The sequence below is a fragment of the Paraburkholderia dipogonis genome, from assembly GCF_046027395.1.
GTDB lineage: Bacteria > Pseudomonadota > Gammaproteobacteria > Burkholderiales > Burkholderiaceae > Paraburkholderia > Paraburkholderia dipogonis_A.
In genome coordinates, this window is the sequence record NZ_JAQQEG010000027.1 from 57672 (window position 1) to 115342 (window position 57671).

Consider the following 57671-nt stretch of genomic DNA (forward strand, 5'->3'; position numbering starts at 1 on the left):
CATGCGCGCGCCGGCAAGAAAGCACGCATCGTCGCGAAGATGAACGCACTGCTCGAACCCACGGTGATCGCCGAACTGTATGAAGCCGCGAAGGCCGGCGTAAAAATCGATCTGATCGTGCGCGGCGTGTGTTCGTTGCAGCCGGGTGTGGCGGGGCTTTCGGAGAACATCACCGTGCGCTCGATCGTCGGGCGCTTTCTCGAACACCATCGCATCTTCTACTTCTACGACGGCGGCAAGGAGCAGGTCTATCTGTCGAGCGCCGACTGGATGGACCGCAATTTCTTCCGGCGAGTGGAAGTCGCGTTCCCGATCAACAACCGCCGTCTGAAGCGGCGTGTGATCGCCGAAGGTCTGTCGGCATTTCTCGGCGACAATCAGTCCGCGTGGCTGATGCAAAGCGACGGCCATTACCGGCGCCGCCGGCCGGGCAAGTCCTCGCGCAACGCGCAGATGAGCCTGCTGGGGAAATTCTGTTCGTGACGTTAGCAATTGCGCTCGCTTCGGCGAGACAGCGACACGCGACACGCGTAAAAAAACCCGCTACGTGCGGGCTTTTTTTTGGGTCAATGCGTTTACGTTCAAGCCGGCGCTGGTTGCCGACGCGCCGTGCGATACACCGGGAAGCGCACGGTGAACGTGCTGCCACGCCCCTCTTCGCTCTTCACATCGAGCTGTGCATCGTGACGTTGCAGCACATGCTTGACGATGGCGAGGCCGAGGCCCGTGCCGCCGGTGTCGCGTGAACGGCTGCGATCGACGCGATAGAAACGCTCGGTCAACCGCGGAATGTCCGCAGAGGGAATGCCGAGTCCGCTGTCCGTCACGGAAAACACCGCGTTGCCGCCTTGCGCGTGCCAAGCCACCTTGATCGCACCGCCGTCCGGCGTGTAGCGGATCGCGTTCGTGACGAGATTGCCGAACGCGCTAAGAATTTCCGTTTCGACGCCGGTGACGGTGAGCCCTTCGTCCGCATCGAATGTGATCTTGTGATGATCGCTCGACAGGTTTTCCGCGTCGTCGCGCAGATGCCGCAACACCGCGCGCATATCGATCATCTGATCGCTCGGCGGCTTGTTGTCGCCTTCGAGTTTGGCGAGCACCAGCAGATCGCTGACGATATGGCGCATGCGCGAGGCCTGCTGCTCCATCAGTTCGAGATAGCGTGAACGTTCGGCTTCGCTCAACGGCAACTCGCGCATGGTCTCCAGAAAACCCGAGAGTACCGTGAGCGGCGTCTTCAACTCATGCGACACATTGGCGACGAAGTCGCGCCGCATCGCGTCGGTCCGCTCGAGTTCGGTAATGTCTTGCGAGAGCACCAGCTTGCGATTCTCGCCGTACGGAAACACCTGGACCGAGAGCACGTTCTGCCGTTTCTCGCCCATGCCGCGCATGATCAGCATCTCTTCGTAGCGATGCGAATTCAGATAGCGAACGAAGTCCGGCTGTCGTACCAGATGCGTGATGTGCTGACGCAGATCGCGCTTCGCGTCCAGGCCGAAATGGAGTTCGGAGATCGCATTGCACCACTCGATCTGATCGTGATCGTCGAGCATCGCCACGCCATTCGGCGAGGCCTGAATCGCCTGAATGAAGCGCGAATGCTGCTGCTCGACCTGGCGCACCTGGGCATGCCAGCGCTTTGCGAGCTTGTGCAGACGGTAATAGATTTCGCCCCAGATGCCGGGCGCGCTCGGCACTTCGCCGTAGACCGGCGCGTCGAGCAAACGCCACAGACGCTGTTTATGAAAGGTGCTGAAAAGGCTCTGCGCGAGCAGCATGACAATCGCGAGGACGAGCGCTGCCTTGACGTTCACGAGTGCGCCGACCACCACGCACAGAACAGCCAGCAGCACGACCGACACGATGGAGCGCGCCCAGATGATGTTCATGGTCTAGCGATCGAAGAGAAAAGCCCATGCGCCGTGATGGGAACCGCGGCGCCTATCGTTGCGAAGACGACGTATCTGACGCGGACTCGAACGCCGCCACCGCTGAGCGAGCGTCAGGCGCTCTTCGCAAGCCGGTAGCCGCTGCCGCGTACCGTCTCAATCATAGCATCGCACCCAGCCGGCTTGAGCGCCGCGCGCAGGCGCTTGATATGCACGTCCACCGTGCGCTCTTCGACGAACACGTGATCGCCCCACACCTGATCGAGCAATTGCGTGCGGCTGTGCACGCGCTCCGGGTGCGTCATGAAAAAGTGCAGCAGACGGAATTCCGTCGGGCCGAGATCGAGCTTGATCTCGCTACCTTCCGCATGCGCGGCCACGCGATGGGTTGCCGGATCGAGCTTGAGGCCGTTGATCGCGACCACGTCTTCGGTCAACTGCGGCGCGCGGCGGCGCAACACCGCCTTGATGCGCGCCATCAGTTCTTTCGGCGAGAACGGCTTGGTGACGTAGTCGTCGGCGCCGATTTCGAGGCCGAGCACCTTGTCCTGCTCGTCGCCACGCGCGGTCAGCATGATGATCGGAATATGCTTCGTGCGCTCGTTGTTGCGCAGGTCGCGAGCGAACGCGATGCCCGATTTTCCCGGCAACATCCAGTCGAGCAGCACGAGGTCGGGCAATACGTCGCTGATCAGGTTCTGCGCCTGCTCCGCGTTGTACGCGCGAATCGGGCAGTGTCCGGCGTGTTGAAGATTGACCGAAATCAATTCGGAAATGGCGGGCTCATCTTCAATGACGAGAATGCTGCTGGGCATCGGCACCTCTGGTCCTTATATCTGGATTAACTGAGTGCTTCGCGTTCGAGCGCGTCGCGCGACTTGTGCCGCACGTCCGTGCCCTTGACGATGTAAATGATGAATTCGGCGATGTTCTTCGCGTGGTCGCCGATCCGCTCGATCGCCTTGGCGATGAACAGAAAATCGAGGCCCACCGAAATCGAACGCGGATCTTCCGTCATGTACGAAATCAGCTTGCGCACGAACGCGCGGAATTCTTCGTCGATCGCTTTGTCGTCGCGCACGATCTGCGCGGCGGCGACCGTGTCGAGGCGTGCGAACGCGTCGAGCGCGCGGCGCAGAATCGACACCGCCATCTCGCCCGACAACTTGATTTCAGCGATATTGATGGTGCGCGAGGCGCCGTCTTCCATCAAACGCTTGGTGCGCTTGGCGATTTTTTCGGCTTCGTCGCCGGCGCGCTCGAGATTCGTGATGGTCTTCGAAATCGCGATCAGCAGGCGCAGATCACGCGCGGCCGGCTGACGGCGCGCGATGATGTTGCTGCACTCTTCGTCGATTTCAACTTCCATCTTGTTCAGGCGTTCTTCCGCGGCGATCACCTGTTCGGCGATGTCGAGATCGAACTCGTTGAGCGCCTGCATGGCCTTGACGATCTGCGATTCGACCAGGCCGCCCATTTCGAGCACCTTGGAGGAAACCAGATTCAGGTCGGCGTCGAACTGGCTGGACAGGTGTTTATCGGACATGTCGTACTCCCTTGTTTTGCTCGGCGTGTTAGCCGAAGCGGCCAGTGATGTAATCCTCGGTTTCCTTGCGGACCGGCTTGATGAAGATCTTTTCGGTATCGCCGAATTCGATCAACTCGCCGAGGTACATATAGGCAGTGTAGTCCGAACAGCGGGCCGCCTGTTGCATGTTGTGCGTGACGATCACCACCGTGTAATCGCTCTTCAGTTCGGCGATCAGCTCTTCGATACGGCCCGTGGAAATCGGGTCCAACGCCGAGCACGGCTCGTCGAGCAGGAGCACTTCCGGACGGATCGCGATACCGCGCGCAATGCACAGACGCTGCTGCTGGCCGCCCGACAAACCGTAGCCGCTCTGGCCGAGCTTGTCCTTCACTTCGTTCCACAGCGCGGCCTTGGTCAGCGCCCATTCGACGCGGTCGTCCATTTCCGAGCGCGGCAGCGTTTCGAACATCTTCACGCCGAACGCGATGTTGTCGTAGATCGACATCGGAAATGGCGTCGGCTTCTGGAACACCATGCCGATCCGCGCGCGCAGCAGCGAAATATCGCGCTTGGAGGTCAGCAGGTTTTCGCCGTCCATCAGGATCTCGCCTTCGGCGCGCTGTTCCGGATAGAGCGCGTACATCTTGTTCAGCGTACGCAACAGCGTGGACTTGCCGCAACCCGACGGGCCGATGAACGCGGTCACCTTGCCTTCGGGAATCTGCAGATTGATGTTCTTCAGCGCGTGATACTTGCCGTAGAAGAAGTTCAGGTCGTTGATCTCGATCTTCGGACGCGACGACGCCAGCGCCTGGCCGCTCTGGGCGGGATCGAAACCGGCGGGCGCAGTGGGACGCGCGATCGGATTGAGTTGAGTTTCTGCCATATTCATCGGATTACACTCCGCCCTTACTTGTTCGAGAAGATCGTGCGCGCGAGGATATTCAGTCCCAGCACTGCGAGCGTGATCAGGAAGACGCCGGCCCACGCGAGCGATTGCCACTGCGCGAACGGGCTCATCGCAAACTTGTAGATCGTGACCGGCAGGTTCGCGACCGGCTGGCCCATGTCCATCGAGAAGAACTGATTCGACAGCGCCGTGAAGAGCAGCGGCGCGGTTTCGCCTGCGATACGCGCCACGCCGAGCAGCACGCCGGTGACGATACCCGCGATAGAAGCCTTCAGCGTGATCGACAGCACCATCTTCCACTTCGGCGTGCCGAGTGCGAAAGCTGCTTCACGCAGTGCGTTCGGCACCAGTTTCAACATGTTTTCCGTGGTGCGGATCACGATTGGAATCTGCAGCAAGGCGAGCGCGAAGACACCGGCCCAGCCGCTGAAGTGACCCATCTTAGCCACGACCAGCGCGTACACGAACAGACCCACCACGATCGAGGGCGCCGACAACAGGATGTCGTTGATGAACCGCGTAAGGCTCGCGAGCCAGCCCTTCTGACCGTATTCGGCGAGATAGACGCCGGCCAGAATGCCGATCGGTGTGCCGACGAAAGTGGCGAGCCCAACCAGCATCAGGCTGCCGACGATCGCGTTGGCGAGACCGCCGCCATCGGTGTTCGGCGGCGGCGTCGATTGCGTGAACAGTTCGACCGACAAGCCGCCGATACCGAGGCGCAAAGTCGTGTACAGAATCCAGATCAGCCACAGCAGACCGAATGCCATCGCGGCGAGCGACATGGTCAGCGCGAGCGCGTTCTTCATGCGGCGGCGGCCTTGCAGACGCACGCGCATGGCTTCGAGCGCGGCGGCGTCGTTCGAACCTGGCATATTCAAAGTGGATTGGCTCATTTCGCGCCCTCCGCTTTTTCGAGGCGAAGCAGCATGAACTTCGAGATTGCCAGCACGACAAAAGTAATCACGAACAGAATGAGGCCGAGTTCCATCAACGCCGACGTATGCAGACCCGGATCTGCTTCGGCGAATTCGTTGGCGAGCGCCGACGTAATGCTGTTGCCCGGCGAAAAGAGCGACACGTTGTCGAGCAGATTGGTGTTACCGATCACGAAGGTAACGGCCATGGTCTCGCCGAGCGCGCGGCCCAGACCCAGCATCACGCCGCCGATCACGCCGCTCTTGGTGAAGGGCAGCACGATCTTCCACATCACTTCCCACGTCGTGCAGCCGATGCCGTACGCCGATTCCTTCAGCAGGACCGGCGTGACTTCGAACACGTCGCGCATCACCGAGGCGATGTACGGGATGATCATGATCGCGAGAATCACACCCGCGCACAGGATGCCGATGCCGATCGGCGCGCCCTGAAACAGCGCCCCGACGACCGGAATGCCGCCGAGCACCGCGCCGAGCGGCTTTTCGAACCACGTCGCGAAGATCGGCGCGAACACCAGCAGACCCCACATGCCGTACACGATCGACGGAATCGCGGCGAGCAGTTCGATCGCGATGCCGAGCGGGCGGCGCAGCCACGCGGGCGCGAGTTCAGTCAGGAAAAGCGCGATGCCGAAGCTGACGGGCACCGCGATGATGAGTGCAATGATCGACGTGGCGATCGTGCCGTAGATCGGCACCAGGGCGCCGAATTGCTTGCTGGGTGGATCCCAGTTGGCGGTCCACAGGAAGCTGAGACCGAATTGCTTGATCGACGGCAAGGAGGCGACGATCAGCGAAACGATGATGCCGCCGAGCAGCAGCAACGTAATGATGGCGGCGAGGCGCGCGAGACCACCGAAGATCACGTCGCCGGCGCGGCTAGGCGCTTTCTGCTGCGACGCGCTGCCGGGCGGGGTCGATCTGCTCGCGCCGGACGCTAATTGGATATCGGACATGAGAGCCTGATGAGCCTGTTTCCAGTTGCCGTATGACACGTGTCGTGCGGCCGGTGATGCCGGGGTTAAAGCCGTTGGCCGTCCTTACATGAGGGCGGCCAACGTGTTACGTACTGCGGATGCTGAGCGCTTTGCTATTGCTTCGCTCGTTGCTTCACCTACTGCTCCGCTTACTCGGCGATTGCCTTGCCCGAAGCGTCCTTCACCTTCGACTTCCACTGCGTGCGGATTTCCGACACGACCGAATCCGGCAGCGAGATGTAGTCCAGATCGTTTGCGGCTTGCGTGCCGTTCTTGAACGCCCAGTCGAAGAACTTCAGCGTTTCGCTGCCTTGCGGCGCCTTCTCTTGCGTCGTGTGAACCAGCACGAACGTCGCGCCGACGATCGGCCATGCGTTCTTGCCCGGCTCGTTCGTCAGGATCTGGTAGAACGACTTCGACCAGTCCGCGCCTGCTGCCGCTGCCTTGAAGGTGTCCGTCTTCGGCTCGACCACCGTGCCCGACGAGTTCTTCAGCGCGACATACGTCATGTGGTTCTGCTTCGCGTACGCCCATTCCACGTAGCCGATTGCGCCCGGCAGACGTTGCACGAAGGCCGCGACGCCATCGTTGCCCTTGCCGCCTGTGCCCGTCGGCCAGTTGACCGTCGAACCTTCACCGACCTTCGTCTTCCAGTCCGCGTTGACCTTCGACAGATAGTTCGTCCAGATGAAGCTGGTGCCCGAACCATCGGCGCGGCGAACGACGGCGATGTCGGTATCCGGCAGCTTGACCTTCGGGTTCAGCGCAACAATCGCCGGATCGTTCCACTTCTTGATCTTGCCCAGGTAGATGTCGCCGAGCACTTCGCCCGACAGCGTCAGCTCAGCCGGCTTCACGCCCGGCACGTTGACGACCGGCACCACGCCGCCGACCACCGTCGGGAACTGGAACAGGCCTTCCTTGGCAAGTTCGTCGTCCTTCAGCGGAGCGTCCGAACCGGCGAAGTCGACGGTCTTCGCGACGATCTGCTTCACGCCGCCCGACGAACCGATGCCTTGATAGTTAACCTTGCCGCCGCCGGACTTCTGATACGAGTCGGCCCACTTCGTGTAAATCGGTGCTGCGAAGGTGCTGCCCGCGCCGGTGATGTCTGCGGCTTGCGCTGCGATCGCGAAAAGCGCGCCAGCGACGCCAGCGAACACGGTTTGCATCAATTTCATGAGACCTCCAAAGGTGTGAGCGGTGTGAGCGAGTAACACGAACACCGCGAAGCTTAGGGTCTCTTTGTGACAGTAACGTGACTGACCGTGAAACGGATGTGACAGTGGGATTACAGGCCTGAAAGGCGCTTGAACGGAGAAATTGCCGGTTTCGTGACGTTCGGTGCGTCGCTCTACAGATTAGGCGAAAAAGATGGGGCGCGAACGTTTGCGGATGCGCGTTCGGGGCTAGGAGGAGTGAGGTTGGGGGTGCGGCAATGGGCCGCGGGCGGGAAGATGGCTGGTGGAGACGGAGGTTTTGACGGAGTGGTGTTTGACGGGGCGGCGTTTGGCGGTGCGGCGTTTGGCGGTGCGGTGTTTGGCGGTGCGGCGTTTGGCGGTGCGGCGTTTGGCGGTGCGGCGTTTGGCGGTGCGGCGTTTGGCGGTGCGGCGTTTGGCGGGGCGGCGTTTGCCTTGTTTGGACGGTGGTGGCGGGCGGTAGCGAGTTGCCAGTGGCAGGTTGCGAATAGTAGACGGCGAACGGCTGGCTGCCTGTGGCTCTGTTGCGGAACGGGCGCGGCACAGCGCGGCGGGGCGATGGCAACATCATCCCGCCGCGCTGTGCTGCTAAGGCACGTGGCTTACGCCGTAGCCTCTTTCACCGCGTCGGCAATCGACTCCGCATGATGAAGCGCGTCGGCGACATTTTCCGCTTCCACCATCACGCGCAGCACCGGTTCGGTGCCGGAAGCGCGGATCAGCACGCGGCCGCGGCCGTTCAGCGCGCTCTCGGCCTTGGCGATGGCGCGCCGGATCACGTCACTGCTCTTCCAGTCCGCGTCGGGCTTCATGCGCACGTTGATCAGCTTCTGCGGGAACAGCGTGACGCCGTCGAGCAGGTCGGCGAGCGATTTATCGCTGCGCTTCATGGCCGCGAGCACCAGCAACGCGGACACGATGCCGTCGCCCGTGGAATGGCGGTCGAGCGAAAGAATATGGCCGGAGCCTTCGGCTCCGAGTTGCCAGCCATGTTCGCGCAACTGCTCGAGCACGTAGCGGTCGCCGACCGCCGCGCGGACGAACTTCACGCCGGCTTCCTGCAGCGCCACTTCCACCGCCATATTCGTCATCAAGGTGCCGACTGCGCCGTCCACCTTGCCGTCGGTCGCAACACGATCCTTGACCAGGACGTACAGCAGTTCGTCGCCGTTATAGAGGCGCCCTGCCGCATCGACCACCTGCAGACGGTCGGCGTCGCCATCGAGCGCAATGCCGAGGTCCGCATGATTCGCGCGCACGGCGCGCACCAGCGCATCCGGTGCGGTCGCGCCGACGCCGTCGTTGATATTGAAGCCGTTCGGCGCGACGCCGATCGGAATCACATCGGCGCCGAGTTCGTGGAAGACGTGCGGCGCGACGTCATACGCGGCGCCATGCGCGCAGTCGACCACCAGCTTCAGACCGCGCAGATCGAACGCAGCCGGAAACGTGCTCTTGCAGAACTCGATGTAGCGGCCCGCCGCGTCGTCGAGACGCCGCGCCTTGCCGAGTTGCTCGGATGCCGCGCAGGCGAGCGGCAGATCGAGTTGCTCCTCAATCAGCGACTCCACTTCGTCCGGCAGCTTGTTGCCGTCGGCGGAGAAAAATTTGATGCCGTTGTCGTAGTACGGGTTGTGCGATGCGCTGATGACCACGCCCGCGGCGAGCCGCAACGCGCGCGTCAGATAGGCGATGCCGGGAGTCGGCATCGGGCCGGCCAGCATCACATCTACACCGGCCGCGGAGAAGCCCGATTCGAGCGCCGCTTCGAGCATGTAGCCCGACACCCGCGTGTCCTTACCGATCAACACAGTTGGCCGCGTGCCAGTCCTCGCCCAGCGGTCCGCGCCTGCCAACACCTTGCCGGCCGCGTAGCCGAGCCGCAATACAAACTCCGGCGTGATAGGTCCTTCGCCGACTTTGCCCCGTATGCCGTCCGTTCCGAAATAACGACGTGCCATGTTTTATCTTCCTCCTTGGCTGTGGGTTCAACCGCGCGCGCGGCTATGCTTCGCCGCGTCGCGCATGGCTGCCCATACTTTCAATGCATCTACTGTTTGCGCGACGTCGTGCACGCGCAGAATCGCAGCGCCCCGTTCAGCGGCGCACACCGCCGCCGCAATACTGCCCGCGACGCGTTCCGGCGCCGCGCGTCCCACCACCGCGCCGACCATCGACTTGCGCGACATGCCGGCAAGAATCGGGTACGGCGGCTCCGCTCGCGGCGCCGTTTCCGGCAGGTGCGCAAGCAGCGCGTAATTATGCTCGACTACGGCCTTGCCAAAGCCGAAACCTGGGTCCACGCTGAGACGAGCACGCGCGATGCCCGCCTGCTTGAGCGCCGCGACACGCTCCTCGAGAAAATCGCGAACCGCGCTCACCACATCATCATAGACGGGCTCGCCGAGCTGCATGGTCTGCGGCTCGCCGAGCATGTGCATGACGCACAGGCCGCATTCACTGTCGCGCACCGCGTCGATCGCGCCGGGCATCCGGAAACCCCAGATGTCGTTGATCAGATCCGCGCCCGCCGCCAGCGTGTGGCGCATCACGTCGGGCTTGTACGTGTCGATCGACAACGGCACATTCGCGCCGCGGAGTTGCTCGACGAGCGGGATCACCCGCTCCAGCTCTTCGTCGAGCGGCACCGGCGGCGCGCCAGGACGCGTCGATTCGCCGCCGATATCGATGATGTCCGCGCCGTCGAGCATCATGCGCTCGGCCTGGCGCAACGCATCGCCGCGCATCGCGTACTTGCCGCCGTCGGAAAAAGAATCGGGTGTGACGTTCAGAATGCCCATGACCAACGGGCGTTCAAAGGTCAACTTGAAGCGGCCGCATTGCAGCGGCTCGGGAATGGGCAGAAAAGGGAATTCGACTTTCGACACGTGGTGGTGCTTCACGCAAAACGGATAAATGCAAAACGGGCCGGTGTGAAACACACCGGCCCGCACTTTCTACTGGTCGCCTATCAGGCCGGCGCGGTCGCGCTGCCCGGCTTGACCTCGGTGCCCGGGCTGCCGCCCGACGAGGCGTCGCTTGCCGACGGCGGCGAACTCTTCGGCGAACGCGGCGGACGGCCTGCCATGATGTCGTTGATCTGATCGGCGTCGATCGTTTCCCACTCCATCAGCGCGGCGGTCATCGCTTCGACCTTGTCGCGGTTCTCGTCCAGCAGACGCTTCGCGAGGTTGTACTGCTCGTCCAGCACGCGGCGGATTTCGGCGTCGACCTTCTGCTGCGTCGCTTCCGAAATGGTGCGCGTGAAACCGCGGCCAAACGGCGTGGCGTCGTTTTCGTCGTCGACGTAGACCATCGGTCCGAGTGCGTCCGTCATACCGAAGCGAGCCACCATGGCGCGCGCCGTTTGCGTCGCCTTGTTGAAGTCGTCCGACGCGCCGGTGCTGATCAGGTTCAGGAACAGTTCTTCCGCGACACGGCCACCGAACAGGATCGCGAGACGATCCAGCAGGTAGTCCTTCGAATAGGTTTCGTTGTCGTGCTCCGGCAACTGCCACGTCACGCCCAACGCACGGCCACGCGGAATGATCGTAACCTTGTGCACCGGATCGGCCTTCGGCAACAGCTTGGCGATCACTGCATGACCCGACTCGTGGTACGCCGTGGCACGCTTCGATTCTTCGCGAATCACAGCGGACTTGCGCTCCGGACCCATGAAGATCTTGTCCTTAGCATCTTCGAAGTCGTTCATTTCGACGATGCGCTTGCCGCGGCGAGCCGCGAACAAAGCCGCCTCGTTCACGAGGTTCGCGAGGTCCGCGCCCGAGAAGCCCGGCGTGCCGCGTGCGATTACTGCTGCGTCGACGTCGTTCGAAATCGGCACCTTGCGCAGGTGGACCTTCATGATGTGCTCACGGCCACGAATATCCGGCAGACCGACGTACACCTGACGGTCAAAACGGCCCGGACGCAGGAGCGCCTTGTCGAGCACGTCCGAACGGTTCGTTGCAGCGATCACGATCACGCCTGAGTTCGCTTCGAAGCCGTCCATCTCGACCAGCATCTGGTTCAAGGTCTGTTCGCGTTCGTCGTTACCGCCGCCCATGCCGGCGCCGCGATGACGGCCGACCGCATCGATTTCGTCGATGAACACGATACACGGTGCGTGCTTCTTGGCCTGCTCGAACATGTCGCGCACACGAGCCGCGCCGACACCGACGAACATTTCGACGAAGTCCGAACCCGAGATGCTGAAGAACGGCACTTTCGCTTCACCGGCGATAGCGCGCGCCAGCAGCGTCTTACCGGTTCCCGGCGGCCCGACCAGCAGCACGCCGCGCGGAATGCGGCCACCCAGCTTCTGGAACTTCTGCGGATCGCGCAGGAAGTCGACCAGTTCGGAGACTTCTTCCTTGGCTTCGTCGCAACCCGCGACATCGGTGAAATTGATTGCGTTGTTGTTTTCGTCGATCAGACGTGCACGGGATTTACCGAACGAGAACGCACCACCTTTCCCGCCCCCCTGCATCTGTCGCATCATGTAGAACCAGAAACCGATGATCAGGATCGTCGGCCCGAGGTAATACAGCGCGGACACCAGCGCGTTAGGTTCGTCGTCAGCCTTGCCGCTCACCTGAACGCCATACTTCATCAGATCGCCGACCATCCAGATGTCGCCGGGCGACACGATCTGGTACTTCTGGCCGTCTGCTGGAGTGACCGTGAGGTTCCGCCCCTGGACAATGACGTTCTTGACTTTGCCGTTCTTCGCGTCGTCCATGAACTGCGAATAGGAAACGCCTTCCTGGACACGGGGCTTGTCGAACTGCTTGAACACCGTAAACAGCACCAGTGCGATAACCAGCCACACTGCTGCTTTCGAAAACATATTGTTGTTCAAAGCACCACTCCTTCACTTAGACGGGCGCCTACATTTGCCTTGCGGCACCACGAAAGCATTCTAATCCAGTCCGCAGACCCCTGCCATAAGGTTTCACTACCACAGAAATAGCGCAGCGGGCCATTGCCGCACCCATTTCCGAGGCCATGATCGCATTATCGGCAGATGCGGAACCGTTCTGCAGCGCCCTATGCGGGCCGCTTGAGATGCTTACCCAAAATAAACGTTTCTGACGACTTGTCCCGCGAGGCTTTCGGCTTGCGGGCCGCTACCACCTTAAATTGATGCTTGAACTTTTCGACAATCTGGCTGTAACCGCTGCCGTGAAAGCATTTGACTAAAAGGGCACCATCCTGCTTCAGGTGATTCTGTGAGAATTCCAGCGCGAGATCGCACAGATGCTCGATTCGCGCGGCATCCGCCACCGCCACTCCCGACAGGTTGGGCGCCATATCTGAAATTACAAGATCAACCTGGCGTTCTCCGACCAATTCTTCCAGTTGACCGAGCACGGTGTCTTCGCGGAAGTCGCCCTGAATGAAAGTGACGTCGGCAATTGGTTCCATCGGGAGGATATCCAGCGCGATGATCGTGCCGTCGATGCCACCTTCGCGCTCGGCGTCGCGCTGCGAACCCTTGGCGAGCTTATTACGCGCGTACTGGCTCCAACTGCCCGGCACCGAACCGAGGTCGACGATCACCTGGCCGGGACGGATCAGCTTGTCCTGTTCGTCGATTTCCTTGAGCTTGTAGGCTGCGCGGGCACGATAGCCCTCCCGCTGCGCCATTTTTACGTACGGGTCGTTGATGTGATCATGCAACCACGCCGTGTTGAACTTGTTTTTTGCCATTAAGCGTTGAACTCTTGCTGCGTTATGACACGCTTTAGGGGATAATACGCGGTTAATTCGCGCGGACACCGCCAAAACTGGCAGTCATCCGCGATTCTGTTGTTCTGACGCGCCGCCCTGCGCTATTGGCCGAATCTCTCGGAAATGCAGGTGCCGCCATTTTAGTCGAGTCTCCCACTTTCCATGCCCGCCCTCAAAGTCTCTTCCGACCAACGCGCCGAGTTGCGCTCCCAGGCACATGCGCTCAAACCGGTCGTGCTCGTCGGCGCCGAAGGCTTGACCGACGCTGTGCTCTCCGAGATCAAGGTCCACCTTGGTGCTCATCAGCTCATCAAAATCCGCGTGTTCGGCGACGAACGCGAAGAGCGCATCGCGATCTACGAAGAAATCTGCGACAAGCTGAACGCCGCGCCGATCCAGCATATCGGCAAGCTGCTCGTGATCTGGAAGCCTGAGGTCGCGCAACCGGCGGTGAAGACCAAACGCGGCGCCTTGCCGAGTGCCCGCGAAGCCGCGGTGGAAGCCAAACCGGGTAAAGGCCGCGCGCCGCGCGTCGTGACCGTGGTGAAGCCCAGCGAAATCCCGATGCGCAAACCCAAGGCCAAAGCGGTCGTGGTGCGCGGCAATGAACGCGTGACGCAAGGCGGCAACATCAAGCGCGCCAAGAAACGCCAGACCAGCGCGAAGCGCTCGCATCAGTCGTCGAAATAAGCGAATGATGAGAGGTGCGGGCGGCGTCCGCACCTTGACGTGGGCTCCTTGATCAAGACCTGAAAGCTCAACGTTGCCCAGCAAGCTCGCTGCGCCAGTTGGCACACTCAGGCGCCGCAAAGCAGCTTCGGTGGGTTGTCTCAGCCAGCAATTTTCCCCGCCGTGCCGCGAGCACCCTGCTCCACCGACACAACGCCTGCGCCCGCAGGCAGTTTCCACACCAGTGCGACGCCCAGCAGGCTTTCGATCAGGTAGAACAGACTCGACACGCCGTGCAGGATGCCGAAGCGCGTCGCATAAACCGAATGTCCGACATCGCTGCCCGCTTCGAGCGCGGCAATGCGCATTGCATTCATGAACGGCTGCAACGCGAAGTAACCGACCAGCACGCACACCAGCATGCCGGCGATCAGCCAGCGCAAACGGCGATACGCATCGCTGCCGCGCCGAATCAGCACATTCGCGAGACCGAGCAGCAAAATGCCGCACACCGCACCCAGCACGCCTTCAATGCGAAACAGTTGCGCCGCCACCGCGCCGGCCGTCATGCGGTCGAGCGAGGTGAACAGCACGGGTGCGACGGCATAGCCGATAGTCAGCAGACTACCGACCCACACCACCGTCAACAGACGGAAAAATCGATGCGGCATCAGGGACACCGGAGCCGCCTTCAAACGTAGCTAACCGCGATGATTTCGTATTCGCGCACGCCGCCCGGTGCCTGCACCGACGCAACGTCGCCTTCCGACTTGCCGATCAGTGCGCGCGCGATCGGCGAGCTGATCGAGATCAAACCATGGTCGATGTCCGCTTCGTCGTCGCCGACGATCTGGTATTTGACCTTCGCGCCGGAATCGAGGTCTTCGAGTTCGAGCGTCGCGCCGAACACCACGCGCCCGTCCGCTTCCACCGCCGCCGGGTCGATCACTTGCGCGCCGGCCAGCTTCGATTCGATTTCAGCAATCCGGCCTTCGATAAAGCCCTGCTTTTCCTTCGCCGCGTCGTATTCCGCGTTTTCCGACAGATCGCCCTGGGCACGCGCTTCCGCGATCGAATTGATCACCGAGGGACGCTCAACCGATTTCAGGCGCTGCAATTCATCGCGCAACATTTCCGCGCCGCGCTTCGTCAATGGAACAGTGCTCATAAACAACTCTATGCAAAAAACAGCCGTAAAAAAAATCACCGCGGTTAAGTGCATTCCGCGGGGGCCAGAGCGCCGAGCAAAGCCCGGGCGCCAAGCACCTGCGGAACGCCGCTTAACCGCGGCACTTACATCTTGGACAGGTATTCGAAGCCTTAGTTTAGGCGAGCGTGCAGGCCTTGTAAATCATAGACTTCCAGGTCCTTCAAATAGCGCAAACCTTCGACGGCAGCACGCGCACCCGACATGGTCGTGTAGTACGTGACCTTGTTCGCCTGCGCGCTCATGCGGATCGAACGCGAGTCGGCGATCGCGGCGCGGGTTTCGTCGACGGTCGTGAAGACCAGCGCAATTTCGCCGTTCTTGATCATGTCGACGATGTGCGGACGGCCGTCCTTCACCTTGTTGACGACCTTCACCGGCACGCCGGCCGCTTCGATCGCAGCGGCCGTGCCCTTGGTCGCGACGATCGGATAGCCGAGTTCGTGCAGCATGCGCGCGACTTCGACGGCCTTCGGCTTGTCCGCGTCCATCACGGTCAACAGCACCGTGCCCGACTCCGGCAGACGCGAGCCCGCCGCGAGCTGCGACTTGAAGAGCGCCTCGCCGAACGTCTGGCCCACGCCCATTACTTCACCGGTCGAACGCATTTCCGGTCCGAGCACCGGATCGACTGCCGGGAACTTGACGAACGGGAACACGGCTTCCTTCACGCTGAAGTACGGCGGAACGATTTCCTTCGTCACGCCCTGCTGCGCGAGCGTCTGGCCGACCATGGCGCGCGCGGCGATCTTCGCGAGCGGCAGGCTGGTCGCCTTGGACACGTACGGCACGGTGCGCGAGGCGCGCGGGTTCACTTCGAGCACGTAGATCACGTCTTCTTTCGATCCGTCCGCCTGCGGCACTTGCTGAATCGCGAACTGCACGTTCATCAGGCCGACCACGTTCAGCGCTTTCGCCATCGCGCCGGTCTGGCGCTTCAGCTCAGCCACGGTTTCCTTCGACAGCGAATACGGCGGCAGCGAGCACGCCGAGTCGCCCGAGTGCACACCGGCCTGTTCGATGTGTTCCATCACGCCGCCGATGAACACCGCTTCACCGTCAGAGATGCAATCCACGTCGCATTCGATCGCGTCGTTCAGGAAGCGGTCGAGCAGCACCGGCGAGTCGTTCGACACTTTCACGGCCTCGCGCATGTAGCGCTCGAGGTCGCGCGGCTCGTGGACGATTTCCATCGCGCGGCCGCCCAGCACGTAGGACGGACGCACCACCAGCGGGTAGCCGATTTCGTCGGCGAGCTTGAGCGCTTCGTCTTCGGCGCGCGCGGTGCGGTTCGGCGGCTGACGCAGACCGAGGTCCTGCAGCAGCTTCTGGAAACGCTCGCGGTCTTCGGCGGCGTCGATCATGTCCGGCGACGTGCCGACGATCGGCACACCGTTCGCTTCGAGATCGAGCGCGAGCTTCAGCGGCGTTTGACCGCCGTATTGCACGATCACGCCAACCGGCTTTTCCTTGTCGACGATTTCGAGCACGTCTTCGAGCGTCAGCGATTCGAAGTACAGACGATCGGACGTGTCGTAGTCGGTCGAAACGGTTTCAGGGTTGCAATTGACCATGATCGTTTCGTAGCCGTCCTCGCGCATGGCGAGTGCGGCGTGCACGCAGCAGTAGTCGAACTCGATGCCCTGGCCGATCCGGTTCGGGCCGCCGCCCAGCACCATGATCTTCTTGTTGTTCGTCGGGTTCGCCTCGCACTCTTCCTCGTAGGTCGAGTACATGTAGGCGGTTTTCGTGGCGAACTCGGCCGCACACGTGTCGACGCGCTTGTACACCGGGCGCACGTTCAACTCGATACGGCGTTGACGCACTTCCGCCGGCTTCGCGCCAAGCAGCTTCGCGAGACGCCGGTCCGAGAAGCCGCTTTGCTTCAGATACTTCAGCTCTTCCTTCGAAAGGCTCGCCAGCGTGCGGCCGGCCAGCGCCTTTTCCTTCAGGATGATCTGTTCGATCTGCGCGAGGAACCACGGGTCGATCGAGGTTTCTTCGAAAATCTCTTCGGCCGTCATGCCGACACGGAACGCGTCGCCCACGTACCAGATGCGATCCGGACCTGCTTCGCCGATCTCGCGGATGATCTCGTCGCGGTTATCGGTCTTTTCGTCCAGACCGTCGACGCCGACTTCCAGACCACGCAGCGCCTTCTGGAACGACTCCTGGAAGGTGCGGCCAATGGCCATCACTTCGCCGACCGACTTCATCTGCGTGGTCAGGCGGGAATCGGCTTCGCGGAATTTTTCGAACGCGAAACGCGGGATCTTGGTGACGACGTAGTCGATGGTCGGTTCGAACGATGCCGGGGTCTGGCCGCCGGTGATTTCGTTCTTCAACTCATCCAGCGTATAGCCGACGGCAAGCTTCGCCGCGACCTTGGCGATCGGGAAACCGGTTGCCTTCGACGCCAATGCCGACGAGCGCGACACACGCGGATTCATTTCGATCACGATCATCCGGCCGTCTTTCGGATTGATCGAGAACTGCACGTTCGAACCGCCGGTATCGACGCCGATCTCGCGCAGCACCGCGAGCGATGCGTTACGCAGGACCTGATATTCCTTGTCGGTGAGCGTTTGCGCCGGCGCGACGGTGATCGAGTCGCCGGTGTGGATGCCCATCGGGTCCAGGTTTTCGATCGAGCAAACGATGATGCAGTTGTCCTTTTTGTCGCGGACCACTTCCATCTCGTACTCTTTCCAGCCGAGCAGCGACTCTTCGATCAGCAGCTCGCGCGTGGGCGACAGATCGAGACCGCGCTTGCAGATCTCTTCGAACTCATCGCGGTTGTACGCGATGCCACCGCCCGAACCGCCCAGCGTGAACGACGGACGGATCACGACCGGATAGCCGCCGCTGCCGGTCTGCACAGCGATTTCCGCTTGCACCTGCAGCGCTTCTTCCATGGAGTGCGCGGTGCCCGATTTGGCCGAACCGAGGCCGATCTTGGTCATCGCGTCCTTGAACTTCTGGCGGTCTTCCGCCTTGTCGATCGCTTCCGGCGATGCGCCGATCAGTTCGACCTTGTACTTCTCCAGCACGCCGTGCGCGTGCAGATCGAGCGCGCAATTCAGCGCGGTCTGGCCGCCCATCGTCGGCAGGATCGCGTCGGGGCGCTCCTTGGCGATGATGCGCTCGACCACTTCCCACGTAATCGGCTCGATGTAAGTCACGTCGGCCGTGTTCGGGTCGGTCATGATCGTCGCCGGATTGCTGTTGACGAGAATGACCTTGTAGCCTTCCTCACGCAGCGCCTTGCATGCCTGCGCGCCCGAGTAATCGAACTCGCACGCCTGGCCGATGATGATCGGACCCGCGCCGATGATGAGGATGCTCTTGATGTCTGTCCGCTTGGGCATAACGCTCTCGCTAATGTATTCCTGAATTCTTTCCGTCGGCGCGCGTCGCTGTGACGTTGCGCGCGCTCTGCTCTGTCTGGTGCGGCTCGCCGCGTGTGCGTCGCTGCGCGCCGTTGTACGTCACGTGTGCGCCGATCACGCGCGGCGCGGCGTGAGCCGTGCGCCGCCGAGACTTGTGTGCTGCTTATGCCGCTGCAGTCTTGCCGGCCTTCTTCGTGTCCATCAACGCCGTGAAGCGATCGAACAGATAGGCGATGTCGTGCGGGCCGGGCGACGCTTCCGGGTGACCCTGGAAGCAGAACGCCGGCTTGTCGGTCAGCGCGAAGCCCTGCAGCGTGCCGTCGAACAGCGAGACGTGCGTGGCGCGGGCATTGGCGGGCAGCGTGTCGGCATCGACCGCGAAGCCGTGGTTCTGCGACGTGATCACCACGCGGCCATCATCCAGATCCTTCACCGGATGGTTCGCGCCGTGGTGGCCGGTCTTCATCTTCATCGTTTTGGCGCCGACCGCGAGGCCCATGATCTGATGGCCGAGGCAAATGCCGAAGGTCGGGATGCCGCGCTCGATCAGTTCCTTGGTAGCCGTGATCGCGTAGTCGCACGGTTCCGGGTCGCCAGGGCCGTTCGACAGGAAAATGCCGTCCGGATTGAGCGCGAGCGCGTCAGCGGCGCTGGCTTGCGCCGGGAGCACAGTGACATGGCAGCCGCGTTCGGCCAGCATGCGCAGGATGTTGTACTTGACGCCGTAGTCGAACGCCACCACGCGGTACTTCGGCGCCTTCTGCGTGCCGTAGCCCTCGCCCAGACGCCATTCGGTCTGGGTCCACTCGTAGGTTTCCTTCGTCGACACGACCTTCGCGAGGTCCATGCCCGAGAGGCCCGGGAACGAGCGCGCGAGTTCGATCGCCTTGGCTTCGTCGTCCGAACCCGCGAGGATCGCGCCGTTCTGCGCGCCCTTGTCGCGCAGAACGCGGGTCAGCATGCGGGTGTCGAGACCGGCGATGGCGACCACGCCTTCGTCCTTCAGGTATTGCGGGAGCGTGCGCTCCATGCGGAAGTTCGACGCGAGAACCGGCAGATCGCGAATGATGAGGCCGGCGGCATGGACTTTCGTAGCTTCGACGTCTTCGGCGTTCACGCCGACGTTACCGATATGCGGATACGTGAGGGTCACGATCTGGCGCGCGTAGCTCGGGTCAGTCAGGATTTCCTGATAGCCGGTGATAGCGGTGTTGAACACGACTTCGCCGATGGTATGCCCGGGGGCGCCGATCGAGTAACCACGAAAGACCGTGCCGTCGGCGAGCGCGAGCAGAGCGGGAGAAAATGACGGCAACACGGGAGACTCCTTGGGGAACACCCTGTTGCCGACCTGTCTATCCGACTGCGAGCCGCAGCGAGACGCATCCGGGATGCGCGCGCAGACTCGCTCGCGAACTGCCGTTGACGTTGCAAGGGGCGCGATGGGTCCATTGTGTGGACGGATCGGCTGGGTGCGGGGCCCTGCTTGCTACGCCGGTGGCGCGCGGCGGATGAACGGTATGGGAGAGGTAGGCGCTAGGGTGCGGGTTGATAAGCTCAAACCTTGGAATTATAGCGTCAAACTACCCTTCCCTCCAAATCCGAGATGGCGTCGACGCTTAGGACAGCGCGGCTCGAAATCGCTCAAAGCCTTGCTGTGCCTGGCGCGAACGGCGCTCTGCGGCTTTTCGGCGAGCGCGAATCGGGATCGTGTCGGCAGCGAGGGCACGACCGGCGAAGCGTCGTGCCCGGCGGCTCAAGCATCCTGTTCGGCGTGGATTTCGGCCGGACGAACCAGCTTGCGGCCCGGCAATACGTACCAGATCGCGCTCACCACCTGCAGCGCGACCAGAATGCCCCACGCGGTCAGATGCGCGGCCGCCGGATAATGGCCGCCACTCGCCGGCCAATGCGACAGCACCGCGCCGACGCCGATCTGGAAGCCGAAAATCAGCAGGAAGATAATCAATGTCAGTGTGGTATTCACGCGGCCGATCATCTGCGCCGGGAAGTGCCGGGCCATGACCGCGTAGCTGAGAATGCCGGTGCCGCCGAAAATCCCGTACGCCGCCCACAACAGACCCGCGGGCAGCGGCGCCTTGAACATGATCAGCAACTGCGTCAGAACGTACAGCGCCATGCCGATGCCGCAAAACGCATGGAGTGAGATGCCGCGCCGCTCGAGACTACGCGCCGCCGCGCCGAAGCCCACGCAGCCGGCCATCATCGCGAAGCCGAGAATCGACACGAGCGCGGCGGCCTCGCGCGGCTCGAAGCCCTGCACGTCACGCAGCCACGCGCCGACCCAAAGCGACTGCATTGCGTAAAAGACGCCTTGCGTGACGACCGAGAACGACGCGATCTTCCAGAACGCCGCACTGCGCAGGATATGCAGCGTGCCTTTGAACTGGGCGCCGATACTCGCCTGGTGATGCGTTTCCTTCGTGTCCGGCGCGAGCGTCCACTGCGCGAGCGCGACCAGCACGGTCAGCAATCCCAGCCCGATGCAGACCGTGCGCCAGCTCGCGAACGTCAGGACCCACGTCAGCGGCGAGCCGACCATCACGCCACCGAAACCGCCGATCGCCATCACCAGCCCGTTCATCAGCGGCAGGCGCGCCGCGGCGAAGTGCTGCGCCAATGCCTTGAACGCGGCGCCAAGGCACACGGAGACGCCGACACCGATCAGCAGTCGCCCCACCATCATTACGCCGACGCTATGCGCGGCGCCGAACACCCAGATACCGAGCGCGGCAAACAGCAGCGTGACGGCCGTGACGCGCCGCGCGCCGTAGTGGTCCAGCAGCACGCCAGCCGGAATCTGGGCGCCTGCGAAGCCGAGGAAATAGAGACTGGTGAGCAAGCCCAGGTCGGCAGCCGACAAACCGAGATCGTGCGTGATGAACGGCGCAAAACCGAGGTTGACGCCGCGGAACACGTAGGAAACGAAATACCCGGCGGAGAACAGCAAAAAGACGCGCAACTGGGTCGACGACATGAGCTTTGAATTAGGTGGCTGCCCGAATGGATTTGACCGAAGCACGAAAGATAAAGGAAAAGCGTCGGCTTTGCCCGAAATGATCTGCACAATGAAAAACGCCGTCACCACAGGTGACGGCGTTGGAAAAAGCACGGTGCGTGATCGGAGCGCAATTCATGCGCTGCCCCCGCAACGCATGTGGTCACTACCGTGTGAGCCGCTATTGGTCTACTTACCCTTCTTCGCGTCGGCCACGGTCTTCGGGCGGCTCTCTGCCGCAGCCTTCGACGCCTTGCTGGACGTGGAAGCCGACACCTTGGTCACCTTGCCCTTGTTGGCGCTGGATGCCGTCGGCTTGCTGACCTTGCCTACCGGTTCGGACACCTTCACCACCTCTGTCCGGCCACGACCCTTCTTCTTATCGTAGCGCGATTCGCTGCGCGTGTCTGCGACGCGGGTGCCGATCTTCTCGACGCCGCCGCCTTGCACATCGGTCGCGATGCGTTCCGGACCCGGCTCGCTCGGCATGGCCTTGCCAACCGGCACGTGCAGCACGATCACCTGGCCGCGCGACACGCTTTCGCGATGCGTGCGGTTCCATGCCTTCAACTGGCCGACCGACACGCCGTAACGCACGGCGATGGCCGCCATCGACTGATTGCGGCGCACGCGAATGAGCATCTTGCGCGTATCGGGGACGTCGGGCTCCATCGCCAGTACGGCGCTTTCAGCCACGTCGGCGCTGATGTCCTCGTCGTCGTCCGTACCACGCGGCACCACGATCGTGGAGCCGGGTTTCAGACGCATGCCGACCGGAATCTTGTTCACTTCCATCAACGTGTCGGCGTCGACACTGATCTTCTGCGCGATTGCCGCGGGTGTCGCGCGTTCGGTGACCGTGTACGTGGTCCACGACGACAGCGAGCCGGAGTACGTTTTCAGATTGCGCTCGAAGGCGCTGGCGTTGTCGAACGGCAGCAGGATCTGCGGCTGCGTGGCGCCGAGAATCACCGGCTTCCTGAACGACGGATTCAGCGAGCGGAATTCGTCCGCGGACAGGTTTGAGAGCTTGGCGGCCATGTCCACGTCGATGTCGTGCGAGGTGGTCACCGTCACGAAATACGGGTGGTTCGGAATAGACGGCAGCGTGAGCCCGTACATTTGCGGGTTCATGACGATGTTCTTCACCGCCTGCAGCTTCGGCACGTAGTTGCGCGTCTCGTTCGGCATGCGCAGGCTCAGATAGTCGGTGGGCAGGCCCGCCGCTTCGTTGCGCGCAATCGCGCGCTGCACGTTGCCCTCGCCCCAGTTGTACGCCGCCAGCGCCAGTTGCCAGTCGCCGAACATGTCATGCAGACGCGACAGATAGTCGAGCGCGGCGCTGGTCGACGCCAGCACGTCGCGGCGCTCGTCCTGCCACATATTCTGCTTGAGATTGTACGTGCGGCCCGTGCCCGGCATGAACTGCCACATGCCGGCCGCCTTCGCCACCGACAACGCCTGCGGGCTATACGCCGATTCGATGAACGGCAGCAACGCGAGCTCGGTCGGCATGTGACGCGCCTCGAGTTCTTCGACGATGTGGTACAGGTACTTCTGCGAGCGCTCGGTCATGCGCTGCACGTAATCAGGACGCTGCGCATACCAGTTGACCTGCATGTCGACGAGGTCGGTCTGCAGGTCCGGCATCTGGAAACCACGGCGAATACGGCCCCAAAGGTCGGCGTCGGCGCTCGTCAACTGAGTGACGGAGCCCTGGTCGACGTTGATCGTCTCTTTGGCGGTGGCTGTCTTGCGAAGGGCGTCGGCTACGGCTTGCTGACTGGCGGGGTTGGTTGCGGTGTTCGGAATACTCGTCGTCGGTCCCTGGCTCGCGCAAGCGGCGAGCGTCAGGACCAGCAACGCACTAAAGATAAATCGCATGAACGTCTCGGCTTCCACAAGGGCTGGAATTTGCAGCCGATAGTACGAAACGGCAACGTTTACGTCAATCGGAAAATTACGAAAAAATCAAGTAAATCTTGGGCTTGGCGAATTTTTCCGATTCATCGCGTGAGGAATACCCATCCTGGGATCGGGTCAACGGAAGCGGTTTTTCCATTCGCGCATCAAAGTAAAGGCCGTCAATCGATCCGGCACTTTCTCGTGCAACTGCTCCCGCAAGCTCGCCTGCACCGCCGGATCGCCGGCGCGCAAAAACGGATTCACCGCGCGTTCGTGGGCAATCGTGGTGGGCAGCGTGGGCGCATCGCGAGCGCGCAGTTCGCTCGCTTTGTCCCGCCAGGCCTGCAGTTCGGCGTTGCCCGGCTCGCAGGCGAGCGCGAAGCGGATATTCGACAGCGTGTACTCGTGCGCGCAGTGAACCTCGGTCGCGCCGGGCAGCGCGGCGAGCGCATCCAGCGAGGCGAGCATCTGCTTCGGCGTGCCTTCGAACAGCCGGCCGCAACCGCAGGCGAACAGCGTGTCGCCGCAAAACACATGGGGCGTGCCTTGCGGGTGGGCCGCCTGGAAATACGCGATGTGGCCGCTCGTGTGACCCGGCACGTCGAGCACACTCAATTCGAGCGCGGGCGCCGCAATCGACACGTGATCGCCATTTTTCAGACGGCGCGTGAGATGCTCGATCGCTTCACCGGCGGGGCCGTAGACGGGCACGGCCTGGCCATTCAGCAGATCGGCCACCCCGCCGACGTGGTCTTGATGATGGTGCGTGAGTAAAATAGCGCTCAGCCGCCAACCTCGTTTCGCCAGATAGGCTTTTACGGGGGCGGCCTCACCCGGATCGACGACCGCCGCGTGGTGTCCGTCGGAAACGACCCAGATGTAATTGTCATCAAACGCCGGGACCGGTACGTACTCGAGCGCATTCATAGGCGACGCATTCTTTGATATGACTGACCGAGCGATTATAGACTGGCCCGCCTGGACCGACTCGCCACCTGGCCGATACGTACTCGAGTGGGAGCAAACCCAGCTCGACCGCGTGGTGTCGGACGTGTTCGGTTACCATGCGCTGCAACTCGGCCTGCCGCAACTCGACGCCCTGCGTGAGAACCGCATGCCGTGCCGCGGGCTCGTGCTCGACGCCGCGAGCGGGGCGAGCGCGCCGTATGCGTATCCGCGCGCCGCGGGACATGCCGGGAACGGCAATCGCAGCGGTTTGGGCAACGCCTTAAGCAATGGCGCGACGCAAGGCGGACTCGCAGGCCTGCCGGCGCCGGCCGGACGCAGTGCCGTCTGGTGCGACCTGCTGGACCTGCCGTTCGAAGCGCAAAGCGTCGATCTGATCGTGATGCCGCACACGCTGGAATTCACGAGCGACCCGCACCGCCTGCTGCGTGAAGCCGAGCGCGTGCTGATGCCCGAAGGACAGTTGATCATTCTCGGCTTCAACTCGCTTTCGCTCTGGGGCGCGCGGCAATCGGTCGGCAAAATGACCGGCCGGCCTTTCGTCCCGGCAGCCGTCGACCTGATCGCCTTTACGCGCCTGAAAGACTGGATCAAGCTGCTCGGCTTCGACCTTGAACGCGGACGCTTCGGCTGCTATCGTCCGCCGCTGGGCAGCGAACAATGGCTGTCCCGCTACGGTTTCATGGAAGCCGCCGGCGACCGCTGGTGGCCGATTTTCGGCGCCACCTACATGATCAAGGCGATCAAGCGCGTGCGCGGCATGCGCCTCGTCGGCCCGCTGAAAGTGAAGAAACCCGTCCTCGCCGCAGGCCTCGCGCCCGCCGCCACACCGAATACACGCAACCACACTCAATGACTTCCGATCTCATCGATATTTATACCGACGGCGCCTGCAAAGGCAACCCCGGCCCCGGCGGCTGGGGCGCGTTGCTGCGCTTCGGCGACCAGGAAAAAGAACTGTTCGGCGGCGAAGCCAACACCACCAACAACCGCATGGAATTGATGGGCGTGATCGCCGCGCTCGAAGCGCTGAAGCGGCCCTGCAAGGCGGTCGTACACACCGACTCGCAGTACGTGCAGAAAGGCATCAGCGAGTGGATCCACGGCTGGAAGAAGAAAGGCTGGATCACCGCCGCGAAGCAGCCGGTCAAGAACGCCGATTTATGGAAGCGACTCGATGCGCTCGTCGCCCAACACGAAATCGAATGGCGCTGGGTACGCGGGCACAATGGGCACCCGGAAAACGAGCGCGCCGATCAGCTGGCCAATCGCGGCGTCGCGTCACTCGCGCAGATGTAATTCCTGCTGCGATGGCGCGCGCCGGTTCGCCGCGCGCCACCTTTTTTTTGCTGCAATTTTCTGAGGCAGGCTAATCCGACATGCGTCAACTCATCCTCGATACCGAAACCACCGGCCTGAATGCCCGCACTGGCGACCGGATTCTTGAACTCGGTTGCGTCGAAATGGTGAACCGCCGGCTGACGGGCAACAACCTGCACTTCTATATCAACCCGGAACGCGATAGCGATCCGGGCGCACTGGCTGTGCACGGACTGACCACCGAGTTCCTGAGCGACAAGCCGAAGTTCGCCGAGATCGCGGATCAGTTTCGCGACTTCATCCAGGACGCGGAACTGATCATTCATAACGCACCGTTCGATATCGGTTTTCTCGACGCCGAGTTCGCGCTGCTGGGCCTGCCGCCGGTGAAGACCTATTGTGGCGAGATCATCGATACGTTGGCGCGCGCCAAACAGATGTTCCCGGGCAAACGCAATTCCCTGGACGCGCTGTGTGATCGCTTCGGCATCAGCAACGCGCACCGCACGCTGCACGGCGCCCTGCTCGACTCGGAACTGCTCGCGGAAGTCTATCTGGCAATGACGCGCGGCCAGGAAAGCCTCGTCATCGACATGCTCGGCGAGTCGCATGGCGGCGGCGATGCGCACGCGCCGCGCATCGCGATCAGTTCGCTGGATCTGATCGTGATCGCCGCCAGCGACGAGGAACTCGCTGCGCACCAGACGGTGCTCGACGGTCTCGACAAGGCGATCAAGGGGACAAGCGTGTGGCGCCTCGAACCGGCGCCGGCCGCGGATGAGCAAACCGCTTAAAAAGTACTGGACGAGGCCGAAAATCCCTGACATAATTCGGCTCTCTTCGGGTGGTTAGCTCAGCGGTAGAGCACTGCCTTCACACGGCAGGGGTCACTGGTTCGATCCCAGTACTACCCACCAGAATTTTGGTGTGTCGATCACCGAAGACTAAAGGGCTCACGTAGAAATGCGTGAGCCCTTTTTCATTTCCTGCCTGGGCGTGTGAAAACCGTACGGAATGCCAGGTAGATTTGGGCGCTCAGCGACGGGTTCGGTCGTCAACACCGAATGTTCGTACGTTTGCGGACGCCAGATACTGCTGATATAGTTGGTTTTCGGGCATTCGCCCCGTCCATTTTTTCACCTCATTCGACCATAGGGAGGCGCCACATGTTTGCCATGCGTATCGCCGTCCCCGGCATGGTCTCGCGAGCGGTTTCACGATCTTAATCCATCCGATTAAGTCGCCGAATCGCCGTTCACGTGGTATCGCCTGAAAAGGCGTTCCGCGCAATTCCCAGACAGTCCGCAGTTCAATCGCCGATGTATTCCGGCGCGTTTTGACTGTCTCATCCTTTCGCTTCTGACTGGAACCTCGGTGCGCTCATGCGCCACCGGGCCGTGGCAAATGACCAGAAAAAAACTCGACTTTCGCGGACAAGCCTTCAAGGACGTCCTCGGTTTTACCTTCCATCACTGGGCGCAGCAGCCCTGGCGCATTGTCGTCATTACGGCACTGGTGCTGCTCTCGGCGTTGGCAGACGTGCTCACGCCGATGTTCGCGGGACGGCTCGTCGACGCCATCGCGTCCGGCGCGGCGAGCAATGCCGTCGCCTGGCACGCAGCGGTCACCGCCTTCTGCGTGCTGGGCGCGCTGGGCCTTGGCGCCACGCTGCTTCGGCAAGGCGTGTACTTCAACATCATCCGGCTCACGCTCAAGATGATGAGCGAGATCGCCGCGAACGCGTTTCATCGTGTGCAACGCTTTTCGACCGACTGGCACGCCAACAGCTTCGCCGGCTCCACGGTGCGCAAGATCACGCGCGGCATGTGGGCGCTCGACCTGCTCAACGATACGCTGTTGATCGCGCTGTTGCCGTCGCTCGTGATGCTGGTCGGCGCGACCGTCCTCCTCGGCTGGCGCTGGCCGATGATGGGCGCGGTCGTCGGTATCGGCTCGGTGCTGTATATCGCGGTGACCGTGGCCATGTCGCTCGGCTTTGTCGCGCCGGCCGCGCGTCTCGCGAACGCGTGGGACACGCGCATGGGCGGCGCGCTCGCCGACGCGGTCAGTTGCAACGGCGTGGTCAAGGCGTTCGGCGCGGAAGAGCGCGAAGAAGTGCTGCTGTCGCGCGTGATCGGCAAGTGGCGGCACCGCACGCGCCGCACGTGGATGCGCGGCACGATCAACGGCGGCGTCCAGGGCGGTATGCTGGTGGCGATCCAGGCCGCGATTCTCGGCGCAGCGCTGCTGTTGTGGGCGCGCGGTGAGGCCGGCGTCGGCGACATCACGTTCGCGCTGACCATGTTCTTCATGTTGCAAGGCTATCTGCGCGACGTGGGGATGCACATCCGCAACCTGCAACGCTCCGTCAACGACATGGAGGAACTGGTGTCGCTCGAGCGCCAGCCGCTCGGTATCGAAGACCGCCCCGGCGCGGGTCCGATCACGATCGGCAAAGGCGAGATCCGTTTCGAGCACGTCACCTTCCACTACGAAACGAACGGCCAGCCGCTTTACGATAACTTCTCCGTGCGCATCGCGCCGGGCGAGCGCGTCGGATTGGTCGGGCATTCGGGCTCGGGAAAGACCACGTTCATCAAGCTGATCCAGCGGCTCTATGACATTTCGGAAGGCCGGATCACGATCGACGGTCAGGACATCGCCCGGGTCCGGCAGGCCTCGTTGCGCAGCCAGATCGCGATCGTTCAGCAGGAACCGGTGCTGTTTCACCGCTCGCTCGCCGAGAACATCGCGTATGCGCGGCCCGGCGCGAGCCGTGCGGAGATCGAGTGCGCCGCAAGGCTCGCGAGTGCGCATGACTTCATCGCGGCGCTGCCCAACGGCTATGACACCCTTGTCGGTGAACGCGGGGTCAAGCTCTCGGGCGGCGAACGTCAGCGCGTCGCCATCGCGCGGGCGTTTCTCGCCGACGCGCCGATCCTGATTCTGGACGAAGCGACGTCGAGTCTCGACAGCGAAAGCGAAGTGCTGATCCAGCAGGCCATGGAGCGGCTGATGATGGGCCGCACCACGCTGGTGGTGGCGCACCGTCTTTCCACCGTGCGTGCGCTGGACCGGCTGCTGGTGCTGGATAAGGGCAAGGTCATCGAGGAAGGCAGCCACGACGCGCTGATCAGACTCGAGAACGGTCTGTACCGGCGGTTGTTCGAGCGTCAGGCGTTGGAACTGATCAAGGGATTGGGCGAGCCGGAGATCACGAGCCGGGTCGCGGCGCGGCCGAGCGTGAACCGGATGGACGATTCCAGCTTGTTGGTCGGGAAGTAGACTGAACCGGGCGTGTGGGACGTCGAGTGGAAACCGCAGATAGGGTCGCGCTTTCGGTTGACGTTCCACCGCCCGTTTTTTTATGAGCGCGAGCGAGCGCTAGTCAAGCACACCCGCGTGATCTGGAAATTGCCGAGCCGGTAGCCGGCGGCGCTTCCCACTGTCGATCTACCGCACTTTTTTTCGCACGCGAAAGTGCGAGCGCGTAAGCGTCGCTCTGCTCGCGCCGACTACGCAAGCGCTCGCACCGCCGTTACACCATCCCCGCCGGCAATCCCACGCCGCGCGCCATGCCGGTGGCCGCAAACACCATCAGCACCAGCAATATCGTCTGAATCACGCTGTAGCGCGCATAGGAGCGCGCCTTGTGCAGATCCGGCACAGCGCCCTTCCTTACCGCGGCGCGCCAGCGCATCAGCGCGAGCATCGACGGGACTTCAAGAATCAGAATGATCACGAGCAGCGTCATCTTGAGGTGAAAGAGCGGCTCGTGGAGATAGTAGTCGGCGCCCTTTTCGTAACTGCCGAAAGCGCGCATCAACCCGGTGACGACCAGCACCAGCGCCGAAATGCCCCACCTTGTGTCCGCCCGGAACACGGAGCGCAGCGCGGCTGGAACAGTGGCGCGGCGTAGCGCCCACGTGCGCCGCAGAATCGACGCGAGCGCGAAGCCATAAGCAAGCAGATGGATGGCGGCAAGCAACCAGCGAACCAGCATAGCGACTCCTGCAAAGGACGCGATACGATCGTTGTATGTCTCACTCGCCCGCGCTGAAGCGCCGGGCGCCATGACTTCATTATCGACTACGGCTCAATCTACAACGCCTGCTTCGGCCACGGGGGTGTGGCCGACTGCACAAATCGGCAGATTCAGACCTGCTGCAAGGATGTGTCAAGCGCGCGGGCGGCGACCCGATCGCCTTCGGTCGTCAGCGCGGTGCGGAATACAGTTTGCCGGTTGTGACCTGCGGCGGCCGGCGAATCCCACAGTAACTCGATCTTCGGACGGCGGCCAAAGGCGCCGCGCGCCAGCGGCGGCACAGCGGCCACCCCCAGCGACGCGCCGGACCCGCCCTGCTCGCCCACCGCGCCGAACGCCACGGCGGGTGTGGGTGTCGGCGTCGTGCGTACGCCCTGCCCGGCCGCCCAGCGTACGGACAATTCGCGCGCGTCGTACTGTCCCACCTTACGGCGCTCCGCCCACACGATCACCGTCCGCGTGACCGGATCCAGCGCGACCGCATAGCGGCCAATCGCGAAACGGCGCGCGGCGATATTGGTACGCCACAGCGCGCGCGGCCGGCAGATCCACAGCACGGCCGCATACAGCGCCGGCGCAGCCAACAACCAGCCGTTGGAGGCTGCCACCGCGTTGGCGGCGCGCCGCCAGCCAGCGCTCGCGGTAAACGCGCCGACCGACCAGACCGCAAACAGGAACCCGAGGAAAGCGAACAGACGCAACGCTTGCCGCAGCCATTGCGGCAGCGGATGAAACGGGCGCTCGGCGACGGCGCGCGCGCCCGGCAGGAAGATCAGCAGGAACAGGAAAACGAGGTTGATGCACGCCCAGGGCGAGGACAGCATGGCCAGCATCGACGCGCCCGCATCCATGTCCGCCATTGAAAAAAGCCAGCGAGCAAGGATCACGAGACCGATGGCGCGCAACGCGAAAATCGTTCCGGCGCCGGGCGCCGCGTTCGCACGCGTCTCTTTCGTTCTCGCCAAGGCATCCTCCTGTCGTCGGCGGCGCCGCAGCCAAATTTGCGGCAGGGCCATTATAGGGATATTACGGAGAGTGGCTCATTCTTACCGGCTGAAACGCGCACTTTCGTCCGTCGATTAAGAAAAACGCGGCGCGCTTGCAACAACGCCCCGTGGGCGAGTGCCGCACGGGGCGTTGCTGGCGGCCGACGGAACGCCTGAAAGCGCTCCTCGAGCCGATGCGACTTTTTACTTGTCGCGCATTAGCTGGCGTTGACTTCGCGCAGCACGGTACGGTGCTTCTGACGCAGCAGTTCCTCGTAGGTGGCGACGTAGTTCTTCGCCATGACTTTCGACGAGAAGCGCGATTCGAACGCCTTGCGCACACCGGCGCGCGACAGCGTGTGCAGACGCTTGACTGCGGCGACCGCGCTGATTTCGTCTTCGACGACGAAGCCCGACACGCCGTTTTCGATCACTTCCGGCACCGAACCGCGGTTAAACGCGATCGCCGGCGTACCGCACGCCATCGCTTCGATCATGACCAGACCGAAGGGCTCTGGCCAGTCGATCGGGAACACCAGTGCATGCGCGTTGCCGAGGAACTCACGCTTTTCGGCTTCGCCGATTTCGCCGATGTACTCGACGTGCGGGAGCGCCATCAGCGGCTTGATCACTTCTTCGTAATAGGCGCGGTCGGCCTTGTCGATCTTGGCGGCGACCTTGAGCTTCATGCCTGCCTGGCCGGCGATGCGGATCGCGCGGTCGAGGCCCTTCTCCGGCGAGACGCGGCCGAGGAAAGCGAGGTAGCCCGGCTCGACGTTGGGGATCGGCGTGAGCACGTTTTCCGGCAGACCGTGATAGACGGTTTGCAGCCAGTTCGCCTGTTGCAGCGGAATGCGCTGGTTGTCCGAAATCGACACCACCGGCACGTCACTGAACGTATTGAAGATCGGCTGCAGTTCCGGCAGATCGAGACGGCCGTGCAGCGTGGTCAGGAACGGCACCGGCTGGCGCGCGAACAGCGAGAACGGGTAGTAGTCGATGTGGAAATGCAGCACGTCGAATTCGTCCGCGCGGCGGCGCACTTCTTCGAGCAGCAGCATGTGCGGCGCCATCACGTCGCGGATGGTCGGGTCGAGGCGCAGCGCCTGCGGCCAGAAAGCTTCGAGTTTCGCCGAGGTCTGCGAATCGCCGCTCGCAAAGAGCGTGACGTCGTGGCCCTGCTCGACCAGAGCTTCGGTCAGATAGGACACCACGCGTTCCGTACCGCCATACAGCTTGGGAGGAACCGCCTCGTGCAACGGAGCGATTTGAGCGATTCGCATATGAAAAACTCCTCGTAAAAAATCAGGCAAAGGTACTGCGTTTGGTAAAAGCGACTCGCTTGCTCGCCAGGGCAGTCTGGCCGGATTTGCCGGCGCGGGCCTGATTCTTTCGAGAAATCCTGCGATGGATCGCTTGGGTAGTGAGCCCAGACCCGTGGTCAGTGTCTGCGCATGTGCCGGTAAACGCACACATGACACCTACGTTGACAAACTGTCAGAAAATTCGGTGGGCCTACAGAGCATGCATTATCAATGCCGGGATTCTCGCTGCACCACAACATTTCAAAGTCTTTACGTTGTTACAAAGGCGAAACACTTTGCAAACCCTTGTTTTATAAGACAGTTCTACAGTGGCAGCTGGCTTGCGGCACGGACCGCCAATGCGGCGTCGTAAGCTCCTGCGTCAACTTTGCCGGCAAGCGTTGAAGAAATGCCGCATCGCGGTTGAATGCAATTTGTAATTATATCCTGAAATGGTCCGCAACCTGCGTGAACCCTGACCCCATAGACGGGTCGAGTAGCAGTAGGTCGCGGACGTCTATCGCGAAATCATCGCGCCAAGGCCCGGATACACAGGGCGCAATCGCTTTTGCATGTTTACAATGCGAAGCATCGGCTTCGCGGCGAACCTTTCCATGTGGCCCACGCTTTGCATGCACAACCCGAAACACACCAACCTCACGATCAATTGGAACATTTAACCATCGCCCAGCGTAATGCCGAGAACGCAAAGCTCGCGAGCTATGCGCACCGGCCGCTTGCGTTCCTTTTCCGCTTCATCCGCCGCCATCCGCTCGCGCATGCGATCGTCCTGTGCAGCGTGTTCGCGGCCGTGGGCTGTGCGCTCGCTTCGCAATACGCGATTAAACATCTGATCGACGTGCTCGGCGAAGGCCGGCACCACCCCGGCCCGCTGTGGGGCGCGTTCGCCATCCTGGTTGGCCTGATCGCCGCCGACAACCTGCTGTGGCGGGTCGGCGGCTGGGTCGCCGCGCATACGTTCGTCGCCGTGACCGGCGACCTGCGGCGCGACCTTTTCCAGTATCTGAGCGGGCACTCGCCAACGTATTACTCCGAGAAGCAGCCGGGCATGCTTGCCAGCCGGATCACGGCAACCTCGAACGCGGTCTACACGGCGGAGAACACCACCGCGTGGAACGTGCTGCCGCCGTGCATCGCGGTGTTCGGCGCGATCGTCATGATCATCGCAGTGAATCCGCTGATGGCCTGCGGCCTGATGCTGTGCTCGGCGATCCTGTCGGTCGTGCTGTACAAGCTGGCTGGGCGCGGCTCGGCGCGCCATCACCATTTCGCCACCAAGGCGGCGTCAGTGGACGGCGAGCTCGTCGACGTGATCAGCAACATGGGCCTCGTGCGCGCCTTTGGCATGACGTTTCGCGAGCAGCAGCGGTTCGGCGCAACGGTCAAAGCCGAGATGGATGCGCGCCAGCAGAGCCTGCTGTATCTGGAGAAGCTGCGTCTGCTGCACGCGGTGATTACCGCGCTGCTGTCGGCGGGCTTGCTGGGCTGGGCGCTCTGGCTGTGGGATCAAGGCAAGGCAACTTCGGGCGACATCGTGCTCGTCAGCTCGCTCGGCTTCACGATCCTGCACGGCACGCGCGATCTGGCCGTGGCGCTCGTCGACGTCACGCAGCACGTGGCGCGTCTCGCTGAGGCCGTGCGCACGCTGCTCGAGCCGCACGGCATGCCGGATCGCGACGGCGCGACCGAACTCGTGCCGCAAGGCGGCCGCATCGATTTCGAAAGCGTGACGTTCGCCTACCCGCGCCGCCGCCCGATTCTCGATCACTTCGACCTGCATATCGAACCCGGCCAGCGTGTCGGCCTGATCGGCAAGTCGGGCGCGGGCAAATCCACCGTGCTGGCGCTGCTGCAGCGTTTCTACGAGACGCAAGGCGGCGCGATCAGGATCGACGGCCAGGACATCGCCACGATCACGCAGGACAGCCTGCGTCACGCGATCGCGCTGGTGCCGCAGGACATCTCGCTGTTCCACCGTACGGTGTACGAGAACATCGCCTATGGACGCCCGGAGGCGAGCCGTGACGAAGTGCTCGCGGCCGCGCGCGAGGCGCGTTGCGCAGACTTCATCGAGGCCATGCCGGAAGGCTACGACACGATCGTCGGCGATCGCGGCGTGAAGCTGTCGGGCGGCCAGCGTCAGCGGATCGCAATTGCACGCGCGATCCTGAAGAACGCGCCGATCCTGCTGCTCGACGAAGCCACCTCGGCACTCGACAGCGCGTCGGAAGAGGCGATCCAGAAGGCGCTCGACCGGCTGATGGTCGGCCGCACGGTGGTCGCGATCGCGCACCGTCTGTCCACGCTGAACAACTTCGACCGGATCATCGTGATGAGCGCAGGCAAGGTCATCGACGACGGCAGCCCGGAAGAGCTGCGCCAACGTCCGGGCCTGTATCGCGATCTGCTCACCAAGCAGTATGGCAAGGGCCACACGCTGCACATCGGCGGCAAGAAAGTCGACGAACAGCACGTGGTCTGAAGCTGCGCGGCACACTTCGAGCCGCGAGCCGTGACCGCAAAAAGAAAAGCCGCTCGAGCGGCTTTTCCTTTACACGCACTGCAAGCAGCCGCGAACGCAGCCTACCCGGCCTGAGTTTCGCGCGCCGCCTTTTTCCCCGGCACGGCACGCGCCTTCCCGCTTCGGGTGCTCTTCGCACCAGCGACGCCCTGCAAATCGCGCATGAAGTTATCGCGCCATACCGACACATTGTTCTCGCGCAACTGCACCATCATGTCGCGATGACGCGCCTGACGCTCCGCGAGCGGCATGTCGAGCGCCCGCGCGAGCGCCTCGGCCATGCCGTCGATATCGACCGGATTGACGATCAGCGCGCCGTCGAGTTCCTGCGCGGCGCCGGCAAAACGCGACAGCACAAGCACGCCGGGATTCTCGGGATCCTGCGCCGACACATACTCCTTGGCGACGAGGTTCATGCCATCGCGCAACGGCGTGACATAGCCGACGTGCGCGGTGCGGAACAGCGCGGCCAGCACCGAGCGCTCGTACTGCTTGTGGATGTAGAGAATCGGCGTCCAGTCCAGTTCGGCGAAGCGCCCATTGATGCGCCCCGATTCCCCTTCAAGTTGCAAGCGGATGTCCTGATACGCGTGCATGTCGGCGCGCGTCGGCGGCGCGATTTGCAGGAACGACACCTTGTTGCGTTGCGCGGTCGCGTGCTCGAGCAGCCGCTCGAACGCGCGAAAGCGCTCGACCAGTCCCTTCGAATAATCGAGCCGGTCCACACTCATGATCAGCTTGCGCGAATGCAGCGTCGCTTTCATTGTGCGCACCGGTTTGCCGCGCTCACCCGCTTTCGCGAGTTCGGCGATCTCGTCCGGATAGACGCCGATGGGATACGCCGCCGCGCGCAGCGTGCGGCCGAACGCGTGAATCGTCAGCGGGCCTTGTGCCGATGCGTCGACCGTGCCGTTCGCCTCATTGACGATGTAGTCGCAGAACGCGCGCAGATCCGGCGCCGTCTGGAAGCCGAGCAGATCGAACGAACACAGCGCTTCCACCAGTTCACGATGCGGCGGCACCGCCAGCAGCACCTGCGAAGCCGGAAACGGAATGTGCAGGAAGAAGCCGATGCGATTCTTCACGCCCGCCGCGCGCAGCGCTTGCGCGAACGGAATCAGATGGTAATCGTGGACCCAGATCACGTCGTCTTCGCGCAGCAGCGGGACGAGTTGTTGCGCGAGCCACGCATTGACGCGGCAGTAGCCCTCAAAGTCGTGGCGGTCGTATTGCAGCAGGTCGGCGCGATAATGGAACGCGGGCCACAGCGTGGCGTTCGAGAAGCCACGATAGTACTGGTCGTAGTCGCGGCGCATCAGTGCGATGGTCGCGAAGGTCACCGGGCCGCGCTCCTCGACCTTGATCTGCGGCTGGCCCGAGCTGAGCACGTCGCCGCTCCAGCCGAACCACATGCCGCCGGTTTCCTTCAGCGCGTCGTACACGCCGACCGCCAGACCACCCGCCGCCGGGCCGCCCTCCGAGATCGGCGCAACCCGGTTCGATACGATGATCAGTCGACTCATGAAGCGCGATTCCCGATACGGTGCGTTGTCTGGCTTGAGCGATGCGGCGCGGCGATCATGCTGTGCGTGCGGCCGCGACGATCGATGCCAGCCAGTCGAGCAGTCCCGACACCGAGTCAATGCGCGTATGCGCCATCGTCTCGCCCGGACCGACCTTGATCGACACGCCGCCGCGCTCGTTGACGACGGCGAAGCCTTTCTCGTCGGTCAGATCATCGCCGGCAAAAACCGGCTTGCGGCCGACGAACGGCGGTTCGTCGAGGAACGCGCGCAGCGCGCGACCCTTGTCGACATCTTTAGGTTTGATTTCGTAGACCATCTTGCCGGGCTGCAGAACGTACGAGCCGGCGTAATCGGCCACCAGCCGCTCGGTCGCCACACGCGCCACCGGCTCGCGATCCGGCGCATTCCGATAGTGCAGCGCCACGGCCGCGCCCTTGATCTCGAGCAGCATGCCTGGGTTCTCGTTGACCACCTGCGCGAGCACCTGCTCCATACGCAGCAGCCGCTCGTCGTGGAAGCCGATGCGCTGCGTGTCGCCGTTCGCGTCGCGCCGCTCGGCGCCGTGCAGACCGGCAATCGGCAGATCGGGCATGTTGAGAAAACTGTCGATGCTGTCGATTCCGCGGCCCGACACGACCGCGACCGCGCCGTTCGTCAGGCTGCGCAACTCGCTCAGCAAGTCGATCACGCGAGGTTGCACCAGCACGCCGTCCGGCGTGGGGGCGAGTTCGACGAGCGTGCCGTCGAAATCGAAGAAAAATGCCGTCTCGCTCGGAGACAGAACAGCCGGAAGTGCTTGCATCGGTTAGTTTTGCCTTTCAGCCTTCTGCGGCCGGAAAAGTGTGCGCATCTTACCGCGCATCCACCAATTTTTCGAGAAAGTAAGGCGGGGAACAAGCCCGGCCGGGCGCCGCGCGCGAGCCTCGCCGGCGATTGCGTTCAAAACGGGAACAATCAGACTTCAGCCAGCTTTCGGCCGCCTGCGTCAAATTGCCTCGCAAACCGCCCGCCCGTGGGCGCTGCGCGACGCCACCGGGAAATTTGCGCTAAAGTCGCAGCCACGCGGATCATTGCCGTTACGACCATATTTGCACACTATGACCGCGCACGCGCCGCACGCGCATCGAGCGGCGCCGCAATTCAATCGAGTCACTGAACCCTGCTTTGTTCCCGATCTTCTCATCCCGGCACCCGCAATCGCACCTCGCACTGTCACGCAGGCCGTGGTCCGCGCGCCTGTTTGCGGCGACGGTGATGCTGGGCGCGCTGACGGCGTTGGCCGGCTGTACACATCGCACGGAAACCTGGCAGTTGACCAATGTGACCGGCCACCTGCCGGATCTCGATTTCACGCTGACCGGCGACGATGGCCGCCCCGTCACCGGCGATTCGTTCAAGGGCCGCACCTCGCTCGTTTATTTCGGCTACACGCATTGCCCGGACGTCTGCCCTGAAACGATGGGCCGGTTGATGCAGGTGCTCGGCAAGCTCGGCCCCGACGCGCAGAAGGTGCGCATCCTGTTCATCACCGTCGATCCCGCACGCGACACGGCGCAGGCCTTGCACGATTACGTCGGCGCCTTCGACGCGAAACACGCCGAAGGGCTGACCGGCACCGACTGGCAGATCGAGTCGCTCGCCAAGCGTTATCGCGTCGCCTATCAGATGGAAAAACGCGACCCCAGCGGCAACTATGAAGTCACCCATAGTTCCGCCGTCTACGTGTTCGACAGCCAGGGCCACGCGCGCCTGCTGGCCACCGATCACGACACGCCCGATGCGATCGCGCAAGACCTGCGCCGCATCATCGATGACCGTTCCTGACCTTTCCCGAGTTCATTCATGTCGATCAAGATCAAAACGTTCGCTGCACTGAGTTGTGCCCTCGCCCTTTCGTTCGGTGTCGCATCGACCGCGCAAGCGGCGGGCGCCAATGCGATCAGCGTGAAGGACGCGTGGGTCCGCTGGCTGCCCAACAATCTGCCCGCCGCCGGCTATGTGACGCTCGTCAACGCGAGCGACAAACCGGTCGACCTCGTCGATATCTCCAGCAACGACTACGGCGACGCGATGCTGCATCAGACCGTGTCGAACGGTTCGTCGCAGAAGATGGTGATGGTCGACAAGCTGACGGTGCCCGCGCACGGCCAGGTCGCCATCGCGCCCGGCGGCTATCACGTGATGCTCGAAGACGCGAAGCACAAGGTCGCGCCGGGCGACACCGTGCATCTCACGCTCAAGTTCTCCGACGGCGAAACGCTCGACGCGCCGTTCGCCGTCAAGTCGCCGGCGCAAACCAAGTAACCAGGTAACGTGCCGCGATGAACCTGCTCTACTGGCTCGATCCCTGGGAGTTTTCGCCGACGGTCGTGATCGCGCTGCTGGTGCCCGCGATCCTGTTCGTACGCGGCGCGCGTAAAGCGAAGGTGACGGTCGCGCGGCGTATTTCTTTCTGGTTCGGGCTGGTGGCCTTGTATGTCGCGTTGCATACGCGGCTCGATTATTTCTTCGAGCATGAGTTCTTCATGCATCGCGCGCAGCATCTGGTGCTGCATCACCTTGGGCCGTTTTTTATCGCGCTGTCGTATCCGGGCGCGGCATTACGCGCGGGTATTCCGTTCGGCTGGCGGCAGCGCTTCGTGCGGCCCGCGCTGGAAACGCAGGTGGTGCGCAAGCTGCTCGACGTGGTGATGCATCCCGTGGTCGCAGTGACGCTGTTCGTCGGGCTGATCTACTTCTGGCTGATGTCGCCGATTCATTTCATGGCGATGCTCGACTGGCGGCTTTATCGCGTGATGAACTGGAGCATGGTGATCGACGGCCTGCTGTTCTGGTGGCTCGTGCTCGATCCGCGTCCCGCGCCGCCGGCGCGTCTGTCGCCGGGCAAGCGCGTGCTGGTGGTGATCGCCGCGATTCCGCCGCAGATCATTCTCGGCGCGTTCATCTTCTTCACGCCGCGCGAGCTGTATCCGATCTACTCGATCTGCGGCCGCGCATTTACGTGGTTGAGCCCGATGCGCGATCAGCAGATCGGCGGGCTGTTGCTGTGGATTCCGGGTTCGATGATGAGCGTGATTGGCGCACTGCTCGCCTTGCGTCACTGGATGCGGCTGTCCGCGCGCGGACGCCTGCGTGGCGAACGGCGTGCGAAAGCCTCGCAGACTCTAGCACCCACTGCTTCGGCGCCGGCGCGCGGCCAGCACTGATTCTACGATTCGATTGACAACCCGGCGCGCCCGCGCCGGGCTCAGCTTGCTGTAGCCGCTTCAGGCCGACCGCATCCACACATGCGGAATGCCGTCTTCTTCGTGAATTTGCGAAACCGGCGCGAAGCCGAACGCACCATAGAAACCTTGCAGATGCGCCTGCGCATGCAACCGAATCGGCGTGCCAGGCCACTGCGCGCGAATATGCGTCAGCGACCGATCGAGCATCGCGTTACCCAGACCGATGCCGCGGAATTCGGCAGTGGTGAGCACACGGCCGATGCGGATATCAGTGTCGTCCGCGTCGGGAAGCAGCACGCGTAGATAACCCGCGAGCGCTGGCCGTTTTTCATCGGGGCCATAGACCAGCAGATGCCACGCATCCATATCGAGCCCATCGATATCGCCGTACAAGCAGTTCTGCTCGATGACGAACACCGTGCTGCGTGCGCCCAGCATCGTGTAGACCTCGAAGCCCGTGAGGTCGTCGAAGGATTTCCAGCGCCAATCGAGTTGCGCCAGCCGCGTGGCGGCGGTTTGCTGCGGTTCAGTCATGACAACGTTCTAAAGAAAGAGTCGCACCGCACGGAAAGCGGCGATGCGTGATTATGCCGCGCGCGACGGCTTTTTTTCGCCGCCGCGCCGCGCTCAGTTGCGATGCGCGGCGCGCGCCTTCGACGCCTGTTTGTGGCTGTACATCGCGGCGTCAGCGGCCGCCAGCAGCTCGGCAATCGATTCGTGCCGGGCAGAATCGTATTGAATCTGCCCGACGCTGTAGCGGATGTCATAGCCACGCCGCGCTTCGGCATTGCGCGCGTCCAGCAAGTGCGTGAGACGCTGCGTTACTTCCTGCGTGGCGCCGCTGTCCGAATCAGTGAGAAGCACGACGAACTCGTCGCCGCCGAGCCGCCCGATCACATCGCTTTCGCGCAGCGCGGTGCGCAAGACGTCGGCGAAGGTCTTCAGCGCGCGATCGCCTTCGGCGTGGCCAAGCGTGTCGTTGATCTGCTTGAAATCGTTCAGGTCGAAGAACAGCAGTGACGCCGGTTTGTGCATCCGCTTGCAAACGTTCAGCGCATGTTGCGCGAGCGCCTCGAAACCGCGCCGGTTCGACAGAAGCGTCAGATCGTCGAGCGTGGCCAACTGCACTGCCGCCAACTCCTGCTCGGCCATGCGCGCCAGATCGCGCAGCAATTCGCGCTCTTCTTCGTCGAGGCCACGCGGCTTGGTATCGATCAGACACAGCGTGCCGAGCTTGCTGCCGTTGGGCACCGTCAGCGGACAGCCGGCGTAGAAGCGGATATTCGGGTTATCGGTGACGAGCGGATTGTCGTGAAACCGCTCGTCCGCGAGCGTGTCGGGCACCATCAGGATTTCGTCGCCAAGAATCGCGTGCGCGCAGAACGACACGTCGCGCGAGGTCTCGCTCGCCGTCAGGCCGACGCACGACTTGAACCATTGACGGTCCGCATCGACCAGACTCACGAGCGCGATGGGCACACTGAAGAGTCGCCTGGCGAGCCGGGTCAGACGATCAAAGCGCTCTTCCGGCAACGTATCGAGAATATGCAGCGCACGCAGGCTGTCGAGACGGGCGCTTTCGTTACTGGGCGTCGGTGGGACATGCATGTTGTATTCCCTAAGGCGACCGGCGTGGCCGAAGTGGTAGGCGGGTAGTGTATAGCGACGTGCTTTACGTTGGGGCAAAACCACGACGCGAGAGTTCCCTCCGATTTCGTGCGCGCCGGATCCGCATTCGAGCCCATGCAGGTTGCATCGCGCTGACACGCTCGCACGACGATGGCTTTGCTATGGGTTAACAAAGACCGGTTCGACGGGCCGCGCGAGACAGTCGATCAGGTTGCCGGGGCCGCACAGATGCAGCGCGCCGACGACCACCAACGTGCGCTCCGGCCGCGTGAGGAACTCAGTCAGCCGCGCCGCCCATGCGCGATTGCGCGCGTCGAGAATCGCATGCCGGATGCCCGGCAGATTGAACATCGGCGACTCGATGGCGATCTGGTGCACGGCGAGCAGATCGCCATCCAGCCAGGCCGCGTGCATGCGCTCGAGCGTGCACTGCGGTTCGTCGAGATCGGCCATCAGCAAGCCGAGCGCCGCGCCGACAGCATCGAGCGGAATGGATTCGAGCGCCGCCGCCACCTCTTGCGCGCTCTCGAGATACCGATAGGGCTTGGCCTGCGTGATCGCCGAGCGCAGCATGCGCGGCTCGACACCTTCGACGACCTGCTGGAACAGCGTCGGCGCGACGATCAGCGCGGCCCACGGCCGCAGATCGGCGAGCGGCGCAAGCGGCCCTTCAGCGGGCCACGCCGCGTGAAGTTGCCGCCACGCGTCGGCGGATAGCAAGGGCTGCAGTTGCTCCGCGCCGCCCTGTTGGTCGGCCTTCAGAAACGGCAGGATCGTCGGCGGATCGGACTCGAAGACGAGCGCTTCGGCCCAGTCATACGCTTCGGCGATCCACGGCGGCGTTCTGCGGCTCGTCGCCGGAAAGAGATGCATCGAGCCGAGCAGGCGAACGTGGGTGCCGGTGAGTTGTAAGTACATGCAGCCTCGGTGTGGACAGGCAATGACGCAAAGCAGGGGCGCCGTTCAATCGATCGCGCGCAGCGCCGCGCGCCGGTTCACAGCCCCTCGCCAGGCCGTACGCACCGTGAACGCGACGAACAGTTAGATCTATAAAAGATAAAGCCGCAACGATGGATGGGGCTCTATTGTGCGGAAAAAATCTGCGGCTGAATATTCGCATGCGAGGGGCTTATTCGGCGCTTTTCTTGGACGAGCTACCCAGTCGCCTTCCGCTTCGAACTTGATCGCCTGGAATATTCCCGCCAGCACTTCGACTCGCAATGAGAACCCCTGCCGCGCCAGCATCCCTATCAGCCTAGCCGAAGAAACCGGCGCACAAAAAAGAAAAGCCCCGACAAGTCGGGGCTTTTCTTTACATCAACTACTGGAGGCGCGAGCCGGAGTCGAACCGGCCTAAACGGCTTTGCAGGCCGCTGCATAACCGCTTTGCTATCGCGCCGCAAGCGGACTGGAACCTAGCAACAGATTCGCAGATTTTGTTTAGCGGACAACCGGAAGGACCGGGCCACCAAACAAAAAGGGAAGCGTTGCTTCCCCTTATGTATGGAGCGGGAGACGAGGCTCGAACTCGCGACCTCAACCTTGGCAAGGTTGCGCTCTACCAACTGAGCTACTCCCGCATTGAACCGCTTCACAACGCCTTGCTTTTTTACTTCGCCAAACAACGCGCTGCTTCAAAAATTTGGAGCGGGAGACGAGGCTCGAACTCGCGACCTCAACCTTGGCAAGGTTGCGCTCTACCAACTGAGCTACTCCCGCATTGTGCTGCTTTTGCCGTGCTATCTGCTGCCTTGTTACTGCATCTGCTCTCTTACTGCCACCGATGTTTCGAACTGCGTGTATCGGAGAAACGAGATTATGGAGAAACGACTGAAACGTGTCAACCCCTTTTGCGAATCTCTTTTACCGAACAGATTTCACTCATGCCGCAGCGAAGTTCGGACATGCACCGGCGCCCTCCGCCACGACGAAAACTCAGGCCACGCCGCCCCGTTCGCGAATCTGCGGCCATGCGAGCTTCATGTAATAGAGCATCGACCAGATCGTCAGGAAGGCGGCCAGATAGATCAGCCACAGGCCCCACACGCGCGTATCGACCACCACGCCACCACCGAACGACAGCGGGCCGTAAAACAGCAGCATGGGAATCGCCACCATCTGGCAAACGGTCTTGAACTTGCCGAGTGAATTCACCGCGACGCTCTTCGACGCGCCGATCTGCGCCATCCATTCGCGCAGCGCCGAGATCGCGATCTCACGCCCCACGATCACGAGCGCGATCGCCGAATCGATTCGCGCGAGTTGCACGAGCACGAGCAACGCGGCGGTCACCATCAGCTTGTCGGCGACCGGATCGAGGAACGCGCCGAATGCGGAGGTCTGATTCCACTTGCGCGCCAGATAGCCGTCGAACCAGTCGGTCAGCGCCGCCAGAATGAAGATCGTCGCGGCCGCCAGATTGCGGTGCGCCGGGCTCATCATCATGTCGGGCAAATAGAACACGCCGACGACGAGCGGGATCAGGACGATCCGCAGCCAGGTCAGGAAAATCGGGAAATTAAACGGCATGGGCAGGCGCAGCGTCTGGCAAGGGAGATGCAATTGTGCCGTGTCATAAGGCCTGCCACAAGCAAAGCGGCGGCAAAGCGGCGCAGCGGGCTTGCCGCGCGCGCCGCGGCGGCGCCGCTCGAAGATAGTCGAGTGGACGGCCGAAGCTGCCGCAATCAGTGCAATTGCCGGTAAATCTGCTCCGCGAGCGCCTGCGAAATGCCTTCGACACTCGCCAGATCCTCGACACTGGCCGCGACCACGCCGCGCAGTCCGCCAAAGCGCGCGAGCAGCCGTTGACGCCGCTTCGCGCCCACGCCTTCGAGTTCTTCGAGCCGCGAGGTCTGGCGCGTCTTGCCGCGCTTCGCGCGCATGCCGGTGATGGCGAAGCGGTGCGCTTCGTCGCGGATCTGCGCGACCAGCATGAGTGCGGCGCTTTCCTTGCCGAGTTCGAGCGCCGCGCGGCCGTCGGCGAAAATCAGGGTTTCGAGGCCGACCTTGCGCCCCTCGCCCTTCGCGACACCGACCAGCATGCCGGTATCGAGACCCAGTTCCGTGAACACCTGACGCGCGATTTCGACCTGGCCCTTGCCGCCGTCGATCAGCACGATGGTCGGCAGGATGCCGCCGGCCGCGACCGGCTCCGCGGCGTCCGGCGTCAGCGACGGATCGGCGGCGGCGTCGCTTTGCAACTCGGCGGCTTCGTCAGCGGCATTCGCGGCGGCTTGCTCGACCATCTTCTCGTAGCGGCGCGTGAGCACCTGGCGCATTGCGGCGTAATCGTCGCCGGGCGTAATGCCGGTGATGTTGTAGCGGCGGTATTCCGACGACTGCATCTTGTGATGGTGATACACCACGCACGACGCCTGGGTCGCCTCGCCCATCGTGTGGCTGATGTCGAAGCACTCGATGCGCAGATGCGCGAGATCGTCGCACTCCATGCCGAGCGTGTCGGTGAGCGCGCGCGTGCGGGCTTGCTGCGAGCCCTGCTCCGAGAGCAGGCGCGCGAGCGCGAGCCGCGCATTCTGCTCGGCCATCGCGAGCCACGCGCGCCGTTGGCCTTGCGGCTGGCGCAGCACGGTGACCTTGTGGCCGGCCTGCTCGATCAGCACGTCGACCAGTTCGCGGTTGGCGGGTGCGTGGCTGACCACCAGCACCGGCGGCACGCGATTGCCCAGGTAATGCTGAGCGATGAATGCTTCGAGGACTTCGGCTTCGATCCCGCCGGTTGCAGCACGGCCCTTCCGTGGTTTCGCGGGTGCGGAACCGGCATCTTCGGGTGCGTCATCGTCTTCTTCTGATGCGTCCTCGTCGTCTTCCAATGGCATCTCTTGCGCGATCGCGAGAGCGTCGGCGGTATCGGTCAACGCCGCCGCTTCACCGTCAATGACGTTGTCTTGTACGTTGTCTTGCGCGAGCGGGCCGGACGCGAGCGCGACATCGGCCAATGCCTCGCTGTCTTCTTCCAGTCCGCCCTCTTCCGCCGTCAACGCGCTTTCCACATGCGCCGGGAAATAGGCTTTGTCGCCGAGATGGCGTCCGCCGCGCACCATCGCCAGATTCACGCACACGCGGCCGCCCAGTGCGACCACCGCGAGAATATCGACGTCGCTGTCGCTGCCGACTTCGATCGCCTGCTGATGCAGCACCGTCGACAGCGAACTCATCTGGTTACGCACCGCCGCGGCCTGCTCGAACTTCAGCTCGCCCGCGAACGCGTGCATCTTCTGCTCGAGCTCCTTCATCACCTCGCCTTGGCGGCCGAGCAGAAAGCGCGACGCGTTGGCGACGTCGCGCGCGTAGTCCTCTTCATTGATCGCCGCGACGCACGGCGCCGTGCAGCGGCCGATCTGATGCAGCAGACAAGGCCGCGTGCGGTTGTTGAACACGGAGTCTTCGCAGGTGCGCAACTGGAACACGCGCTGCAGGATCTGGATGCTCTCGCGCACCGCCCACGCACTCGGAAACGGACCGAAGTACTGATTCTTGCGATCCACCGCGCCACGGTAATACGCCATGCGCGGAAACTTGTGGCCGGTCAGCTTCAGGTAGGGATACGACTTGTCGTCGCGAAACAGAATGTTGTAGCGCGGCGTGAGCGCCTTGATCAGATTGTTTTCGAGCAGCAGCGCTTCGGCCTCGGAGCGCGTGACGGTCGTCTCGATGCGCGCAATGCGCGTCACCATCATCGCGATGCGCGGCGACAGCAGCGTCTTGGTGAAGTAGCTCGAGACGCGCTTCTTCAGATCGCGCGCCTTGCCCACGTAGAGCACCGCGCCGTGCGTATCGTAATAGCGATAGACGCCGGGCAGATGCGGCAGTTGGGCGAGCACTTTTTTCGGCTCGAAAGCGTCGGTTGCTTCGGGTTCGGTCATGCAGAATCGGTTGGGTGGGACGGTGTCGCGAGGCCTTGCCCCGCGTGCCGCGCGCCGAGGCGAACTGGAGTACGCCGCGCGCGCGCAATCGTGAACGAGTGCTTTAGAATCGCCAGTTTAGAACATTCCGCGTGCGTCCGAACGCTGTTGCCTTGAATCGGGTGACGCATCGGCAGCAGTGGATCGGCGCGCAACGCAGCGCTGCGCCAAGGCACCACTCGCACTGCCCCACTCCTTCCATCCGTTCGAATCCGCGACCCAGGCCATCATGTCTTCCGCTACGCCCCATTCCGAGCAAGCCGCTGACGCGCCTACGGCGATCGCCTGCGATATCTTCTGCGCGGTGATCGACAATTTCGGCGATATCGGCGTGTGCTGGCGGCTCGCGCGCCAACTCGCGAGCGAACACGGCTGGCAGGTGCGCGTGTTCGTCGACGATCTGCATGCGTTCCAGAAGCTGTGCCCGTCGCTGACGCTGGAGCACGCTCGCCAGACGGTCGGCGGAATCGTCGTCGAACATTGGCATGAGCCGGCCCATGCGGGCGATACGCTCGAAGTCGCCGACGTCGTGATCGAGGCGTTCGGCTGCGAACTGCCACCCATCTACGTCGCCGCGATGGCGGCGCGCGAGCGCACGCCGGTGTGGTTCAACCTCGAATATCTGAGCGCCGAGGATTGGGTCGCGGATTTTCATCTGCGACCCTCGCCTCATCCGCGCTATCCGCTGACCAAGACGTTCTTTTTTCCTGGACTCGGTCCCGGCACCGGCGGCGTGCTGAAAGAACGGCATCTCGACGGCGCGCGCGCGGCTTTCGAAGCGTCACCCGCCACGCGCGCAGCATGGTGGCGGCAAACCACCGGCCACGCGCCGCCGCCCGCCACGGCCACCGTCGTCTCGCTGTTCGCCTACGAAAACCCCGCCGTCGACAGCCTGCTCGAACAATGGCGCGACAGCGCGGACCCGGTCGTCCTGCTGGTGCCCGAAGGCCGCATTTCGGGCGCGGTCGCGCGTTTTTTCGACCTGCCCGCGTTCGCCGCCGGCTCGCACACGGCGCGCGGCAACCTCAGCGCGCACGCGCTCGCCTTTACCGACCAACCCGGCTACGACGCGCTGCTATGGGCGAGCGACATCAATTTCGTGCGCGGCGAGGATTCGTTCGTGCGCGCCCAATGGGCCGCCAAACCGTTCGTCTGGCACATCTACCCGCAAGCGGACGACGCCCATCTGCCGAAGCTCGAGGCCGCGCTCGCGCACTACGCGCGCACCCTGCCCGCCGACGCACGCGACGCCCTCGCGCGCTTCTGGCACGCCTGGAACGGCGTGGGCCGGCCGGACTGGACGGAATTTCAGCGTCACTACCCGGCGTTGAAGCAACGCGCAGCCGAATGGGCCGGCGAACTCACTCAGGTAGGCGACCTCGCCGGAAATCTGGCCTTGTTCGCAAAAAGTCAGTTAAAATAAGCGGTTATCCAACGGCCGACGACGCAAGCGCGGCCCGATCGCAGCGGCGGAATCCGACCAACTCGCTTGAGCGGCCCGCCAACCCCGGCATCGAAAGACGCGAGGCATTTCCCAAGTCAAAGCTTGATGGTGGAAATGTCAGAAAAAGGGACGTATGTTGCGGATCGGCGCCACTCGTGTACACGCCCGCACAGGGTAAAAAGCAGGTAACGGACTGCTGGGAACGGTAGAAGCCGCGAGATTGCGGCGCTCCCGCCGCTCCCCGCGGCAAGCCGGCCACGCTTGACTCGCTCGCGACCCGCCGAGCCGCTTCGGCGGCGCGGCGCGCGGTGAGCGAAGCGCCGAAGCCGCTTGCGCCGTATGCCGTTGAGCACAAGTTGAAGCTACTTATTTCGTACAGGACAGTTTTATGAAGACCGCACAGGAACTCCGCACCGGTAACGTCGTGATGATCGGCGCAGACGCAATGGTTGTGCAAAAGGCCGAATACAACAAATCGGGCCGCAACTCCGCCGTCGTCAAGATGAAGTTCAAGAACCTGCTGACCGGCGCAGGCATGGAAAGCGTGTACAAGGCAGACGACAAATTCGACGTCGTCGTGCTGGAGCGCAAGGAAGTCACGTACTCGTACTTCGCTGACCCGATGTACGTGTTCATGGACGCCGACTACAACCAGTTCGAAGTCGAAGGCGAAATGATGGGCGACGCCCTCCATTACCTCGAAGACGGCATGGCTTGCGAAGTCGTGTTCTACAACGAGAAAGCCATCTCGGTCGAACTGCCGACCACGCTGGTCCGCGAGATCATCTACACGGAACCGGCTGTCAAGGGCGACACGTCGTCGGGCAAGGTGCTGAAGAACGCCAAGCTGAACACCGGCTTCGAACTGCAAGTGCCGCTCTTCTGCAGCATCGGTGACAAGATCGAAATCGACACGCGTACGCACGAGTACCGCAGCCGCGCTTAAGCGCCCTGTTCGCCTGAATCCGGCGCCCCAACCCGGGCGCTGCGAAAAAAATGGCAAAAAAAGCGCCCAATTTGGGCGCTTTTTCTTTTTTGCGCCGCCGTGTATGGTTGAGGAAAACTTTACCGGCGTGCTTCTCGAAATTGCCATACCGCGATCTCAAATTTCCCGCATGCCGGTCAACAAAGCATTGATAAGTTTAAATAAATTATTGTGGCACAGTCCATGCTTCCGTCTGGGTACAGGCCAGTACGGCTTTATTTTCTTCAACTCCGGAGATGCGACATGAATAACGACATCGCTGAAGGCAAGTGGAAGCAGATGGTTGGCAAGGCCAAGACGGCATGGGGTGAACTGACGGACGACGAGTTGACCAAGGCCGAAGGCCGCGCTGACAAGCTCGCCGGCCTGATCCAGGAACGTTACGGCAAAACGCGCGAAGAAGCGGAACTCGAAGTACGCCGTTTCTTCGACAGCAACCGGGATTTCTGACAGCCCGAGTGAAGGAAATACAGGCGCCCGTCCACGCTTACGAAACGTCAGGACGGGCTCCCAAATAAATAACGCAAAGGACCTGAACGACTTGAGTCGAATCGCCGCCTTTCTGCCCGGTGCGGCCCCTGGTGTGCGCGCCCGACGACCTGCCTACGTCAGCCGCGGCCGCTCACGCGGCGCGCAAGCCAAGGTTGCGCGCGCGGCGCTGGATTCGACTCCGAATTCGACCGACAGTACCGGCCAGCATCGCGCCCGTGCCGCGCGCCAACTTATCGGCGCAGCGCGTCGGGTATTCCATCCATCTAAAAATTGCGCTCGCCATGCCACACGCCCTGATTGTTGAAGACGATCCCAATAGCCTGTCAGGCCTGTCCGCCATCCTCGCCGCCGACGGCTTCTCCGTCGACACGGCGACCACGATCGCGGAGGCCCGGGCCGCCCTGACACGCTTCATTCCCGACGTCGTGCTGGTCGACCTGAACCTGCCGGACGGCAGCGGACTCGACCTGCTGCAACATCTGCCCGCGCACCCGCCCGGCGGCGCGTTGCCCGTGATCGTGATGACCGGCAATGCGACGGTGGAAAGCGCGATCGAAGGTTTGCGGCACGGCATCTGGGACTACCTGCTCAAGCCGGTCAACATTCCGCGTTTGCGCAGCCTGCTCGCGCGCATCCCGCGACCGTACGAACTGACCGAAGAAGTGCAGACGCTGCGCGCGTCGCTGCGTCAACTCGGCCGTTTCGGCTCGATGCTCGGCCGCAGCGGCGCGATCCAGCACGTCTACGACACGATCGAGCACATCGCGCCGACTGAAGCGGCCGTGCTGATTTCCGGCGAAACCGGCACCGGCAAGCAGATCGCGGCGCGCACGATGCACGATATGAGCCGGCGCCGTAAAGGTCCGTTCATCGCGCTCGACTGCCGGAGCGCGAACAGCGCGGCCGCGCAACGCTCGCTCGACAGCCTGCTGTTCGGTCACGAACGCGGTGCGTTCAACGGCGCCGAGCAGCGCGAACCGGGCCTGTTCGAGCAGGCAAGCGGCGGCACGCTGTTCATCGAAGAAATCGCCGAGTTGCCGCGCGCCCAGCAGGAAGCGCTGCTGCGCGCGCTCGATTCGCAGACCTTCATGCGGGTCGGCGGCACGAATCAGGTGGTGACGGACTTCCGGCTGATCGCCTCGACACGCAAGGTGCCGCGCGCCGCGGTGGCCGACGGCAGCCTGCACGAAGATCTGGCGCTGCGCCTCGAAGCGGCCGCCGTCACGCTACCGCCGCTGCGCGAGCGCGGCGAAGATCCGGCGCTGATCGCCCAGGCGGTGGTCGACGAGTTGAATCACGAAGGGTTGACGCGCGGCACGGCGGAGACCGCCAGGCAGGTCGCGCCAAACTTCCTGCGCGAATGTCTCGCTTATGAATGGCCGGGCAATGTGCGCGAGTTGCGGGACCGCGTGCGGCGCGCGTATCACGCGTCCGGCGACGTGCTGGAATCGCTGCGTGCCGATGAGGCGGCCTCGGCGAACGGCCGCGACCTGAACGGCAGCCGCGTGCAAGTGACCGTGGGCACGCCGCTCGCGGACGTCGAGGAAATGCTGATTCGCGCTACGCTCGATGCGGTCGGCGGTACGCGTCATCGGGCGGCGTCACTGCTGGGCATCAGTCCGAAGACTTTGTACAACAAGCTGCAGCGTATGCGGTTGAATTAAGGCTGCTGCTTGCCCAGGTCGAAAAAACGGCGCCTTCACATTGAAGGCGCCGTTTTTCTTACTTGCTTGCCGCCTGTTCGGCGGCTTATGCAAACGCGCTACGCAGCAGCGCCTGCGCTTGCAGATACTGCGGATCGGCAACCAGCTTGCTCCACTTCAAGGCTTTGCCGCGCGGCCGCATGCGCTTGAGCCGCCGCTGCGATTCCTTCGACGGCGTGACGCGCAGCGCATCCAGCACCGTCTCCGCCTCATCCGGCTGATTGCAGATCAGCACCATGTCGCAGCCGGCTTGCAGCGCGGCGGTGGCGCCTTCGGTCAGCGTGCCGCCCTGGCGCGCGGCTTCCATCGACAGATCGTCGCTGAAAATCGCGCCTTCGAAACGCAGCTTGTCGCGCAGAATCTCCTGCAGCCAGACCCGCGAAAAACCCGCCGGCTTCGAATCGACCTGCGGATAGATCACATGCGCGGGAATCACCGACCCCAACGACAAACCGAGCCAGTCGTACGGCGCCACGTCATCGCGCAGAATTTCGTCGAGCGAACGGTCGTCGACCGGCATGGCGACATGCGAATCCGCGTGCGCGAAACCATGACCCGGGAAATGCTTGCCGCAATTGCTCATGCCGGCCAGCGCGAGTCCGTGGTTCAGGCTCTTGGCAAGCAAGGTCACCACGCGCGGATCGCGGTGGAACGAGCGGTCGCCGATCACCTGCGATTGTCCGTAGTTCAGATCGAGCACCGGCGTAAAGCTCATGTCGATGCCGCACGCGCGCAGCTCCGCCGCGAGGATATAGCCGACGGCCGTCGTCACCTTGGTGGCGTGCAGTACATCGCTGTCCCACAACGTACCGAGCTTGCCCATCGCCGGCAGCACGGTGAAGCCGTCGGTGCGGAAGCGCTGCACGCGCCCGCCTTCGTGGTCGACGGCGATCAGCAGATCCTCGCGAATTGCGCGGATCGAATCGGTCAGTGCGATCAGTTGCGCGCGGCTCTCGTAGTGGCGCGCGAACAGGATCACGCCGCCGGTCATCGGATGGGCAAGGCGGCGCTTGTCGTCGTCGTTCAGCGTTTTGCCGACCACGTCGAGCATCACCGGTCCGGGAGTGGTTTTCATCGATTTCCGCTGGAAAGAAGCCTGAAGCAAGAAGAGACGCGGCCGGCATGCGCCGCGTTCAAGGTATTTTTTATTCGGCGACGTCGGGCGTACCCGCTTGCGCAGTTTCGGCAATCACGAACGACACCGCGTAATCGCGCTCGTCGCTGATCGTGACGCGCGCCGTGATGCCGCGCGCGTCGAGCCATTCGGCCAGCTCACCGGACGCGACCACCATGGGCTCGCCGCTCGGCTTGTTGAGCGTTTGCAGCGCGCGCCAGGTCATCGGCCAGTGCATGCCGAGGCCGATCGCTTTCGAAAACGCTTCTTTCGCCGAGAACCGTGTGGCGAGAAACGCGAGACCGCGCGCCGCCGAACGCGCGTGACGCGCGTGATAGACGCGCAGTTCGTCGGGACCGAGCACCTTCTCGGCGAAGCGGCCGCTGGTGCGCGTCATGACCGCGGCCACGCGGCTGACCTGAACGATGTCCGTACCGATGCCGTAGATCGCCATGCGCGGGCCCGCTGCTTCGGGTTGCATCAGGCGCGCGCGCCGAGACGCGCGGCGACCATGATCGCCTTCATCTCGCGCACTGCGTTGTCCCAGCCGGCAAAGATCGCGTGCGCGACAATCGCGTGGCCGATATTCAGTTCGTCGATGCCCTCGATCGCCGCGATCTGCTGGACGTTCGTGTAGTGCAGGCCGTGGCCCGCATTGACCTTGATGCCGAGCGTCGAGCCGAATTCGACGGCGCGCACCACGCGCTCGAATTCGCGCTGCTGTTCGGCGGGATCGTGGGCTTCGGCGTAACGGCCGGTGTGCAGTTCGATCACCGGCGCGCCGGCTTCGCGGGCGGCGCGAATCTGCGTTTCGTCCGGATCGATGAAGAGTGACACGCGCGAGTTCGCGTCAGCCAGTTGCTTGCACGCGGCGCGCACGGCTTCGAACTGGCCGGCGACATCGAGGCCGCCTTCCGTCGTCAGCTCCTGACGCTTTTCCGGCACGAGGCAGACGTCGTGCGGCTGCACTTCGCAGGCGATGTCGAGCATTTCTTGCGTGACCGCGCATTCGAGATTCATACGCGTCTTCAGAAGCGGCCGCAGCTTGCGCACGTCGGCGTCGACGATATGACGGCGGTCTTCACGCAGATGCAGCGTGATGACGTCGGCGCCGGCCTCTTCGGCCATCAGCGCGGCGCGGATCGGATCGGGATAGGACGTACCGCGCGCGTTGCGCAGCGTGGCGACGTGATCGATGTTCACGCCCAGGTCAATCACATTCGGCGACGTAAGAAAGAAGCTCATAAGTTCTGCAAGTCGATCAGGATCTGGCGCGTCGCGAGCGGCGTGCCGCCAAGGTAAGTGTTGAGCAGAAAGCGCATCAGCGTTTTGCTTTGCGCCACGGTCTGCGCTCGATGGTAATCGTCCTGTTCCATGTCGAGCAAGGTCTGTCCGGCGATCACCGGCCATTGCGCGGGAAGATCGTCGGAGGCTTCGCGCACGCCGCGCTCCGGATCGAACACATAGCGGCCTTCGGCCAGCACCGCTTTGCGCGCAACGGTGCGATCCAGCGCCATCGCGTAGCCGGTTTCGCGCAGCAGCACGCGCTCGAACGAACGCAGCACCTGCACGGGCGGCTCGTCGTGCGCGAGACGCGTCATGGTGACGACGTAGTGATGGAAGAGTTGCGGATGCGGATCTTCGCGCGCGCAGAACTTGACCAGCAGTTCGTTGACGTAGAAGCCGCACAGCAGCGCGTCGCCGGCCAGCGGCAACATGCCGCCGACCCATTCGGCGCCGGTCAGCGTGCGCACTTCGGATTTGCCCGACCATGACAGCGCGAGCGGCTGAAACGTCTGCAACACGCCGCGCAGCGCGGAGTGCGGACGCTTCGCGCCCTTCGCGACGAGCGCGAGACGGCCGTGATCGCGCGAGAGCACATCGATGATCAGACTGGTCTCGCGATACGGATAACTATGGAGAACGAAGGCGGGCTGCTCCGCGATCCGATAGTCGGACGCGGAGGTACGCGGAGCGCGGCGTGGCGGCGCTTTACGTGGTTCGCCTTCGGCGCCCTGGGCGCTTTTACTCGAGGATTTTCTGGTGCTACGAGCGGGTTTGGACGGCTCGCGTGCCGGCGCGGCCGGCTCCGAATCGTCCGGATCAGCGTCGGAATTCAGCGTCATCCACGCGTCATTCGTACCCATACGCGCGAAGTCCGGCTTCGTTGTCGGCCCAGCCGCTCTTCACCTTGATGAAGGTTTCCAGATACACCGGACCGTCGAACAGCTTTTCCATATCGAGGCGCGCTTCGGTGCTGATCTGCTTCAGCTTGGCGCCCTTCTGGCCGATGATCATCGCCTTGTGCGTGTCGCGGTCGACCATGATGGTCGCGAAAATGCGGCGCAGGCGCCCTTCGGTTTCGAACTTGTCGATCAACACGGTGCTCGTGTACGGCAGTTCGTCGCCAGTCCAGCGGAACACCTTCTCGCGCAGGATTTCCGCCGCGAGGAAGCGCTCGCTGCGATCGGTCAGGTCGTCTTCGCCGTAGATCGGCGCGCCTTCCGGCAGGAACGGCTTGACGGTCGCCATCAGACGCTTGATGTCGTCGGGATGTTTCGCCGACAGCGGCACGATCTCGGCGAACTTGTGCAAGCCGCTGACCTGCTGCATGAACGGAAACAGCGAATCCTTATCCGACACGCGGTCGAGCTTGTTCGCGATCATCAGCGTGGGCACCGACGGAGGAATCAGGTCGAGCACCTTCTGGTCGTCCGGGCCGAAACGGCCGGCTTCGATCACGAACAGGATCGCATCGACCGAAGTCAGCGTGGACGTGACCGCGCGATTGAGCGAACGGTTCAGCGCGCCGCTGTGCTTGGTCTGAAAACCCGGCGTGTCGACGAAAATGTATTGTGCGTCTTCGAGCGTGTGAATGCCCGTGATGCGATGGCGCGTGGTCTGTGCCTTGCGCGACGTAATACTGACTTTCTGGCCGACCAGCGCGTTCATCAGCGTGGATTTGCCGACGTTGGGGCGGCCGACGATCGCGACCATGCCGCAGCGAAAACCAGTGGGAGTGGGAGCGTTCATATTCGGGCTACGGCAAGTTTCAGATCGACGCGCGGGAATGGCGCGCCGATGGCAATCAATGGCCCGCGTCGGCGACGCGCGTTTGCACCGCGTCGGCTACGCCGGGTTCGTGTTCGGTCGGTGCCGCTGCTGCGCTCGGCGCGGGCACGGCGGGACCGGGTGTGGCTTCGCGGCTGCGGTGTTTGTCGACGCTGCGGACCGCAGCGGCTTCCGGTTTGGCTTCTGGTTTCGCTTCCGGCCTGGCTTCGGCGGGTTTCGCATCCGCGGCCTTGGTTTCGAGCTTTTCGGCGACTTTTTCCGCTGCGGCTTTGTCAGCGGACTTGTCGCCCGCGTGAGCGGCCGTCTTCTCTGCCTTCTCAGCGCGCTCGGTCTTGTCCTGTCCGCTGTACTCCACGTGTGCGGCGCGAATCACCGCCAACGGCGCAGCGGCGGCTGTCAGCGTGGGGCGTTCGGCTGCCGGTTCCGCGGCGGCGGCCGCGCGGGACTCACCGCGCCCCGCTCCGCGCTCGTTCTTGCGATCCGGGCTGCGCAAATCCAGCGCGGCCTGCACGCCGGTCACGCCGGGAACGATCTCCGGCTCGGCATTCTTCGCCGCGCGAGCGCCTTTCGAGCGCTTGGGCTTGGCGACCACGGCAGGCGCCGCGGCCATCACTTCGTCGAGCGCTTTTTTGGCCGCTGCCTGCTCGGCCGCGCGACGGCTCGCGCCAGAACCGGAGACTTTCACGTCCAGTTTCGGCACCGTGCATTCGACTTCGAATTGCTGATTGTGCGCCGCACCATGCGTGGCGACGACCGTGTAGGTCGGCAACGCGATCTTGTGACCTTGCAGATACTCCTGCAGCAGCGTCTTGGCGTCCTTGCCGAGCGTGCGCGGGTCGATGTGATCCAGAATGGGCACGTAAAGGCGCTTGATGACCGTCTGGGCGGCGTCGAAGCCGCCGTCGAGGAACACTGCGCCCAGCACCGCTTCGAGCGTGTCAGCGAGGATAGAAGGCCGGCGGAAACCACCGCTGCGCAACTCGCCTTCCCCCAGTCGCAAGCCTTCGGAAATATTGAGGGCCTGAGCGATTTCGTAAAGCGACTGCTGTTTGACCAGATTGGCGCGGACGCGCGACAGGTCGCCTTCGTCCAATTTGCTGAAGCGTTGGAACAAAAGCGCAGCCACCGCGCAATTTAGAACGGAATCGCCGAGAAACTCGAGCCGTTCGTTATGCGTGGAACTATGACTGCGGTGCGTTAAAGCCTGGCGCAACAATTCCGCATTGCGAAATTCGTAGCGCAGACGGCTTTCCAACGGAGATAGGGGCATGGGCAGAGTATAACGCGGGCGCCTGACCCGGCGAAAACGCAGGGCGGCCAGCGGAAAAAGCGTGGTGAAGCGACGTTACCGCGGGATCTTAAAGTAGCGTGATAACACGCCGCGGCTCACGTGACCTGGTGAAGGCCAACCGCGCGGCGTGTCGTGCAATCGACGCACACGAACTCAGTTGAATGAGCCGATGCGTTTCAGATTGCTGAAGTTCATCCAGATAAAAAACGCGCGGCCGACGATATTCTTGTCCGGCGCAAAGCCCCAGTAACGGCTGTCCGCGCTGTTATCGCGGTTGTCGCCCATCATGAAGTAATTGCCCGGCGGCACCTTGCAGATCACGCCGCGTGCGTTGTACGTGCAGTTGTCGCGATACGGATAATCTTCGGCGCCGACGATGAACGGCGGCACCGCCGGATTGTTCAGAATGGCGTTCTTGCGGCCGTCGAGATCTTCTTCGAACTGCTTCGCGTAACCCATGCGTTCGTCGTCGAGATAATCGGGCAGCGGCGTTTCCGGTACGGGCTTGCCGTTGATCGTGAGTTGCTTGTCCTGATACGCGACGGTGTCGCCCGGCAGGCCGATCACGCGCTTGATGTAATCGACCGATTCGTCTTTCGGGTAGCGGAATACGACCACGTCGCCGCGTTGGAGCGGACGGCCTTCGGTGATCTTCGTGTTGGTGATAGGCAGACGGATGCCGTAGTCGAATTTGTTCACGAGGATGAAGTCGCCCACCAGCAGCGTCGGCACCATCGAACCCGAAGGAATCTTGAACGGCTCGACCACGAACGAGCGCACCACGAACACCACCAGAATCACCGGGAAAAAGCTCGCCGAATACTCGAGCCACCACGGTTGGCGCAGCTTGTCGTCACGCAGACGGGCGCGCGTTTGCGCCGCGTTTTCGTCGGCGAAACGCTCGCCGATGCGTGCCTGCTGGCGGTCGAACTCGGCGACCGCGGCTTCCGCCGCGCGGCGCCGTTGCGGCATGAAAACCAGTTTGTCTGCGACCCATGCGACGCCCGTCAAAATGACGAGCACAAAAAGAATCAGCGCAAAATTCATAGGGTTCCGTTGTTCGTCTTATTTGTCTTCGACACGCAGGATCGCGAGGAAAGCCTCTTGCGGAATCTCGACCGATCCCACCTGCTTCATTCGCTTCTTGCCTGCCTTTTGCTTTTCCAGCAGCTTCTTCTTACGAGAAATGTCGCCGCCGTAGCATTTTGCCAGCACGTTCTTACGCAACGCTTTAATGTTTTCGCGCGCAATAATGTTCGCGCCGATGGTGGCCTGAATCGCAACGTCGTACATTTGGCGCGGAATCAGTTCACGCATTTTCGACGCCACTTCGCGGCCGCGATACTGGCTTTGCGAACGGTGCACGATGACCGACAGCGCGTCGACCTTGTCGCCGTTGATCAGCATGTCGACCTTCACGACGTCGGCCGCGCGGTATTCCTTGAACTCGTAATCCATCGACGCATAGCCGCGAGAAATCGACTTCAGACGATCGAAGAAATCGAGCACGACTTCGCCCATCGGGATTTCATAGGTCAACTGCACCTGACGGCCGTGATACTGCATGTTGATCTGCGTGCCGCGCTTTTGCGTGCACAGCGTGATCACCGAGCCGACGTAGTCTTGCGGCATGTACAGATTCACGGTGACGATCGGCTCGCGCACTTCTTCGATCTTCGACGGCTCCGGCATCTTGGCCGGATTCTCGACCATGAGAATCGTGCCGTCGCG

At 62.8% G+C, this 57671-nt stretch carries 50 protein-coding genes and 4 tRNA genes (2 of these 54 cut by a window edge); 15 read left to right on the forward strand and 39 right to left on the reverse strand.

Going from position 1 to position 57671, the window contains the following annotated elements:
• Positions 1–483, forward strand: the 3' end of a protein-coding gene (gene ppk1 / locus PQR32_RS26255) for a polyphosphate kinase 1 (RefSeq protein ID WP_408233679.1). Its footprint begins 1581 nt before the window's first position; 483 of the gene's 2064 nt are visible here — the last part of the coding sequence; its start codon lies off the left edge, out of view; the stop codon is at positions 481–483.
• 98 nt (positions 484–581) lie between these two features.
• On the opposite strand, the gene phoR is transcribed toward ppk1, so the two are convergent.
• The 11 genes from phoR to PQR32_RS26310 form a co-directional block, all read right to left on the reverse strand.
• Positions 582–1895 carry a phosphate regulon sensor histidine kinase PhoR gene (phoR, locus tag PQR32_RS26260; RefSeq protein WP_408233682.1) on the reverse strand — a complete coding sequence of 438 codons (1314 nt, stop codon included), beginning with the start codon at positions 1893–1895 and terminating at the stop codon, positions 582–584.
• A gap of 113 nt (positions 1896–2008) precedes the next feature.
• On the reverse strand, positions 2009–2710 hold the full coding sequence (phoB, locus tag PQR32_RS26265) for a phosphate regulon transcriptional regulator PhoB (protein ID WP_006051991.1): 702 nt from the start codon (positions 2708–2710) through the stop codon (positions 2009–2011).
• A gap of 26 nt (positions 2711–2736) precedes the next feature.
• The gene (phoU, locus tag PQR32_RS26270) at positions 2737–3441 is read right to left on the reverse strand and encodes a phosphate signaling complex protein PhoU (RefSeq protein WP_091792610.1); all 705 of its coding nucleotides are present in this window, start codon (positions 3439–3441) and stop codon (positions 2737–2739) included.
• A gap of 28 nt (positions 3442–3469) precedes the next feature.
• Positions 3470–4318 (reverse strand): phosphate ABC transporter ATP-binding protein PstB, encoded by an 849-nt coding sequence (gene pstB, locus PQR32_RS26275; RefSeq protein WP_408233685.1) that lies wholly within the window; start codon positions 4316–4318, stop codon positions 3470–3472.
• A gap of 17 nt (positions 4319–4335) precedes the next feature.
• Positions 4336–5232: a phosphate ABC transporter permease PstA gene (pstA, locus tag PQR32_RS26280; RefSeq protein WP_408233687.1), complete on the reverse strand. Its 897-nt coding sequence runs from the start codon at positions 5230–5232 to the stop codon at positions 4336–4338.
• Positions 5229–6230, reverse strand: a complete 1002-nt coding sequence (gene pstC / locus PQR32_RS26285; RefSeq protein WP_408233690.1) for a phosphate ABC transporter permease PstC — start codon at positions 6228–6230, stop codon at positions 5229–5231. Before pstC ends, pstA begins: the two co-directional genes overlap by 4 nt.
• A gap of 170 nt (positions 6231–6400) precedes the next feature.
• Positions 6401–7432, reverse strand: coding sequence for a phosphate ABC transporter substrate-binding protein PstS (pstS, locus tag PQR32_RS26290; RefSeq protein ID WP_408233693.1), 1032 nt, complete (start codon positions 7430–7432; stop codon positions 6401–6403).
• Between the two features lie 620 nt (positions 7433–8052).
• Positions 8053–9411: a phosphoglucosamine mutase gene (gene glmM, locus PQR32_RS26295; RefSeq protein ID WP_408233696.1), complete on the reverse strand. Its 1359-nt coding sequence runs from the start codon at positions 9409–9411 to the stop codon at positions 8053–8055.
• Between the two features lie 27 nt (positions 9412–9438).
• Complete coding sequence (gene folP, locus PQR32_RS26300; protein WP_408233699.1) at positions 9439–10338, reverse strand: dihydropteroate synthase; 900 nt, start codon at positions 10336–10338, stop codon at positions 9439–9441.
• Between the two features lie 83 nt (positions 10339–10421).
• Entirely contained in the window at positions 10422–12311 is a 1890-nt protein-coding gene (ftsH, locus tag PQR32_RS26305; RefSeq protein ID WP_408233702.1) for an ATP-dependent zinc metalloprotease FtsH, read from the reverse strand.
• A 188-nt stretch (positions 12312–12499) separates the two neighbouring features.
• Positions 12500–13162 carry an RlmE family RNA methyltransferase gene (locus PQR32_RS26310; protein ID WP_106309781.1) on the reverse strand — a complete coding sequence of 221 codons (663 nt, stop codon included), beginning with the start codon at positions 13160–13162 and terminating at the stop codon, positions 12500–12502.
• A 183-nt stretch (positions 13163–13345) separates the two neighbouring features.
• On the opposite strand from PQR32_RS26310, the gene PQR32_RS26315 reads away from it, so the two are divergent.
• Positions 13346–13873, forward strand: a complete 528-nt coding sequence (locus PQR32_RS26315) for a YhbY family RNA-binding protein (RefSeq protein ID WP_408233706.1) — start codon at positions 13346–13348, stop codon at positions 13871–13873.
• 140 nt (positions 13874–14013) lie between these two features.
• Here the strand turns inward: PQR32_RS26315 and PQR32_RS26320 are convergent, their stop codons facing one another.
• The 7 genes from PQR32_RS26320 to gloB form a co-directional block, all read right to left on the reverse strand.
• On the reverse strand, positions 14014–14523 hold the full coding sequence (locus tag PQR32_RS26320; protein WP_408233709.1) for a DUF4149 domain-containing protein: 510 nt from the start codon (positions 14521–14523) through the stop codon (positions 14014–14016).
• Between the two features lie 20 nt (positions 14524–14543).
• Positions 14544–15020 carry a transcription elongation factor GreA gene (gene greA, locus PQR32_RS26325; RefSeq protein WP_054036257.1) on the reverse strand — a complete coding sequence of 159 codons (477 nt, stop codon included), beginning with the start codon at positions 15018–15020 and terminating at the stop codon, positions 14544–14546.
• A gap of 152 nt (positions 15021–15172) precedes the next feature.
• Positions 15173–18427: a carbamoyl-phosphate synthase large subunit gene (gene carB, locus PQR32_RS26330; RefSeq protein ID WP_408233713.1), complete on the reverse strand. Its 3255-nt coding sequence runs from the start codon at positions 18425–18427 to the stop codon at positions 15173–15175.
• A gap of 184 nt (positions 18428–18611) precedes the next feature.
• Entirely contained in the window at positions 18612–19766 is a 1155-nt protein-coding gene (gene carA, locus PQR32_RS26335) for a glutamine-hydrolyzing carbamoyl-phosphate synthase small subunit (protein WP_408233716.1), read from the reverse strand.
• A gap of 438 nt (positions 19767–20204) precedes the next feature.
• A complete protein-coding gene (locus PQR32_RS26340) occupies positions 20205–21446 on the reverse strand; it encodes an MFS transporter (protein ID WP_408233719.1) in 1242 nt (413 codons plus the stop codon).
• Between the two features lie 210 nt (positions 21447–21656).
• Positions 21657–23351, reverse strand: a complete 1695-nt coding sequence (locus tag PQR32_RS26345) for a transglycosylase SLT domain-containing protein (protein ID WP_408233722.1) — start codon at positions 23349–23351, stop codon at positions 21657–21659.
• A 156-nt stretch (positions 23352–23507) separates the two neighbouring features.
• Positions 23508–24299: a hydroxyacylglutathione hydrolase gene (gloB, locus tag PQR32_RS26350; protein WP_408233725.1), complete on the reverse strand. Its 792-nt coding sequence runs from the start codon at positions 24297–24299 to the stop codon at positions 23508–23510.
• 19 nt (positions 24300–24318) lie between these two features.
• Between gloB and PQR32_RS26355 the strand changes: the two genes are divergently transcribed.
• From PQR32_RS26355 to PQR32_RS26375, 5 genes are all read left to right on the forward strand, one after another.
• Complete coding sequence (locus tag PQR32_RS26355; RefSeq protein WP_408233728.1) at positions 24319–25194, forward strand: class I SAM-dependent methyltransferase; 876 nt, start codon at positions 24319–24321, stop codon at positions 25192–25194.
• Positions 25191–25637 (forward strand): ribonuclease HI, encoded by a 447-nt coding sequence (gene rnhA, locus PQR32_RS26360; protein WP_106283734.1) that lies wholly within the window; start codon positions 25191–25193, stop codon positions 25635–25637. Before PQR32_RS26355 ends, rnhA begins: the two co-directional genes overlap by 4 nt.
• 80 nt (positions 25638–25717) lie before the next feature.
• Positions 25718–26452, forward strand: coding sequence for a DNA polymerase III subunit epsilon (dnaQ, locus tag PQR32_RS26365; RefSeq protein ID WP_408233731.1), 735 nt, complete (start codon positions 25718–25720; stop codon positions 26450–26452).
• Between the two features lie 48 nt (positions 26453–26500).
• Positions 26501–26575: transfer RNA gene (locus PQR32_RS26370), tRNA-Val, on the forward strand.
• A 487-nt stretch (positions 26576–27062) separates the two neighbouring features.
• Positions 27063–28943 (forward strand): ABC transporter ATP-binding protein, encoded by a 1881-nt coding sequence (locus PQR32_RS26375; protein ID WP_408233734.1) that lies wholly within the window; start codon positions 27063–27065, stop codon positions 28941–28943.
• A gap of 253 nt (positions 28944–29196) precedes the next feature.
• Here the strand turns inward: PQR32_RS26375 and PQR32_RS26380 are convergent, their stop codons facing one another.
• The 3 genes from PQR32_RS26380 to PQR32_RS26390 form a co-directional block, all read right to left on the reverse strand.
• Positions 29197–29661: a DUF2214 family protein gene (locus PQR32_RS26380; protein ID WP_408233737.1), complete on the reverse strand. Its 465-nt coding sequence runs from the start codon at positions 29659–29661 to the stop codon at positions 29197–29199.
• Between the two features lie 152 nt (positions 29662–29813).
• Positions 29814–30668 carry a hypothetical protein gene (locus PQR32_RS26385; protein WP_408233740.1) on the reverse strand — a complete coding sequence of 285 codons (855 nt, stop codon included), beginning with the start codon at positions 30666–30668 and terminating at the stop codon, positions 29814–29816.
• A 239-nt stretch (positions 30669–30907) separates the two neighbouring features.
• Positions 30908–31972 carry a glycosyltransferase family 4 protein gene (locus tag PQR32_RS26390; protein ID WP_408233743.1) on the reverse strand — a complete coding sequence of 355 codons (1065 nt, stop codon included), beginning with the start codon at positions 31970–31972 and terminating at the stop codon, positions 30908–30910.
• A 688-nt stretch (positions 31973–32660) separates the two neighbouring features.
• On the opposite strand from PQR32_RS26390, the gene PQR32_RS26395 reads away from it, so the two are divergent.
• On the forward strand, positions 32661–34496 hold the full coding sequence (locus tag PQR32_RS26395) for an ABC transporter ATP-binding protein (RefSeq protein ID WP_408233746.1): 1836 nt from the start codon (positions 32661–32663) through the stop codon (positions 34494–34496).
• Positions 34497–34597: 101 nt separating this feature from the next.
• On the opposite strand, the gene otsA is transcribed toward PQR32_RS26395, so the two are convergent.
• Positions 34598–36058, reverse strand: a complete 1461-nt coding sequence (gene otsA / locus PQR32_RS26400) for an alpha,alpha-trehalose-phosphate synthase (UDP-forming) (RefSeq protein ID WP_408233749.1) — start codon at positions 36056–36058, stop codon at positions 34598–34600.
• Between the two features lie 55 nt (positions 36059–36113).
• The gene (gene otsB / locus PQR32_RS26405; RefSeq protein WP_408233752.1) at positions 36114–36863 is read right to left on the reverse strand and encodes a trehalose-phosphatase; all 750 of its coding nucleotides are present in this window, start codon (positions 36861–36863) and stop codon (positions 36114–36116) included.
• A gap of 452 nt (positions 36864–37315) precedes the next feature.
• Here otsB and PQR32_RS26410 point away from each other — a divergent pair, with 452 nt between their 5' ends.
• The 3 genes from PQR32_RS26410 to PQR32_RS26420 are packed head-to-tail and all read left to right on the forward strand — an operon-like array spanning position 37316 to position 39267.
• Positions 37316–37885: an SCO family protein gene (locus PQR32_RS26410; protein WP_408233755.1), complete on the forward strand. Its 570-nt coding sequence runs from the start codon at positions 37316–37318 to the stop codon at positions 37883–37885.
• A gap of 18 nt (positions 37886–37903) precedes the next feature.
• On the forward strand, positions 37904–38365 hold the full coding sequence (locus PQR32_RS26415; protein ID WP_408233758.1) for a copper chaperone PCu(A)C: 462 nt from the start codon (positions 37904–37906) through the stop codon (positions 38363–38365).
• Positions 38366–38382: 17 nt separating this feature from the next.
• The gene (locus tag PQR32_RS26420; protein WP_408233761.1) at positions 38383–39267 is read left to right on the forward strand and encodes a cytochrome c oxidase assembly protein; all 885 of its coding nucleotides are present in this window, start codon (positions 38383–38385) and stop codon (positions 39265–39267) included.
• 60 nt (positions 39268–39327) lie between these two features.
• Here the strand turns inward: PQR32_RS26420 and PQR32_RS26425 are convergent, their stop codons facing one another.
• The 8 genes from PQR32_RS26425 to uvrC form a co-directional block, all read right to left on the reverse strand.
• Positions 39328–39822, reverse strand: a complete 495-nt coding sequence (locus PQR32_RS26425) for a GNAT family N-acetyltransferase (protein WP_408233764.1) — start codon at positions 39820–39822, stop codon at positions 39328–39330.
• A gap of 93 nt (positions 39823–39915) precedes the next feature.
• A complete protein-coding gene (locus tag PQR32_RS26430; RefSeq protein WP_408233767.1) occupies positions 39916–40896 on the reverse strand; it encodes a sensor domain-containing diguanylate cyclase in 981 nt (326 codons plus the stop codon).
• 180 nt (positions 40897–41076) lie between these two features.
• Positions 41077–41835, reverse strand: coding sequence for a TraB/GumN family protein (locus PQR32_RS26435; protein WP_408233770.1), 759 nt, complete (start codon positions 41833–41835; stop codon positions 41077–41079).
• Positions 41836–42242: 407 nt separating this feature from the next.
• Positions 42243–42316, reverse strand: a tRNA-Cys gene (locus PQR32_RS26440).
• Positions 42317–42421: 105 nt separating this feature from the next.
• Positions 42422–42497, reverse strand: a tRNA-Gly gene (locus PQR32_RS26445).
• 63 nt (positions 42498–42560) lie between these two features.
• A tRNA-Gly gene (locus PQR32_RS26450) sits at positions 42561–42636 on the reverse strand.
• Positions 42637–42852: 216 nt separating this feature from the next.
• A complete protein-coding gene (gene pgsA / locus PQR32_RS26455; RefSeq protein WP_408233773.1) occupies positions 42853–43446 on the reverse strand; it encodes a CDP-diacylglycerol--glycerol-3-phosphate 3-phosphatidyltransferase in 594 nt (197 codons plus the stop codon).
• 155 nt (positions 43447–43601) lie between these two features.
• Positions 43602–45800 (reverse strand): excinuclease ABC subunit UvrC, encoded by a 2199-nt coding sequence (gene uvrC, locus PQR32_RS26460; RefSeq protein ID WP_408233776.1) that lies wholly within the window; start codon positions 45798–45800, stop codon positions 43602–43604.
• A gap of 268 nt (positions 45801–46068) precedes the next feature.
• On the opposite strand from uvrC, the gene earP reads away from it, so the two are divergent.
• The 4 genes from earP to PQR32_RS26480 all read left to right on the forward strand — a co-directional run bounded on the left by earP (position 46069) and on the right by PQR32_RS26480 (position 50424).
• Positions 46069–47262, forward strand: coding sequence for an elongation factor P maturation arginine rhamnosyltransferase EarP (gene earP, locus PQR32_RS26465; RefSeq protein ID WP_408233779.1), 1194 nt, complete (start codon positions 46069–46071; stop codon positions 47260–47262).
• A 409-nt stretch (positions 47263–47671) separates the two neighbouring features.
• Positions 47672–48229: an elongation factor P gene (gene efp, locus PQR32_RS26470; protein WP_201644888.1), complete on the forward strand. Its 558-nt coding sequence runs from the start codon at positions 47672–47674 to the stop codon at positions 48227–48229.
• A 282-nt stretch (positions 48230–48511) separates the two neighbouring features.
• Entirely contained in the window at positions 48512–48718 is a 207-nt protein-coding gene (locus PQR32_RS26475; RefSeq protein ID WP_168665164.1) for a CsbD family protein, read from the forward strand.
• 323 nt (positions 48719–49041) lie between these two features.
• Positions 49042–50424, forward strand: coding sequence for a sigma-54-dependent transcriptional regulator (locus PQR32_RS26480; RefSeq protein ID WP_408233784.1), 1383 nt, complete (start codon positions 49042–49044; stop codon positions 50422–50424).
• Positions 50425–50509: 85 nt separating this feature from the next.
• On the opposite strand, the gene nagZ is transcribed toward PQR32_RS26480, so the two are convergent.
• From nagZ to lepA, 8 genes are all read right to left on the reverse strand, one after another.
• The gene (gene nagZ, locus PQR32_RS26485; RefSeq protein ID WP_408233786.1) at positions 50510–51538 is read right to left on the reverse strand and encodes a beta-N-acetylhexosaminidase; all 1029 of its coding nucleotides are present in this window, start codon (positions 51536–51538) and stop codon (positions 50510–50512) included.
• A 70-nt stretch (positions 51539–51608) separates the two neighbouring features.
• Entirely contained in the window at positions 51609–52031 is a 423-nt protein-coding gene (acpS, locus tag PQR32_RS26490; protein WP_408233826.1) for a holo-ACP synthase, read from the reverse strand.
• 26 nt (positions 52032–52057) lie between these two features.
• Positions 52058–52822 carry a pyridoxine 5'-phosphate synthase gene (gene pdxJ / locus PQR32_RS26495; protein ID WP_408233789.1) on the reverse strand — a complete coding sequence of 255 codons (765 nt, stop codon included), beginning with the start codon at positions 52820–52822 and terminating at the stop codon, positions 52058–52060.
• Positions 52819–53724 (reverse strand): DNA repair protein RecO, encoded by a 906-nt coding sequence (gene recO, locus PQR32_RS26500; protein ID WP_408233792.1) that lies wholly within the window; start codon positions 53722–53724, stop codon positions 52819–52821. Before recO ends, pdxJ begins: the two co-directional genes overlap by 4 nt.
• Entirely contained in the window at positions 53711–54610 is a 900-nt protein-coding gene (gene era / locus PQR32_RS26505; RefSeq protein ID WP_408233795.1) for a GTPase Era, read from the reverse strand. The genes recO and era overlap by 14 nt, the downstream gene beginning before the upstream one ends.
• A 55-nt stretch (positions 54611–54665) precedes the next feature.
• Entirely contained in the window at positions 54666–55919 is a 1254-nt protein-coding gene (gene rnc, locus PQR32_RS26510; RefSeq protein WP_408233798.1) for a ribonuclease III, read from the reverse strand.
• Positions 55920–56093: 174 nt separating this feature from the next.
• A complete protein-coding gene (gene lepB / locus PQR32_RS26515) occupies positions 56094–56987 on the reverse strand; it encodes a signal peptidase I (protein ID WP_310814328.1) in 894 nt (297 codons plus the stop codon).
• Positions 56988–57005: 18 nt separating this feature from the next.
• Positions 57006–57671 carry the end of a translation elongation factor 4 gene (lepA, locus tag PQR32_RS26520; RefSeq protein ID WP_408233802.1) on the reverse strand. 1128 nt of this gene lie beyond the right edge of the window, so only the last 666 of its 1794 coding nucleotides appear in the window; its start codon lies beyond the right edge, outside the window — the gene reads right to left on this strand; it ends in the stop codon at positions 57006–57008.

Excerpts from the sequence above, each read along its gene's own strand:
- PQR32_RS26410 (WP_408233755.1), top strand. The coding sequence starts at position 37,316 with ATGCTGGGCGCGCTGACGGCGTTGGCCGGCTGTACACATCGCACGGAA.
- PQR32_RS26320 (WP_408233709.1), bottom strand. The coding sequence starts at position 14,523 with ATGCCGCATCGATTTTTCCGTCTGTTGACGGTGGTGTGGGTCGGTAGT.
- pstB (WP_408233685.1), bottom strand. The coding sequence starts at position 4,318 with ATGAATATGGCAGAAACTCAACTCAATCCGATCGCGCGTCCCACTGCG.
- rnc (WP_408233798.1), bottom strand. The coding sequence starts at position 55,919 with ATGCCCCTATCTCCGTTGGAAAGCCGTCTGCGCTACGAATTTCGCAAT.
- PQR32_RS26430 (WP_408233767.1), bottom strand. The coding sequence starts at position 40,896 with ATGCATGTCCCACCGACGCCCAGTAACGAAAGCGCCCGTCTCGACAGC.
- PQR32_RS26340 (WP_408233719.1), bottom strand. The coding sequence starts at position 21,446 with ATGTCGTCGACCCAGTTGCGCGTCTTTTTGCTGTTCTCCGCCGGGTAT.
- pgsA (WP_408233773.1), bottom strand. The coding sequence starts at position 43,446 with ATGCCGTTTAATTTCCCGATTTTCCTGACCTGGCTGCGGATCGTCCTG.
- pstA (WP_408233687.1), bottom strand. The coding sequence starts at position 5,232 with ATGAGCCAATCCACTTTGAATATGCCAGGTTCGAACGACGCCGCCGCG.
- earP (WP_408233779.1), top strand. The coding sequence starts at position 46,069 with ATGTCTTCCGCTACGCCCCATTCCGAGCAAGCCGCTGACGCGCCTACG.
- PQR32_RS26345 (WP_408233722.1), bottom strand. The coding sequence starts at position 23,351 with ATGCGATTTATCTTTAGTGCGTTGCTGGTCCTGACGCTCGCCGCTTGC.
- era (WP_408233795.1), bottom strand. The coding sequence starts at position 54,610 with ATGAACGCTCCCACTCCCACTGGTTTTCGCTGCGGCATGGTCGCGATC.
- rnhA (WP_106283734.1), top strand. The coding sequence starts at position 25,191 with ATGACTTCCGATCTCATCGATATTTATACCGACGGCGCCTGCAAAGGC.
- nagZ (WP_408233786.1), bottom strand. The coding sequence starts at position 51,538 with ATGAAAACCACTCCCGGACCGGTGATGCTCGACGTGGTCGGCAAAACG.
- dnaQ (WP_408233731.1), top strand. The coding sequence starts at position 25,718 with ATGCGTCAACTCATCCTCGATACCGAAACCACCGGCCTGAATGCCCGC.
- PQR32_RS26355 (WP_408233728.1), top strand. The coding sequence starts at position 24,319 with ATGACTGACCGAGCGATTATAGACTGGCCCGCCTGGACCGACTCGCCA.
- lepB (WP_310814328.1), bottom strand. The coding sequence starts at position 56,987 with ATGAATTTTGCGCTGATTCTTTTTGTGCTCGTCATTTTGACGGGCGTC.
- pstC (WP_408233690.1), bottom strand. The coding sequence starts at position 6,230 with ATGTCCGATATCCAATTAGCGTCCGGCGCGAGCAGATCGACCCCGCCC.
- PQR32_RS26415 (WP_408233758.1), top strand. The coding sequence starts at position 37,904 with ATGTCGATCAAGATCAAAACGTTCGCTGCACTGAGTTGTGCCCTCGCC.
- PQR32_RS26435 (WP_408233770.1), bottom strand. The coding sequence starts at position 41,835 with ATGTACTTACAACTCACCGGCACCCACGTTCGCCTGCTCGGCTCGATG.
- PQR32_RS26425 (WP_408233764.1), bottom strand. The coding sequence starts at position 39,822 with ATGACTGAACCGCAGCAAACCGCCGCCACGCGGCTGGCGCAACTCGAT.
- PQR32_RS26480 (WP_408233784.1), top strand. The coding sequence starts at position 49,042 with ATGCCACACGCCCTGATTGTTGAAGACGATCCCAATAGCCTGTCAGGC.
- PQR32_RS26380 (WP_408233737.1), bottom strand. The coding sequence starts at position 29,661 with ATGCTGGTTCGCTGGTTGCTTGCCGCCATCCATCTGCTTGCTTATGGC.
- carB (WP_408233713.1), bottom strand. The coding sequence starts at position 18,427 with ATGCCCAAGCGGACAGACATCAAGAGCATCCTCATCATCGGCGCGGGT.
- phoB (WP_006051991.1), bottom strand. The coding sequence starts at position 2,710 with ATGCCCAGCAGCATTCTCGTCATTGAAGATGAGCCCGCCATTTCCGAA.
- pdxJ (WP_408233789.1), bottom strand. The coding sequence starts at position 52,822 with ATGAGCTTCTTTCTTACGTCGCCGAATGTGATTGACCTGGGCGTGAAC.
- PQR32_RS26375 (WP_408233734.1), top strand. The coding sequence starts at position 27,063 with ATGACCAGAAAAAAACTCGACTTTCGCGGACAAGCCTTCAAGGACGTC.
- PQR32_RS26475 (WP_168665164.1), top strand. The coding sequence starts at position 48,512 with ATGAATAACGACATCGCTGAAGGCAAGTGGAAGCAGATGGTTGGCAAG.
- PQR32_RS26420 (WP_408233761.1), top strand. The coding sequence starts at position 38,383 with ATGAACCTGCTCTACTGGCTCGATCCCTGGGAGTTTTCGCCGACGGTC.
- PQR32_RS26390 (WP_408233743.1), bottom strand. The coding sequence starts at position 31,972 with ATGCGAATCGCTCAAATCGCTCCGTTGCACGAGGCGGTTCCTCCCAAG.
- gloB (WP_408233725.1), bottom strand. The coding sequence starts at position 24,299 with ATGAATGCGCTCGAGTACGTACCGGTCCCGGCGTTTGATGACAATTAC.
- glmM (WP_408233696.1), bottom strand. The coding sequence starts at position 9,411 with ATGGCACGTCGTTATTTCGGAACGGACGGCATACGGGGCAAAGTCGGC.
- efp (WP_201644888.1), top strand. The coding sequence starts at position 47,672 with ATGAAGACCGCACAGGAACTCCGCACCGGTAACGTCGTGATGATCGGC.
- otsB (WP_408233752.1), bottom strand. The coding sequence starts at position 36,863 with ATGCAAGCACTTCCGGCTGTTCTGTCTCCGAGCGAGACGGCATTTTTC.
- phoU (WP_091792610.1), bottom strand. The coding sequence starts at position 3,441 with ATGTCCGATAAACACCTGTCCAGCCAGTTCGACGCCGACCTGAATCTG.
- otsA (WP_408233749.1), bottom strand. The coding sequence starts at position 36,058 with ATGAGTCGACTGATCATCGTATCGAACCGGGTTGCGCCGATCTCGGAG.
- recO (WP_408233792.1), bottom strand. The coding sequence starts at position 53,724 with ATGGGTACGAATGACGCGTGGATGACGCTGAATTCCGACGCTGATCCG.
- pstS (WP_408233693.1), bottom strand. The coding sequence starts at position 7,432 with ATGAAATTGATGCAAACCGTGTTCGCTGGCGTCGCTGGCGCGCTTTTC.
- PQR32_RS26315 (WP_408233706.1), top strand. The coding sequence starts at position 13,346 with ATGCCCGCCCTCAAAGTCTCTTCCGACCAACGCGCCGAGTTGCGCTCC.
- phoR (WP_408233682.1), bottom strand. The coding sequence starts at position 1,895 with ATGAACATCATCTGGGCGCGCTCCATCGTGTCGGTCGTGCTGCTGGCT.
- acpS (WP_408233826.1), bottom strand. The coding sequence starts at position 52,031 with ATGGCGATCTACGGCATCGGTACGGACATCGTTCAGGTCAGCCGCGTG.
- PQR32_RS26310 (WP_106309781.1), bottom strand. The coding sequence starts at position 13,162 with ATGGCAAAAAACAAGTTCAACACGGCGTGGTTGCATGATCACATCAAC.
- uvrC (WP_408233776.1), bottom strand. The coding sequence starts at position 45,800 with ATGACCGAACCCGAAGCAACCGACGCTTTCGAGCCGAAAAAAGTGCTC.
- greA (WP_054036257.1), bottom strand. The coding sequence starts at position 15,020 with ATGAGCACTGTTCCATTGACGAAGCGCGGCGCGGAAATGTTGCGCGAT.